Annotated in this window: 38 protein-coding genes, 7 tRNA genes, 3 rRNA genes and 1 pseudogene (2 of these 49 cut by a window edge); 10 read left to right on the top strand and 39 right to left on the bottom strand. The window is 46.3% G+C overall.

Annotated elements, in window-relative coordinates:
* Positions 1-1,135, bottom strand: the 5' portion of a protein-coding gene (locus EKN16_RS17990) for a methyl-accepting chemotaxis protein (RefSeq protein WP_125660173.1). The gene continues 605 nt to the left of window position 1, outside the view; the window shows 1,135 of its 1,740 coding nt (coding positions 1-1,135); the start codon lies at positions 1,133-1,135; its stop codon lies off the left edge, out of view.
* A 296-nt stretch (positions 1,136-1,431) separates the two neighbouring features.
* Between EKN16_RS17990 and EKN16_RS32315 the strand changes: the two genes are divergently transcribed.
* Both EKN16_RS32315 and EKN16_RS17995 read left to right on the top strand, forming a co-directional pair.
* The gene (locus EKN16_RS32315; RefSeq protein ID WP_164522856.1) at positions 1,432-1,602 is read left to right on the top strand and encodes a hypothetical protein; all 171 of its coding nucleotides are present in this window, start codon (positions 1,432-1,434) and stop codon (positions 1,600-1,602) included.
* Between the two features lie 272 nt (positions 1,603-1,874).
* Positions 1,875-2,348: a hypothetical protein gene (locus EKN16_RS17995; protein WP_125660176.1), complete on the top strand. Its 474-nt coding sequence runs from the start codon at positions 1,875-1,877 to the stop codon at positions 2,346-2,348.
* Positions 2,349-2,411: 63 nt separating this feature from the next.
* Here the strand turns inward: EKN16_RS17995 and EKN16_RS18000 are convergent, their stop codons facing one another.
* Positions 2,412-2,720 (bottom strand): hypothetical protein, encoded by a 309-nt coding sequence (locus EKN16_RS18000; RefSeq protein ID WP_125660179.1) that lies wholly within the window; start codon positions 2,718-2,720, stop codon positions 2,412-2,414.
* 185 nt (positions 2,721-2,905) lie between these two features.
* Positions 2,906-3,085: a DUF3934 family protein gene (locus EKN16_RS18005; RefSeq protein WP_125660182.1), complete on the bottom strand. Its 180-nt coding sequence runs from the start codon at positions 3,083-3,085 to the stop codon at positions 2,906-2,908.
* A gap of 292 nt (positions 3,086-3,377) precedes the next feature.
* Here EKN16_RS18005 and EKN16_RS18010 point away from each other — a divergent pair, with 292 nt between their 5' ends.
* Positions 3,378-3,908, top strand: coding sequence for a superoxide dismutase family protein (locus tag EKN16_RS18010; RefSeq protein ID WP_125660185.1), 531 nt, complete (start codon positions 3,378-3,380; stop codon positions 3,906-3,908).
* Between the two features lie 104 nt (positions 3,909-4,012).
* On the opposite strand, the gene EKN16_RS32660 is transcribed toward EKN16_RS18010, so the two are convergent.
* The 18 genes and pseudogenes from EKN16_RS32660 to EKN16_RS18095 form a co-directional block, all read right to left on the bottom strand.
* Positions 4,013-4,426 (bottom strand): GNAT family N-acetyltransferase, encoded by a 414-nt coding sequence (locus EKN16_RS32660; protein ID WP_179955631.1) that lies wholly within the window; start codon positions 4,424-4,426, stop codon positions 4,013-4,015.
* 66 nt (positions 4,427-4,492) lie between these two features.
* Positions 4,493-4,990, bottom strand: a pseudogene (locus tag EKN16_RS32665) (GrpB family protein); the annotation flags it as partial.
* A gap of 6 nt (positions 4,991-4,996) precedes the next feature.
* Positions 4,997-5,731 (bottom strand): MOSC domain-containing protein, encoded by a 735-nt coding sequence (locus EKN16_RS18020; RefSeq protein WP_232015829.1) that lies wholly within the window; start codon positions 5,729-5,731, stop codon positions 4,997-4,999.
* A gap of 114 nt (positions 5,732-5,845) precedes the next feature.
* The gene (locus tag EKN16_RS18025; RefSeq protein WP_125660191.1) at positions 5,846-6,928 is read right to left on the bottom strand and encodes a saccharopine dehydrogenase family protein; all 1,083 of its coding nucleotides are present in this window, start codon (positions 6,926-6,928) and stop codon (positions 5,846-5,848) included.
* Entirely contained in the window at positions 6,925-8,385 is a 1,461-nt protein-coding gene (locus tag EKN16_RS18030) for an MFS transporter (RefSeq protein WP_232015830.1), read from the bottom strand. The genes EKN16_RS18025 and EKN16_RS18030 overlap by 4 nt, the downstream gene beginning before the upstream one ends.
* A 281-nt stretch (positions 8,386-8,666) precedes the next feature.
* Entirely contained in the window at positions 8,667-9,131 is a 465-nt protein-coding gene (locus EKN16_RS18035; protein WP_125660194.1) for a MarR family winged helix-turn-helix transcriptional regulator, read from the bottom strand.
* Positions 9,132-9,379: 248 nt separating this feature from the next.
* Complete coding sequence (locus tag EKN16_RS18040) at positions 9,380-10,030, bottom strand: hypothetical protein (protein WP_125660197.1); 651 nt, start codon at positions 10,028-10,030, stop codon at positions 9,380-9,382.
* 69 nt (positions 10,031-10,099) lie between these two features.
* A complete protein-coding gene (locus tag EKN16_RS18045; protein ID WP_125660200.1) occupies positions 10,100-12,133 on the bottom strand; it encodes a right-handed parallel beta-helix repeat-containing protein in 2,034 nt (677 codons plus the stop codon).
* A gap of 288 nt (positions 12,134-12,421) precedes the next feature.
* Complete coding sequence (locus tag EKN16_RS18050; RefSeq protein ID WP_125660203.1) at positions 12,422-14,596, bottom strand: beta-galactosidase; 2,175 nt, start codon at positions 14,594-14,596, stop codon at positions 12,422-12,424.
* Between the two features lie 205 nt (positions 14,597-14,801).
* Positions 14,802-19,412: an S-layer homology domain-containing protein gene (locus EKN16_RS18055; protein ID WP_125660206.1), complete on the bottom strand. Its 4,611-nt coding sequence runs from the start codon at positions 19,410-19,412 to the stop codon at positions 14,802-14,804.
* Positions 19,413-19,562: 150 nt separating this feature from the next.
* Entirely contained in the window at positions 19,563-20,678 is a 1,116-nt protein-coding gene (locus tag EKN16_RS18060) for a peptidylprolyl isomerase (RefSeq protein ID WP_125660209.1), read from the bottom strand.
* Positions 20,679-21,084: 406 nt separating this feature from the next.
* Positions 21,085-23,715 carry a glycoside hydrolase family 2 protein gene (locus EKN16_RS18065; protein WP_125660212.1) on the bottom strand — a complete coding sequence of 877 codons (2,631 nt, stop codon included), beginning with the start codon at positions 23,713-23,715 and terminating at the stop codon, positions 21,085-21,087.
* A gap of 139 nt (positions 23,716-23,854) precedes the next feature.
* Positions 23,855-24,880: a serine hydrolase domain-containing protein gene (locus EKN16_RS18070; RefSeq protein ID WP_125660215.1), complete on the bottom strand. Its 1,026-nt coding sequence runs from the start codon at positions 24,878-24,880 to the stop codon at positions 23,855-23,857.
* Between the two features lie 379 nt (positions 24,881-25,259).
* A complete protein-coding gene (locus EKN16_RS18075; RefSeq protein ID WP_125660218.1) occupies positions 25,260-25,532 on the bottom strand; it encodes a hypothetical protein in 273 nt (90 codons plus the stop codon).
* A 122-nt stretch (positions 25,533-25,654) separates the two neighbouring features.
* Positions 25,655-26,749, bottom strand: a complete 1,095-nt coding sequence (locus tag EKN16_RS18080) for a DUF4432 family protein (protein ID WP_164522858.1) — start codon at positions 26,747-26,749, stop codon at positions 25,655-25,657.
* A gap of 104 nt (positions 26,750-26,853) precedes the next feature.
* Positions 26,854-27,246, bottom strand: a complete 393-nt coding sequence (locus EKN16_RS18085) for a hypothetical protein (protein WP_125660224.1) — start codon at positions 27,244-27,246, stop codon at positions 26,854-26,856.
* A 49-nt stretch (positions 27,247-27,295) separates the two neighbouring features.
* Entirely contained in the window at positions 27,296-28,912 is a 1,617-nt protein-coding gene (locus tag EKN16_RS18090) for a response regulator transcription factor (RefSeq protein ID WP_125660227.1), read from the bottom strand.
* Positions 28,887-30,668 carry a sensor histidine kinase gene (locus tag EKN16_RS18095; protein ID WP_125660230.1) on the bottom strand — a complete coding sequence of 594 codons (1,782 nt, stop codon included), beginning with the start codon at positions 30,666-30,668 and terminating at the stop codon, positions 28,887-28,889. The genes EKN16_RS18090 and EKN16_RS18095 overlap by 26 nt, the downstream gene beginning before the upstream one ends.
* A 161-nt stretch (positions 30,669-30,829) precedes the next feature.
* Here EKN16_RS18095 and EKN16_RS18100 point away from each other — a divergent pair, with 161 nt between their 5' ends.
* The 4 genes from EKN16_RS18100 to EKN16_RS18115 all read left to right on the top strand — a co-directional run bounded on the left by EKN16_RS18100 (position 30,830) and on the right by EKN16_RS18115 (position 36,035).
* Entirely contained in the window at positions 30,830-32,254 is a 1,425-nt protein-coding gene (locus tag EKN16_RS18100) for an ABC transporter substrate-binding protein (protein ID WP_164522859.1), read from the top strand.
* Positions 32,255-32,469: 215 nt separating this feature from the next.
* Positions 32,470-33,432 carry an ABC transporter permease gene (locus EKN16_RS18105; RefSeq protein ID WP_232015832.1) on the top strand — a complete coding sequence of 321 codons (963 nt, stop codon included), beginning with the start codon at positions 32,470-32,472 and terminating at the stop codon, positions 33,430-33,432.
* Positions 33,433-33,456: 24 nt separating this feature from the next.
* On the top strand, positions 33,457-34,377 hold the full coding sequence (locus EKN16_RS18110; protein ID WP_125660236.1) for a carbohydrate ABC transporter permease: 921 nt from the start codon (positions 33,457-33,459) through the stop codon (positions 34,375-34,377).
* Between the two features lie 74 nt (positions 34,378-34,451).
* On the top strand, positions 34,452-36,035 hold the full coding sequence (locus EKN16_RS18115; RefSeq protein WP_125660239.1) for an ABC transporter substrate-binding protein: 1,584 nt from the start codon (positions 34,452-34,454) through the stop codon (positions 36,033-36,035).
* 374 nt (positions 36,036-36,409) lie between these two features.
* On the opposite strand, the gene EKN16_RS18120 is transcribed toward EKN16_RS18115, so the two are convergent.
* The 15 genes from EKN16_RS18120 to EKN16_RS18185 all read right to left on the bottom strand — a co-directional run bounded on the left by EKN16_RS18120 (position 36,410) and on the right by EKN16_RS18185 (position 46,672).
* Positions 36,410-36,493 (bottom strand) — tRNA-Leu (locus EKN16_RS18120).
* Between the two features lie 11 nt (positions 36,494-36,504).
* Positions 36,505-36,577 (bottom strand) — tRNA-Lys (locus tag EKN16_RS18125).
* Positions 36,578-36,605: 28 nt separating this feature from the next.
* A tRNA-His gene (locus EKN16_RS18130) sits at positions 36,606-36,678 on the bottom strand.
* Between the two features lie 24 nt (positions 36,679-36,702).
* Positions 36,703-36,778, bottom strand: a tRNA-Thr gene (locus EKN16_RS18135).
* 10 nt (positions 36,779-36,788) lie between these two features.
* A tRNA-Val gene (locus tag EKN16_RS18140) sits at positions 36,789-36,864 on the bottom strand.
* An 8-nt stretch (positions 36,865-36,872) separates the two neighbouring features.
* Positions 36,873-36,947 (bottom strand) — tRNA-Glu (locus EKN16_RS18145).
* A gap of 44 nt (positions 36,948-36,991) precedes the next feature.
* Positions 36,992-37,079, bottom strand: a tRNA-Ser gene (locus tag EKN16_RS18150).
* Positions 37,080-37,328: 249 nt separating this feature from the next.
* Positions 37,329-40,258 (bottom strand): 23S ribosomal RNA (locus EKN16_RS18155).
* A gap of 278 nt (positions 40,259-40,536) precedes the next feature.
* Positions 40,537-40,653 (bottom strand): 5S ribosomal RNA (gene rrf / locus EKN16_RS18160).
* A 146-nt stretch (positions 40,654-40,799) separates the two neighbouring features.
* Positions 40,800-42,354 (bottom strand): 16S ribosomal RNA (locus EKN16_RS18165).
* The 16S, 23S and 5S rRNA genes sit together here with 7 tRNA genes alongside, the layout of an rRNA operon.
* Positions 42,355-42,801: 447 nt before the next feature.
* Entirely contained in the window at positions 42,802-43,071 is a 270-nt protein-coding gene (locus EKN16_RS18170; RefSeq protein ID WP_125660242.1) for a NifU N-terminal domain-containing protein, read from the bottom strand.
* Positions 43,072-43,180: 109 nt separating this feature from the next.
* A complete protein-coding gene (locus EKN16_RS18175; RefSeq protein WP_125660245.1) occupies positions 43,181-44,332 on the bottom strand; it encodes a S1C family serine protease in 1,152 nt (383 codons plus the stop codon).
* A 19-nt stretch (positions 44,333-44,351) separates the two neighbouring features.
* Complete coding sequence (locus EKN16_RS18180; protein ID WP_125660248.1) at positions 44,352-45,635, bottom strand: FxLYD domain-containing protein; 1,284 nt, start codon at positions 45,633-45,635, stop codon at positions 44,352-44,354.
* Positions 45,636-45,980: 345 nt separating this feature from the next.
* Positions 45,981-46,142, bottom strand: coding sequence for a hypothetical protein (locus EKN16_RS32320; RefSeq protein WP_164522860.1), 162 nt, complete (start codon positions 46,140-46,142; stop codon positions 45,981-45,983).
* A 179-nt stretch (positions 46,143-46,321) separates the two neighbouring features.
* Complete coding sequence (locus EKN16_RS18185) at positions 46,322-46,672, bottom strand: LytTR family DNA-binding domain-containing protein (RefSeq protein WP_164522861.1); 351 nt, start codon at positions 46,670-46,672, stop codon at positions 46,322-46,324.
* 165 nt (positions 46,673-46,837) lie between these two features.
* Between EKN16_RS18185 and EKN16_RS18190 the strand changes: the two genes are divergently transcribed.
* The 3 genes from EKN16_RS18190 (at position 46,838) to tlp (ending at position 47,889) form a co-directional block, all read left to right on the top strand.
* A complete protein-coding gene (locus tag EKN16_RS18190) occupies positions 46,838-47,185 on the top strand; it encodes a helix-turn-helix domain-containing protein (RefSeq protein ID WP_125660254.1) in 348 nt (115 codons plus the stop codon).
* A gap of 135 nt (positions 47,186-47,320) precedes the next feature.
* Positions 47,321-47,533 (top strand): helix-turn-helix domain-containing protein, encoded by a 213-nt coding sequence (locus tag EKN16_RS18195; RefSeq protein ID WP_125660257.1) that lies wholly within the window; start codon positions 47,321-47,323, stop codon positions 47,531-47,533.
* 140 nt (positions 47,534-47,673) lie between these two features.
* Positions 47,674-47,889 carry a small acid-soluble spore protein Tlp gene (gene tlp, locus EKN16_RS18200; RefSeq protein WP_125660260.1) on the top strand — a complete coding sequence of 72 codons (216 nt, stop codon included), beginning with the start codon at positions 47,674-47,676 and terminating at the stop codon, positions 47,887-47,889.
* Between the two features lie 175 nt (positions 47,890-48,064).
* On the opposite strand, the gene EKN16_RS18205 is transcribed toward tlp, so the two are convergent.
* The 3 genes from EKN16_RS18205 to htpG all read right to left on the bottom strand — a co-directional run.
* The gene (locus tag EKN16_RS18205; RefSeq protein ID WP_125660263.1) at positions 48,065-56,446 is read right to left on the bottom strand and encodes a glycoside hydrolase family 94 protein; all 8,382 of its coding nucleotides are present in this window, start codon (positions 56,444-56,446) and stop codon (positions 48,065-48,067) included.
* A gap of 224 nt (positions 56,447-56,670) precedes the next feature.
* Positions 56,671-57,132 (bottom strand): HEAT repeat domain-containing protein, encoded by a 462-nt coding sequence (locus tag EKN16_RS18210; RefSeq protein WP_125660266.1) that lies wholly within the window; start codon positions 57,130-57,132, stop codon positions 56,671-56,673.
* 216 nt (positions 57,133-57,348) lie between these two features.
* Positions 57,349-57,671: the 3' portion of a molecular chaperone HtpG gene (htpG, locus tag EKN16_RS18215; protein WP_125660269.1), read on the bottom strand. 1,558 nt of this gene lie beyond the right edge of the window; the window shows 323 of its 1,881 coding nt (coding positions 1,559-1,881); the start codon falls outside the window, past its right edge; it ends in the stop codon at positions 57,349-57,351.

Here is a 57,671-nt window from a genome sequence, read left to right on the forward strand (position 1 = left end):
CAACAGAGTCGCTAATCGTATTCATTTTTTGAACCAGAAGCTGGATCGATTGATTACCTAGATTCGCTTGCTCAGAAGCATTCATCGAAAGCTCCGAAACCTCTGAAGTTGTTTCTGCAATCCTTTGGATACCAATGGTCATCTCTTCCATCGCCCTGCTTGTTTCCGTTGCGCTTTGCAATTGTGTCTCAGAGCCTGCTGCTATCTCTTGAATAGAGGCGGAAACATGCTTCGTGGCCTCGGTATTTTCCTCCGAGCTAGCAAGAAGCTCCTGGGATGAAGCGGCCACTATTGTGGAAGCATCCTGAATTTTAAACATTGTCGATTTTAAATTCGCCACCATATCATTCAACGATTGCACCAGTGAACCGATCTCATCTTGCTGCTTGAGTTCCATTCTTTCTACCGTTAAATCCCCTTTAGCCACCTGCTCCAATAAGTGTGATACCCGCTTCACAGGCTTAGAGATGATCTGATTAATAACGATTAGTAAGACAATAACAGCAAGAATAGAAATGACAATAATGACAATAGCTGCAACGACGCTCGTATTATAAATATCCTTGCTCTCCTGCGTAGCTTGTTTAGCGCCTAATTCGTTTATTTTCACCATCTCATCTAGATTAATTTGCATCTCATTGAAGGATCGTTCGGACTCATCCATTAGGCTCAGAAGTTCCTTTTCCTTGAATCCAGCACCCGTAACCAAGTTAATTTGTTTGCCAAGCTGATCTACTTTCTTGTAGGTTTCACTGAAATTGTCCCATTTGGCTTTCAGCTTCTCCGCGTTCAATTGATCTTCATGATTGGCATAAGTTGCGGCATATGCCTCCAATTGATGATCGATCTTCTGGAAGGTATTAATCGCTTCTTGCTCGTAGCCTGCCTTTTTATTAGCGTCAGGGTGGGTCATGACTTTTAACTGCAAGCCAAGGATATGTTCCGTTAAATAATTAAGGTTGTTAGCGATTGCAACACCCTCCAACCAATTCGTGGTAATTTCTTCTGTCTTTGTTTGCATCGTATGTGCACGATACAGTGAATTCGTACCTAATACAGCTAGTAATATAAATAGAATTGAAAAAGATAAAGCGAGTTTCTTCCCGACCGTTAACCTCACGCCTAATCGATTCATCGCATTCTCTCCCTTGTTGTCTGTTATAACTTCATTATCGACATTAAACCGATGAAAGTTATGTATTTAGGGAGGGCAGAATAAATTTCTATTCTCCTGCGCTCCCATAGAATCCATGATTAAACATCCTATCCTAATAACTACATTTCAAAATTCTAATTACAGAAAAATCAAGAAACCCCCAGGTTCGATCACTAGCAAATTGCATCACCTGTTTTAGTGAAATCCTTGAACGGCTAAGGTATAATAACTTGCAGATAATTGATCATCGACTAGATTGATGGAGGACTACCGATATGAAAATTTACGTCATTCTCTCGTTCAACGATGACGGGATGGAAAATGTTTATGTGGGCGCAGATGAGGAGAAAGCATTATCCCTGAAGCCTGAGGATTATGATTGCGATGCTTTATTCGTAGAGATTTGGGAAGATGGCGAAAAAACGGATGATTATCGTCTAGCGTAGTGCCGACAATGGAGTACAGCTGGGGTTATACATGCTTTTTACAAGAAAGAGTCTGCTTCCTCTTCAATGAGAGGGAACAGACTCTTTCTTTGTCGAGCACACAGCTACCCTTACTTAAACGGGGGACAACCTAATAGGCAGTAACAAAATCCTCTTATAATAGGACGCTCAAAGGTACTACGAAAGTTAGACCTTCACTAGTACGGAGAATGAAATGTATGATGATGGAAACCACACATTGAGGTGCGCCCTTAATGGGAAGGGAAGGCTTAATGAAACCCTTGTTCCTGCCATGGCTGAGAAGAAAATTCATTACTGCTGGAATCACATCTTGTTTATTCGCTGCTCTCTACTCTTGGCTTGCCCCTGACCCCTTTCATGTCTATACCTATCTAACATTCGGTGAACATCTTCATCGTACGATCAGCATGATCACGATCTATCTTATGTATGCCGCTCCTGCAATCTATATCTATGGACTATTAACATCCTTTCTGACGGAGATACTCTCTCATGCTTTAACAACTAATAAGTGGATTCGCTTGGCTGTATCTGCGCTGTTCCATAGCCTGTTCGGGCTCATTCTTTGGTATATCAGTTTATTAGCTGCGATTCTCTTTTTTCTTGTAGATGTCTGCTTATCGAAATTTCAAAAGGACTACAGCATCACACTGGTTCTGTGTAGTCTCCTGCTCCCATCCGCACTATGGCTCACATGCCTTTTCTATCTGCATCTCTGGGGTTAAACGGGGACATAGAAAAACCACTCATTCTCCATTAAGGAGTATAAGTGGCTTCAGTGTTTGTGTTTATTGAACTCTTTCAACTTTAAAGACGTTATCCAAGTTTCCATCCAGCCTTTTCTTCAAAGGAACCTTAAGATCTCTGCCAAGCTCTCTAAAGAAGATATCAATATCGCATTTCACATTGTCCAATACTACCTTCAACGTACCATCCTGAACGATATTTTGATTCCCTTCATCAGGAATAGAGATCTCAACGATATACTTCTTAGTTAATGTATTCGAGTATCTATTGAAAATTTCCATCAATTCCTCATTCGTGAAATTATTAATGGCTATTTTCCCTTTTGTAGTAAAATTCAAATTGATTTTCAATTCCTATTTCCCCTTTTTCTTCTAGCATTTGTGATCTGGTGAACATTGTACTTACTTATCATACTAATCTTCTGCGATTAAGTACATCCTTACACACCATCAAAAGAAAAAGAACCTCCAGAAGCGAAGGTTCCCATCTCATTCCATATTCAATAAATTCGGTATATCCCGTGACATCTATCCATTTAGTTCTTACTTTTCGTTCCATTAACTTCCTTGCTGGCACTGTTATTTTTAGCATCGCTAGCAGCCTTGTTTGCCTTTACGATTCTAAGAGGCTTTTGTTTCTTCAGTTCACTCTTTTGCCATCTGGTCCAGCCTTTTTTGCCCGTTCCCCGACCAGTTCCACCTTTAGCTTTAGCCATATAATTCAATCACTCCAGTATTATTATAGGTGAATCTAATTGTTTCACCGTTTTCATCGATTATTAACCAAGCATGATGAAATATACCGCATCAAATGCCAGATGTACAGTAAAACTTAGGTTATCTCTCCGGGCGCCGTATACGACCAGTCCAGATCAAGATTGAATCCTATCGCCGTGTTGTATCTTTTTCCATCTTTTTGTATAAAATTATCCTTTCCGAGAAAACTACATCGGTAATGACGTGAAACCGTTTATAGGGGAGTAATAACCAACTATCAGGAGGACAGTAATGAAAAAGCTGATTATGTTTGTCTGTTTGATGCTGTTTACGCTCACAATAGGTACTGAAAGAACATTTTCCCACTCACACCTCGCTAGCGTAACCGTAAATATGATGAATAGCGATGGCAAAGCAATTGGTACAGCATTATTGACTCAGCAAGGGAATGATGTTGTTATTCACATTGAAGCGGACAATCTTCCTCCCGGTAAGCATGGCCTTCACTTTCACACTGTAGCCAAATGTGAAGCCCCTAGCTTCACAACGGCCGGTGCACATTTTAATCCGCAAGATAAACAGCATGGCTTCAAAAATCCCAAGGGTTTCCATGCCGGTGACCTGCTCAACATTGAAGTCGGGGCTGACGGTAAAGTGAAAGCAGATATGATTAGTAAAACCGTCACCTTAGTCAAAGGAAAACCCAATTCATTGTTGAAGCCTGAAGGAACATCACTGATCATCCATGAAAAAGAAGATGATTATGTGACAGATCCTTCGGGTAATTCCGGCAATCGTATTGCCTGCGGAACCATTAGCTAACTTCAAAAGGGGCAATCCATCCGTCATGTCTATGACGTTAGGATTGCCCCTTTTATATCCATCCAAAATGACTTTGTCTAATGCTCGCTAGAGGTTTCATGTTTTCATAAATCTTGAGAAAGACGAATCATGTCCACGCACTGAATCCCATTTTCATAGATATCCTCCGTGTAATGTCTAATAAAGAAATCTCTATCGATTCCTGTTATTCGAAACCCACACTTTTGGTAGAGAGCCAGTTGTCCTATACTTGAGTTTCCGGTTCCAACCTCTATCGTCTTATAGCCTTGCAGTCTGGCCGTTTCTATTGCGTGATTTGTTAGCTGTTTCCCTATCCCTTTGCCATGCTGCCCTTCATGAACCGCAATGTTCACTAATTCAACTGTCTCCGGTCTAGTAGGCAATAATACATAAACACCGACGATAACTGTGTCTACCTCTGCAATAAAACATTCGCCTCTTCGGAGATATTCTTCTACCAACAATGGAGAAGGATCGGCAAGCAAAAGCAATTTCATTGGGGGAAGCTCATGATCAAGAAGATTTCTTATTACTAGCTTGTCACGTCTAGCTCTATCTATGATTTCAGTTATAAAAGGAGATTTGGCATTGGTGTATGCTGTTCTATCGTTCTGGTGCTTCTCCGCGAGGCCTCTTTTTAACTGCTCATATTGATGTCGTAGTTCGGGATGACTTCTTAAATAGTCTCTAAACAACAGATTATTATTCCAATCTTCACTTCCATAGTCATAAATATGTAAATGATGTGTTCCCGCTCTCCATTGACCTTTTCTAAAAAACCTTCTGTTCGGAAATGTCTGATGAAAAACATGCTCATATCCGATATCCTTTAGAGGCTCAATCCATTCATCTGCCTGTTTTAAGTCTCTGACCCCCACCATAATATCTATGATAGGTTTTGCACCCAGCCCCTCTACGGATGTGCTTCCGATATGCTCAAGGCCAAGTATATAAGCTGCAATAACATTTTTTATGGTGATGGCTTCTTTTTCATATTCCACAGCCCAATCTGAATGATAATCCTCAATCACGACATGTTCCACTAGACACCTCCAATTCACTTCGAATTAATCAACTAGATATACTCGATCACCTACATTGATTTGTCCCGTCTTTATTACCGAAGCATAGACTCCGAAATGCAAATTCATCTCCTCATTAACTTTCTTGAGCAGTGAAGCATCCTTTTCAAGGGAATCAGGGTCGATTGTAATCATTGAACAACGCTCACAGAAAATATCTGCTTGTATTTCGGTACTGCCCACTACTAATCGCTTGCCTATCCAGTTACTTTCATTGAAGGCGTCTTCGTCTAAAGACAATACTAGATTGGCTCTAAACCGACGTTTATCTAGTCTCTTTCCCCATATTGCTTCAAGCTTGCGCAATGAAAATTCTGTGATAATCAGGATACTACCTGCATCTACAGCCAGTAGGTCATCGGATTTCTGCGCAGTATAGCTCTTCATAGTAATTTTTCTTTTATAATAGGGCTGTATTTCATTTAATAACTCTTCATCCCAGTTGAAATTCCGTCCATCTGGTGAGGTTATATTCACTTTAGGAAACTCTTGTTCAGCCCCCTCACCAACGAGCTTCGCCTTATAACCAAGCATGTTAGGGATAGCTCTGGCGGTGACAAAGCTATCCCACCCTTGCTTGGTTTCATCTATAAAGGCGTGACAGCGGTCGCCGTATAATCCGTATGTCTCCACCTTGCTGGTTTTCAAACTCTCTCCCGCAAACGATTTTACTGGATATCTGTTTATTTGACTGAGTTGACCAATAGAAATCAGTGTCAATGCAACTCCTTCTTTTCAATTACATTAGTACCAAGTAAGCCATATTCCTAATTATAATACTTAGTCTCCTTGTTGGGTATTGCTTCCATTCTAAAGTTGGGAATTGGTATTATATTAGAATCGCTTGCCGTTCATCAGGGTTTGAAAGGAAACCCGCTGTTCAATATAAGGCAGTAGCTTATCCAAAGCAAGCAGCTGTTCGACATGAAATACGCCATGCGGTAACACCGTACGGTAAACATGATCCGCCACCGCCGCGGCCACCCTTGCTGTAATATCTGCTTCGTTTTCCCCTGTCAGGAAACATTCGATTAGCATGTCCTCTTGATTCTTTTTTCCCTTTGCATCAATTTTCACAGCAAACAGCTCTTTGCCATATCGCATCTTGCTGAACAATCCAATGACGGCACTGCGGATCGGCTTCAACTTAACTATTCGGAACAATCCAGATGCTCTCATCCATGCCAGCAATCTCGTCATCGCAGCAGAATCAAAACATAGACGTGTGGAGACTGTCGGTACACCAAGGGTTCGTGGAAGAACATGCTGGTCAGAAAAATCGAATCTATAGGCCGCTCTTTTCCCTAATCCTGCGCCAAAATCCGTTTTTTTACCATCAGTAAAACTTGATACGACGCGACTCTCGTTGTTCTGTATTGCCGCAAAATTCTTGCTAAGATTATCGACCGTCCACTTAATTGAAGCATCCCCGTGCTGTTCTCCCAATCCAAGCATAATAGAAATATCGATGATCTCCGTCTTGTCCATCAGCCTGCTCGCATGAGAAGCCATTAAATTCGTTAGCCCGGGGGCAAGGCCCACACTTAGAACAGAAGTTGCTCGGTTAGCTGCAGCTTCTGAATGCAATTCTTCCACTTGGGAAAGAAAGGAATGATTCGCCGAAATGTCTACATAATGAATGCCCTTTGCGAAGCATGCCTTTACAAATGTAGTATTCTTCTGATCCAAACACATAATGACCAACTTAACGCTGCTCAGAAAATCAGGATCAACTGTCTCATTGATATTGAGCTGTAAGGGTTTGATCTTTCCTCCCGAAGTGCGGGTGAACTGCTCTGCACGTTCCAGGCTTCTTCCCGCAGCAAAAACTTTACCAGGATATAATTCTCCGAGCTCTCTGCATATGGTTTGACCCACATGACCATACCCGCCAACGACAACTATGTTTTCTTTCATAACGTTTTCTCCCCTTCTAGTGTGTTTTGTTTATGTGCTTCTTTCATCTTTGGCTTGTTCTTCCTTCGAACATTTTCAAAGTAAATTCCGCATCCGAATATGATCAAGGCTCCAGCACAAATCAATACGTTGATTCCGAAAGCTGCCCTAAACGATTCAAGACCAGTTGCATGATTATCTCCTCCATTGACAATTCCAAGCCCAAGTGCCGCTCCACAAACCATGCCTGCGTTACGAGTTAAGGCAATCATCCCTCCTATCGAGCCAATATGTTCAGCTGGAGCATGCTTCATAATAAAGCTGTTATTTGGAGAGGCTATAAGACCCATTCCCAAGCCAATCAACGCCAATATAGCAGCTATCTCAATGATCGATAATGGCCCGAGATAAAGCGCCAATGCCGCAAATCCACTCCCTATTCCACATAACCCCAAGAACATAAAGCGTCTGGAACCATAGCGATCTGACAAATACCCACAGAGGGGACCAGTAAAAGCCAATGAAACCGGATAGGCAGCCAAAATGTATCCCGCAGTGGACGGAGATATAGCAGCTATCCCGAATAAGTAAAAGGGCAAAAGGACGAGAACCGTATTAGCAAGCAGGAACGAAATGGTGCTTATCAATAATCCGTAGAACACAGCTGGGATGCGGAACGCCTTTATCGGTAAAAAGGGAACTCTTTGACGCGGCTCCCATACTAGAAGCATTGACAAAGCAACGGTAGTTACAGCGAATACGAATAGCGTTTCTGATGATAGCCAACCCAGTCTACTGCCGTTGGAAATACCGAATATGAATGAGCTAATCATGACAATGAATAAAAGCGCCCCGACTTTATCTAGCGGAACTCTCTTTCTTTCCTGCCCACGAACAGGAATAAAGCGAAAGGCTAATAGGGTAGCTGCAAAAGCAACTGGGACATGAATCAAAAACAGCCACTGCCAGCTGAACCAAGCTGCTATCCATCCACCAATAATCGGCCCAGTCATCCCGCCAAGAGCGACAGCCGTACTGACTATTCCGAGCGCCCGCCCTCTCTTTTCCTTTGGTAAATGAATGGTGATCAAGGCAATATTGGTTGCTTGGAACATGGAGGCACCTATTGCCTGTACCATCCTAAGAATAAGAAGAATGGTTAGATTCGTTGAGAATGCGACCATAATTGAGCTGATAGTGAAACTTACATATCCGAGATTATGAATAAGACGATATCCATATCGGTCTCCCAGCTTTCCCATCAAAGGAAGCAGCGAAGTGATGACAAGCAAGTATCCTGTCGTAATCCACTGTACCTCTGCCAAATTCGTTTGAAAGATTCTTGTAAATTGAGGAAGCGAAACGTTAACAATACCGGCTGTAAAATGAGATAAAAATGCACCCATACATATAGCGGTCATCATCCAGATATGATGTCTGCTTGTAAAAACTCGAGCTTGATTCATGGATACATTCATGCGGTTCACCTCCAAACTGTATTATAGTTTAGATACTATACTAAATAACCAAAAAAATTTATCTCTGTGAAAAATGGCTCAACACTAGAATAAGTGCTTGAATTTGAAGTATTGTTCGTAGAAGCCCGCTGCGCGTACGGATCATTCTTACGATCGCTGTTGTCTCCCTATTTCTTGATTCTATCCCTTAGGGGTAGAAATACGGAGACAAAGGCGAACGCTATCGCTTCTTCAGAACGATTCCGTCCGCTTCGCTTTTGTTTCGTGTTTGCATACACTGATTATGGTTTAGAGCCTAAAAAATCGTTTAATTTCTCTATACAATTTTCAAAGATTTCGATCTCTTGTTTGCTCAACAGGATACGCAGCTCATCATAAAATTGGACATGTACCTCTTCGTGCGCTCTATAAGCCTCCTTCCCTTTCTCGGTAAGGGATATCACGATTGCTCTAGAATCATAAGGATGTGGCGAACGCGTTACTGCAGCTTTAGCTTCAAGACGCGCAATAAGCTGTGTGACTGCACCTTTCGTAACATCAAGACGAGCTGCAAGCTCGCTCATCAGAACTCCACCCTCATAGCCAATTGCCTCAATCGTATGAATTTCGCTGGGCGTGAAGGATCCGGCTTCTCCAAATATTTGAGGCTGACGTTCAAGACGACGAAGCTGCATAATCAGCCGGCCAAGATTTCGATTTCCTCTATTGCTTACCTGATCCGATTGTAGATGAGTTTTCTTTTTCATTGCTTTAGTATAGATACTATACTACTCGCTGTCAAGAATCATGAACATTTGTCATAATTCCTTCCCCTGGTGTCTTCATATTCAATAATAGAACTGGCTCCCTATCTCCCTATCAGTATATAGAAGCTCTGTTTAACAATGCTCTATCCTGTTTAATAAATAGTACCCCCATTATAATAAGATAGTCTTCCTCTTCAGGAGACAAAGCCTTAGACGCTTGCGCCTAGGGCTTTGTTTTTTCGACTAACCTATGGATTTAAGATGCGGTCATATACATCCCGTTGGATGACTTCTGAGGCAGCTATCAGCTTCCGTTCCAGCAGTTCCCCGTAGAGCCTTTCCCCTTCTTTAACCGAAATGTTCGCGTGCTTTCTTTGCTTCTCCTTTACCTGAAGAACCATATTGCTAAATAAATACTCATAGTAGGTATTTTCATCATATTGCAGGGGGCCGTATATCATCTGCTTCTGTGCTGCCGCTCGTTTGCGTCGATCGTTTTCTTGGATCCAATCGTTCCGAAAATCCGAATAATCGATCCGTTGAACGACCCCTTCATTTCTAGCAATGATCTGCTGAATTTTGATTTTTTTGGCTTCAGCGAGCGCAGCCGATTTCAGCCGATCAATCGGACGCTCCTTGCCAAAGGCTGTTGTCCAATATTGCGTGCTGTCTTCCGCATTGTATTTGTCGTAAAAATACTGGATAACGTCGCTTCGTTGCCGCAACATCAATATCTCCAACTCGCCATACCGAATCGGTTCCCCATTAACAGTGGCGACGATTTCTTGAATATTCGCCTTAGCGGATGAACTTTCATGTTCCACATGGGCAGCACAGCCCGCAGTGAAAGCAATCAAGATCAAGAACAGCAGTCCGATGAGACGACGCCAATTCATCATCCATCTCCTTCCTATGAAGCGGAAGGACAACGCGCGCGCTGCCCCTCCATTTCGCAGCTATACCACTTTCTATTTTGAAATAACGATTTTCCCCAGCTGCGTTCCCCATGCTGAAGTCGTATCAGAGAGCTCAACCTTCAAGTAATTTTTCCCCATCGGCAGGTTTGCTGTTGGCGAGTATTGAGTATAAGCCCAACCCGCTGCAGTAGCGGTAGGTGATAGATAAGAGCTCGAAACTGACGTCCAAGTCGTACCGTCAGGTGACGAATAAAATTTCACTTTCGTCAAGTTGATACTGAACTCATAAATATCTGCAGAAAATTGCTTCATATCGGAAAAGTTATAAATCACATATCCCGTCGCCGTAGAGCTGCGCTTGAACCTTGAGGTATCCCCATTAAAATAAGACGGATTAGTGCTATCCATCATCATATTAGCCGAATGGGAATTGGAGATGCTCCAATCATTCGCATTATCTATCAATTGGATAGGAGCGGTGAAGGTGCCTGCCTCATGGAAACCTCGACTTGGAGCAGCCATATTCGAGACAATGTTCCCAAAATAATCCTTCCCGCCGTTTCCAGGGATCAACACGCCGCTGCCGATTGCCGGCGACCCGGTACTTAGCTTGTAGCCTGCTGCTGAGCTTACCCCCGCTGCACTTGTACCTGGACTCATGAATAGCGGATCCGAAGTCAGCTTGTGTGAGTCCGCTGGTTCGCTTGTCGGGTGATTGCCGTAGAACAGATTGTTATCGATGCTGGCCCCAACACTTGGGTACGTATAAGTACCCGTTCCCAGGTTGTATACGATGTTGTTCTTAAAGCTCCAAGTTCCTGGAGTCGTGGCATCGCAGCCATCGCAGTAAATCGGATTTTTGAGGCCGGAACCGATATAAATCGTGTTGTTGTAAATGTTCGTGCCTTCCGGTACGCCATACGAGAACGTAAATACCCCTTTTTCTCCCCCATAGGCATCATTAACGCTGATGTTGTAACGGATCGTGCTCGTGTTCGTGTAGGGTCCCATCAGCAGAATGAATCCGCCTTCGTTATCATGGCTGTAGTTGTATTGAACAATCGCCCCGTAATGACCTAGATCAACGTCAAAACCTTGTCCGTCTGTATCAGTCGTTCGGGTACCATAAGCTTCGTTATACTGCACAATCGTACCTATCGAGCGAGTTGGCCAGATGCCTGCGCTTGCGTTCATGTTGAAGCCAGTAATCATTTTCTGTCCTGCACCGTTCGCCACATTGTATTGAATCACCGAATCCTTGAAACCGAAGACGAGAATGCCATCACCGTCCGTATAGGTTACGCTGTTATTCTGGACCTTCAAGCCCGTGCTTAGCTGCGACGCAACGACCACCGTCTGATCTCCGGTATGATAACTGGCATCCCAGATGTTGATTCCATTGCGCCCGACATGATCCACCGTATTATTCTCCACAATTACGTCATTGAAGCCGTCGTTGGCGCCGGAGGCAAACATGCTGATACCTCCATTCGTATGCGGTGCAACCGTGCCGCAGTTGAAACAACCATTCACGTTATGCACATAGTTATTGGCGATTCGAAAGTTATTAAGCTTCCCTCCACTACTCGACTCGATATAGATACCATAACGAGGTACGCCCCCGACGGTAGCCGTCCCACTGTTGTCTGTACCTGAGTTATTCGTGACTTCCAAATTCTGAATCACCCAATACTGCTGATTCACTAAATACACCGCAGCTCCAGAAGCTAGACTACCTCCGTTTATTAATGGAAGACTTCCTGTATCATACGAATCGATTGTGATCGGGTTACCAGAGCTACCTGAGCCTAGTGGATGCAGCTGTCCATTCCAGCTGCCCCCTCTTTTGAACAAAATTTTATCTCCGGCTTGGAACGTTACCGCGTTCACTTTGGTCAGCGTTTTCCACGCCGTACCCGTGCTAGTACCGTTCGCTGTATCGCTGCCTGCCGCGGAGTCGACGTAATACGTCGTATTGGCCGCATAAACCCGACTGCCTGAAAGAGGTAGCAGCAATCCAGAACCGAGCAGCATAGCGATCAAGACCATCGTCCAAATTCTTCGCATCCGAATGTTCATTGACATTTCTCTTGCCTCCTTAATCATTTGAATTCATTTGATTAAAAGCAGCTTAACCATGACCCCCTTCCGTGAACAAATATCCAGCTTTGCCAAAGACAGCATTCACTGCTTTAACACCCTAAATGTAAGCGTTCTTACAAAATTTAGTTAGGGGATAAATCTGCGAAATGGTTAAACATTCTGCACTTTTTTACTAATGAAACCAAAAAGACAAGTACTTTACTTACAAGTACCTGCCTCTTAGAATAAAATGTCCAAATTCCGTAACCTTTACATTGCCTTCCGTTGTGTTTATTCAAGCTGATAGACTTGAATATCTCCAGCCTCCAGACGTACGTCCAGTCGAGCCTGACTCAAATTCAAGCTCAAGCCATCCGATTGAATGGCATTTGCTCCTTCCTCAAACCATGGAACTGCTTGCTTGCATGCAGCAGGCAGTATCACCGAGCCTTCAGCCGCTTCATGTCCCCAGTTATGGACGAATAACAAGCGATGCTGAACACCGTCTTGCTCCCATTCGGACACATCGGCCCTTATAGAACCGCCTTGCACACCAATATATGGCCGCAGCCCCAGTTCTTCTACCAGCAAGCTTCGTATCATCTGCAGCGTTCCTGGATTTCCATTTTGCCAATATGCCGCAGCTAGCAGCGTGCCAATCCAGACGGCTTTGCCTTTCCCGAAGCGAGAAGCGGTCATGGCTGGCGAATGATCCTCGGCATATTCAGCTAGAACCTTTACGCCTTCCTGAAGATCGATTTCAGATTTATAATAGGAGCCATCACCAGTAATTGGAGAATCATCTTTATCTACACCTACTCGATACACAAGCGGAATGGTCTTCTTGGACTGTATTGTAACATTGTGATAGCTGTGGTCCAGATTCTCCAAGGAATGAATCCATCTCTCGCGAATGCCGAATACTTCATCGAAACCATAGCCGGGAACCTGATAACTATGACTGCCGTTCTCGGCCTGCAGCGCTCCGAACGAGCATTCCGATATAAGGATGCCGCCCCCATTCACCCATTCCCTAATCACGCTGCACATCCGCGCATTCAAGTATAACGGATAGGGCATCCACAAGCATCTGTACCGCGACAGCGTTTCTTTCGTCACGTCTTTATCGTGAATAAACTCCACTTTGTAGTTCAGGTCATGAAGAAGCTTGTGAGTACCCTGCACGGAATCGTTGTACGTATCCAAATGCGCATAAACGGAGAAATTGGCGATCTGGTTCTCTGAACTGAATAACACCGCAATCCCGTCCGACGGACGAGCTGCATGCTCCAGCATCTCTTGCTTGGCTTGAATGATTCGGTTCAACTCCGCCATATCCTTAAGCCATGGCGTCTCACTGCCATCCAGATACGTGCTTCCCCACGCCGGCGCCTCATGGCCGAGCACTTCCGGCCTGTATTGCCAGAACAGGAAGCCCGTAATTCCGCGCGCAAGCGGAATTAGAATATGCTGCTTCAATTCGCGAAAATCTAACTTCTTCGGTTTCATCGCCGTATGTCCAGGCAGCGCGTGAATTTCGGAATTGATTATTTTCTTACCTTTGGCTGCTGAAATCAGCAGGTCAGCCGACCAGGCCGAGGAGCCAAGACTATTACCGAATAGATCACACGGCTCCGCAAGCTTGAAGTCATCCGAACCGGCCGTAATTAGATTGAAAATCGGTGCAGGTACTGTATGTACCATGACTGGATGAGTCCGATCGTATGTTTTCACGACGGCAACCCGCCGCTTCAAATCGTCAGTCAGCGCGTCGGACATGAACAAACGCCAATCGACTAGATCATTGAATACCGCTTGTCCTCTTGGCGGCTCCGCTTCCATCCAATTCATATAGCTGCGCTGCCATTTTTCATTAAACGCTTCCATTGTCACATATTTGCTCTCCAACCATTCACCAAAAGCCCGCTGGGAGTGATCACAATAGCAAACCTGATTATCGAAGGAAAGCGTTCGCTGGATGCCGGTCGTGAGCTCCGGTTCATTCCACAAATCCCAAACCCACAGTGCCGGATGATCCTTTAATGCGAGGACTGCTGCTGCAAGAAAGCGATCTTTCTCGATTTGGGCAGGCTCGTGATGATAGCAAGGACCCGGAGCACCGCCGATTTGCCTGTAACTGAGAGCGCGCGGCTCTAGCACAGTTCCATTAGCCGTTATCATCTTAGAATCGGGATATTGCTTGTAAAACCAAGCTGGAGCAACGTCAAAGATGACATTCAGTACAACCTTTAACTTATACTTACCGGCTAAGTCCATCAGTTCAATAATGTCATCGAACATGAACGTATTCTGTTCCGGTACACTCGCGCGCCAAAGCACCCAATATTTCACGCAATTGAAACCCATGCTCGATATACGGCTTAAGTCCTGTTCCCATTGATCCCTGTAGGGAGTGGGCGACCTATAATATTGAAAACCAAATGGAAGAAAAGAGTTATTATGCAACGACTGACACCCCGTAACTTATCGCTGATTTGATTCCGCTCTTTAATGCGCTTACATGCGGACCATCTTTTCATGATATCACCTCTCAGATTAGCTACGATAGGCGGTAAGTCTGTGAAATCGTTTGTGAATCTGTCTTTCTGACATCTTATAAGAAAGGACTGTTCTCTTGTCTGATGACTAGAGGACAGTCCTTTCCGTTTACTTACATTCCCATTAATCTATAGATGACCGCCGCTGCTTCGGCACGTGTTGATAGACCTTTAGGCTTATAGGAACCATCTTCATAGCCATTAATAATTCCCGCTCGCTGCAGAGCCGCAACCCCCTCCGAAGCATAGGAGCCAATCTGATTCTGATCCTTAAACACTTCGACTCCGCTATCTGCAGCTGATTGATTCGATCCAATACGCCATGCGCGAAAAGCGAGCACTGCCATCTCTTCGCGAGAAATGGCTTCAGCTCCGCCGAATGAACCGTTACTTCTTCCTTTCACAATTCCCAGCTTCTGAGCTGATGAAACGGCTTGGTAATACCAAGCCTCTGGCTTAATGTCAGTAAAGGAGCTGGAGTTGGCATCATTTGAAGTCAAATCAAGCGCATTTATTAGCAGCTGGACAAATTCGCCTCGGGTGATGGGACGATTCGGTTCAAACTTGCCCTCTCCATTACCTTTTACGATTTCACGGGCAGCCAATGCCTCAATGATCGTTTTGGATCCGTTCGTTACATCGGTAAAATGAATATTGGCATATCCTACCCCATAACGGCTGAAATGCTTAGGTTGGAACGTAATTAGGCCTGTCAAAGGGTCGTATTTCACATTTTTTACGACTTCTAAACGGCCATCTTCCCCAATGGAATAGACGACAACCTGGTGTGCTTTCTCTCCCGACTTCAGCTCATATTTCATTGTGACGTTCACTGCATCTCTTCCTTTAAATGAACCGATCGCAGCTCCGTCAATCTTCGCGGTGACATCGTAAGCAGGATAACCCTTCCCTTGCAGGTTCGGCGGAAGCAGAGATGAGTCAACTTGAGCGATAAATAGGTCCAATTGTTTGGAATCAGCACGAAGGCTGCTTATAAGTGTCTCCATCGGAATAGCCACCACCGCGCCGTTGGCTTTCACTACAAGCGATTTCGCTTTATCTCCCATTTCCTTTAATCCGTTTACAGGAATATGGATTACTGCCCCAAGCACATTCCCTTCGACTGGGACAACGTTTATAACTAATTGACCGTTTTCGTCGCTTTCAAGCGCTTTCTTCATCTCTTCACTTCGAATATTGACCTGAGCAATACCTTTGTCGATGCTTATTCCTTTTGCGTTAATGGCGCCCTTATCAATCGTATTCGGATTGCTCTCTACGCTGCTATTGCCATTGTTTCCGCTGACTGGCGGCGGGTTATCGTTACCTGGAGCCATCAACTGGAACGTGCGGAAGAGAGACGAGTCCTTTGCTCCTCCAATGCCTGATCCCCATTCTATATATCCCTTTCGACCAGTGCCATCATTATCGTTGACTAGCATCGAAAAGCTTATTGTACGATCGGCTCCGGACTGTATTGGATACAGCTCACTCCAAGGCAGGGCGAGTTGATACGACGTAATCTTCAAGGCTTCATCACGTGTTACGGTAAGAGTTCCGTTCGTTACCGAACCGGTCGCAGCTCCCTGCATCGTAAGCCAGCGATAAATTTGCGGTCCGCTCGGTGTCTGCGAAATGCCATATTCATACCAAGATTGACTCTCTCCCGGTACTCCGGGTGCTACGCTGAACTGAATGCCGTCATTTTGCCATATGGAACTTCCAGATGCCGCATGGTTAAATTTATCGTCTTTGATATCGGCTGTGAGATAGAAGTTGTTTGAATCCCAGCGCAGCTTCACCGTACCGCTAAGATCACTTTCACCGTTATATCCGGTAACGACATTGTTGCCATTGGCTAAATCAATGGTGACCGGATGACGATTATCCGTTTGATGCAGAACGCGGTTAAAGTCGATATCCTGGGTCAAATGAATTTTCTCATATCCGGCAATTTCGACGGTCAAATCAAGTGGATATTCAATACCTTCAGACAAGCCCGGCAAAGGGATAACATAAGTCGATTGCGCATTCGCCGCAACAGAAGGGACATTCGTATCCGTTCCGCTTAACGCTCCCACACCCGTGCCGACATTCCAGGAAACCTTGCCGACGTTCAAGCTGTCTGTTTCCGAGCTGTTCGCAAACCGAAGCTGTAGCGACTTGCTCCCGTTGCTATCGTCGGCAACATGCGGAATGACCTTTAACCCTTGGAAGTACATTCTTAAGTCATCCACGGGGGGCACGGGCAGCGATGCTGGATCTAGACCGGGGCCACTATAGGCACCGATATTCGGCGCCTCCGTTAAGGATACCGGATTTCCCCAGTAGTCCAGCCCGCCGTTGTTTGCAATTACGGTACCCGATCCAAGAGCTGGTGAGCCTGCCCTCAGCTTATATCCGTCCGTGGTATTCCAACCTGTGCTGCCGCCTCCTTGGTAGACCAACTGCGGATTAGCAGTGATTTTGTTCGCATCAATAGGTTCGTTTAACGGATGGTTGCCGTAGAGTAAATTATGATCGAAGACGCCGTTTACGCCTGGCAAATTGTATCCGCCTGTTCCGAGATTGTACACGATGTTGTTTTTGAAAGAGTAAGGAGCGTTCAAATCCCCTGCATCGTTCCACTCGTGGTCGATGATTTTCGTATTTTGTCCCGTTCCAATATAGACGGTGTTGTTGTAAATTTGCGTTCCTGGTGTAACGCCGCCCGCAAAATTAAATGTGTGAGTCAAGTCATTCTGACTAATATTGTATCTCACCACGCTGTTAGAAGAACCGACTAGAACACCTGGAGACAACCGCGCGTCTACGAAAAGGATGAATCCGCCTTTGTTGTTATGGCTATAGTTGTATTGAACCACACTATCGGTGGAATCGATATCCAGATTGAAGCCTTGACCGTCACCTTCCGGCTTATTCGTATTGAAGGATTCATTGAACTGCACGACATTGTTTTTACCTCGGGTAGGCCAAATAGCGGCTGAACCGTTAAATTGTCCCGGTTCTGAATAATTACCGCCCCCTTCCGCTACGTTGTGCTCGATCAACGCGCCGTCGGCACCAAAGGTAAGAATACCGTCGCTGTCGGCTTGCTTGACATAGTTTTGGCGAATCTTCACGTTGGTTGAGGCGTAATCGGTCCCATTCCAGCGTTGGTCCCATACCACGATTCCAGTTCGTCCGATTCGTTCGACCGTATTACCTTGGATCAAGACGTTATCGAACTTGTCTGTCGCCGTAGTTCCACCTACGTATACAGAAATGCCTCCAAACGCATGAGGACCTCCTTCAGCTCCTGATCCTGTCGGATATCTAAAGCTGCTCGATACGTCGTGAACGTAGTTATCCAATATTTGAATATTGCTTAACGTACCACCGTTCGCATTTTCAACCATAATGCCTTCTCTGTAGATGTTTCCCCGCTCGGCCGCATAATTGGTCACTTCCAAGTTTTGAATGATCCAGTTCGAAGGGTTACGAAGATACACCGCTCCGCCGGCCATGCCACCACCGTTAATGATCGGCCTGCTGCCGCTGCCATAAGAGGTAATGGTGATTGGCTCAGCGTTCGTGCCAGCGCCTTTCGGAAACAATCTTTCGTTCCAAACACCACCCTTTTTCAGCAAAATCCGGTCGCCAGCGGCAAAGGTCGTATTGTTGACGTTGGAAAAGGTTTTCCAGGCGGTGCTCTGAGATTTGCCATCATTACTATCACTGCCAGTGACAGAATCTACGAAATAGTCCCCTTCGCCTCCGGAGCTCCCGCCTCCAGGTGCGACATTCGATACCGAAACGGACCCGAGCTGCATTGCCCAACTGGCGAGATCGCCGCTCAATTCCACTTTCAAATAGTCGATGCCTGAGGGTAAAGCTGCCGCAGGTGAGTATGTAGTTCCTTTCCAATTCACATCCCCGGTGGATACGGGTGTATCATGAACGGCTGGAATTTCAGTCCAAACTGAAGCGTCCGAAGAACCGTAAAACGTAATGGCCCCGGTTGAACCCGTAAAGGAATGCAGGCGAGCAGAGAAATTTTTAATGCCATGCAAATGATAAACGATCGATTCAGCCGATTCAGCCATTCTTACGATTCTTGAAGCATCTCCTCCGAAATAGGCGGGATTGCTGCTATCGATAGTCCAATTTGCCGTATTTGAGAACACCTTGGAGACATCAGAAAACTCGTCAGCAATGATTTGCGGTGCCATGGATACGTTAGAGACAGAGACTGATCCGAGCTGCATCAGCCAAGTATCGATATCTCCGCTGATTTCGATTTTCAGGTAATCAATGCCGCTCGGCAGTGCTCCCGAAGGGGTATACACGGTTCCATACCAACCGGAACCAGTTCCTAATGGATCGGCATAATCGGAAGGAATTTCTGTCCAGGTCTCCGCATCCGAAGAACCATAAAACTTAATTACACCGGTCGATCCTGAAAAATAATAGGCGTTGACGGAAAAGGACTGAATTCCGCTCAAATGGTACACGACATTCTCAGCCGTTTTTGTCGTTCTCACAATTCTTGAGGCATCTCCACCGAAAAACTGCGGGTTACTCCCGTCAATCGACCAGTTCGCAGAATGTGAGAAAACTTTCGAGACATCAGAGAATTCATCCACAATTGTCGCCATTTGATGTGCTGACACGTTTACGGACGGAAGAGCCAACATACAGAACAGCACAACCGCAACCAACGAATTTGTCAGTTTTTTTACCATTTTTAATTTCTCCCCTTAGCAAAATAATAATAATACACGATTTATAAAAACGCTTTCTTTGTGCAATTTGAATCATACAAGGATTAAAATGGTTCGAATAGTAGACAATCCTGTGAAAACCGGTTGTCATCCTGTCTAATTGAAAGCTATTTAATCAGAATTCATTCCTATCCATTTATTCATGAGGTTTGTTCCAGATTGCCTGTTCCATTTAATTGCCGCTTCCTTCACGTCTCTCTCGACGATGTCACGATATTTCTCCAAGGCCAATTGGCTAGCAATCGAATCCTTCACTTGGTCAAACGGCTGAATAATCATGTCGCCTATGGAAACACAGCGAATGATATGGAGGGCCTCGTTTTCATCGAAAATATCGCTCGACTTTCCCACTTCCAGATGTTCTGCCTTCTGCAGTGCCAACGGAATTTCTAACGCAGCCGCACGACGCGAGGCATTCGTAATGCGCGAATCGATGACATCCACCCCGAGCCCCTTAGCTGTCTCTTTGAAACTTGCTCCGTTAGCAAACGCTTTTTCCAGCTGCTTCATTTTTACAAGCGCGTCACTTTTATCCTTGTATGCTGTTCCAGAACCGTAAGGAAGGGTAGCCCATTCCAGATCTATTGCGCCTTGCTGCGCATATTTCGACTTTTTGTTTATTTCATAGTCTCGTTTCAATTGCTCTTCCGAAATGCTGATTATTCCGTTATTCCGCAGCGCATCGATCGTTGCATTTTCCAAGCCGCTCATGTAATAGCTATAATAAGCCTGAACTTCAAAAGAAATCGGACCGTACACAATTTCATTGTTTGCAGCGGCCTTACTGCGCCTGCTGTTCTCCATTTCCATTTCATTCAGAAACGATTGGTAGCCGATATCCTTTATGACACCGCTCCTCTGGGCCAACTGCTGTTCGATTTTCGTCCTCGTCATTTGCGCTTTGGCTTCTTCCATTAGCTTCTGTAGAGGCGTTCCGTCGGAATATTCGGTTGTCCAGAAATGCTCGGTATAATTGGCACCATAGGTTTGCTTGAAGTAATTGGCAACAAGTGCTTTTTTAAAATCGAGGTACATGCTGAATTCATCTGCCGAAGCTTCCTGGCCGTTCACGGACATCAGAACGGAATCACTTCCCGGCATCTTGATCGATCCGATCAGCAAAAGACTTGCCAAAATCACGATCAATAAACCGATGATCATAAGTAGCTTTCGTTTGCCGTGAAGTATCTTTATAATCTTCCAATCCTGCTGCTTCATAAAAACCATCCATTCTCCATCCGGACGAATTTCCTAGTCACGCCAAACGCGGCCCCGATTAAGCGCTTTCAAATCTATCCTGCCTTCATGCCCGTTTGTCATCACCCCATATCAATTACATAAATTGCTTCATTTGCTTCGTTTCCATCAGATATTGGAGTTGCTCATAATAGGCTCATGCTGGTCAGCTGGCTTCCTTACCCCATGATGTATATCTAAAATGATAACGCTTCCTACTAGTGAGCGACATCCTGCAACCCTGCGAAATCGTTTGTTATACTATTCATCTTTCCATGCAGCAAGTAACCTAGGGCTGTAGAATCTGCGAAATGGTTTGACATAACATGAAAAAAGCCGCTGTAAAAAGTTCGACCTGAGGTCAATCTTTTCACAGCGGCTAGAGGATAGCCCTTCATTAGACAGGAAAGTCTCGATCAGGAAAACAGCGGAAAACGATCTCAGGAAGTGCTTCCAGTTCATCGCTAGTGGACGTATCATCCACTAGAAATCCGCCTCCCTTCTTCTCCATACATCTAACAGCGACCCTTCTCGTTTCACTCGGAAACAAAGTGAAATATTGATCGTCGCTCTCCATCCAATATCCATTCGTCTGCTCTTCCATATGGATATGTAGTGCGACTTCAGATCCGTTATTGGTTACAGTAACTATGCTTTCAAGAAGCTCAGTCACAGCTATTCGCTGCCAATCCTTCTCCAACCCAACTTGAAGGTTTGCTCCTTGCAGCTTCAGTGCGGAGGAATAAATCGGACCGGAATCGGCAGAGAAAACATAGGGATGGCATTGCCCTTCGCCAAACTCTGACCGGTAGCTTAACCTTACAAGCAGAAGACCATCCGGTGTAGAAGGAATGACCAAATCCAATTGACCGACACACAGCGCTTTATCTTCTACGGTTACTGCCGCGAACTTAGCACTATGATGAAGATATCCGGTTGAGTCCATGACTTCCGCGGTGATCTGCACGTTATGGCCTGCTTCATGAGCATGAAGATACACGCCTTGACTAAATCGCTCACCTGGCACCGTATTTAATGTCCGGTAATCCAGGGATACATGTAAGGGAGCGAACGCCTGCTTTGTCCAATAATAGGCCATCTTGGCTTCCCCGTAGTAATCGACCAGGTTCGTGCAAGAGACGTTCGGCCATGGCTCGTTCAATTGCCAGATGATACTACCGCTGTTGCGGAATTTACGACGTCGGTTGGCCTCCAATATGAATCGAAGCCCTTCCGCCTGTACCCATTGGCTGCTTTCAGAGAATACGGCCAAATCGTTCATCGGACCGAATAGCGTTTCATCGCGAGCCAGCGTGTCCCACCATTCCCCATGATGCCGCCAAACCATGCTGTCCTGCATGGAAACGGGTTTTCGATAGGATTCGTCTAGAAATTTATGTAGGCTTTTCACCCTGCTCACGCCATCCACGCCGAACTCACTATGAAAAAGGTTGTCATTCTCGCCATATAATCGATAGTGTTCAGGGGTGTTCATATATTTCCAGTGTCCATGTACGTCATGCCCAAGACCTTTTTGGTCTGTAATATACTCCACGGGCCCAGATGCGGAAGTAGGAAGAAATAGCCGCTGAGGGTCATACTCCGATACGAGCGCTTTAAGCATCGCAAGATTAGTATCACTGTCGTTTGAAGGTTTATTAGGCTCGCTCATCAGCTCGTTGCCACCGCTCCATACCGTTAAAGAAACATGATTGCGGCGATCAGCCAGCGCTGCCCGGGCTGTCTGTTCCAGCAATTGCAGAAACTCCGGCTGCTGAGATGGTATATTATCCACTCCCGAGCTTGATTGAATGAACTCCTGCCAGATCATTATGCCGTTTGCATCGCAGAGCTCGTAGAACCTTGACTTCTCAATGAGGCCCCCGCCCCAAATTCGCACCATATTGATGTTACCCTGCTGCATGAGCCGTACCATCCAGGAATACTGCTCGTTCGTCACGTTGCCGTACAAATGATCGAGAGGAGTCATGTTGACACCGCGAATATATATTCGTTTGTTATTGATTTTAAAAGTATAAGGCAGTGAATCTTCTGGACTGATATCGTTCTGGACATATTCTAATTTACGGATACCAGTTTTAAAAGTTCTCTCGTCCACTGTGATTCCATCGCCTGATTGCAGCAGAACGTTCACGCTATAAAGTGATTGGGTTCCGTACCCGTTAGGGTACCATAGCTGCGGGTAGAAAACCTCTAGCTCCACTTCCGTTTCCCGGTTCTCATGAACATCAACTACCCGGCTTGCAACCTCCCGGCCTTCTGGATCGCGGCAGCAGATGATAAGCACCAAAGGCATCCTCTCTTCGTAACTAGAAGAAGCCTGTTTCTGAACATCAGTCTTCAACCGAACAATTCCAATAACCTGATCCACCTCGGGAGTTCCAAATCCCTTTACATCCGTGCTCAAATAGACTTCTCCGATCGAATACATGTTGTGAACACGTACTACGACATCGTCCCACATTCCAATATTAACAAGACGCGTGGAGAAATCCCATTTATAGTTGAATCGGCTTTTCTGCGTAAAGGTTTCCGAGGTCTTGCCGATCTGAGCCATCTCATCGGGAGCATGCTTGAACAGAACAGATATTTCCAATCGATCATGCTCGTTCATTAATGCGGTGACATCATAAACGGCTTCTTGAAACATGCCCTTGTGTTCACCCAACAGTGTCTGGTTCGCATAGATAGCTGCTTCATAATCCAGCCCTTTAAATACCAACTCGATCCGGTCGCCCATCTGGCTCGGCCGTTCGAGAGTTGTCCGATACAACCACCAGCGATTCTCGACCCATTCACAATTCAAGCTGTTCAAATTCTTATAGGGATGGGCGATAAGGCCAGCACGGTATAAATCGTAATGGACACCTCCAGGCACGCTGGCCGGCAGCCAGTCCGTGACCCCCATTAGCTCCTGCCCAAGCTCCATACTCGTCCCTTTAATGGGCACCCATGGCCAAAAACCCTTTACTTGCCAAGACAATGAATTCATTATGATCTCTTGCATGATAGAATTCTCCTCCCAGACGTCATACCCAACCGATTCAATAAATCATTTCCACTTTGCCACGAAATCTACTTCAATAAATCATTTCCACTTTGTCACGAAATCTACTTCAATAACTCATTTCCACTTGTCACGGAACCTAATTCTTTTCTGTTAGGCAGCTAATCGCTACATTCCATAGTTTCCGATAGTTTGACCAATCTGCATGAAGCTTCTGACTGTTAGTAACCAGCACCCCAACAAACTTAAAAGCTGGGTCTATCACCAGCATACATCCACTGAATCCAGGATGACCCATGGCCGATGTCGACAAAAAGTCACCGAAGCACCCGTAGCTGTCACGCTCTCCTTTTATCCACAACGCTGGCGTCTTATTGAAACGGTTATTTGTTACCTCCCTTTTCAGCAGCTTTGCAGCTGCTTCGGAGAACACTTGTCTTCCTCCAAACTGTCCGTCCTCAAGAAGCATCAACCCGAAGCGAAGTATATCCGATGCCGTGGCATACAAACCGCTGTCTCCTGTGACAGCCAAACCTTCTAGTTCTTTAACAGGACCGTTATTGCCGCTATCATAAGGTAAAATATAAGTTCCAGGCTCCCAACTTTGTGTTTCGAAAGTTGTATTAGACATTTCCAAAGGCTCGAATAAATAGCGTCTTCCAAGACTCTCTAAACTCATTCCTCCTGCCTTCTCCACAATATCCATTAAAATCGTGTATCCTTGCGTATAATACCCTGCACTTCGATCAGCGACTTCGCTAACCGGATGGTCGTAAATGCGTCTTCTAAACGGTCCCATCTGCTCGGGGGTAGGCCAGTCGAGCGATTCCGGCGGCGCATATCCAGCCGTATGGAGCATTAATTGCTGGATAGTATGCGGGTATCTGTAGGCCGAGACGTAGTTGGATACCGGATCATCAAGCGAAATTAAACCTTTCTCCGCCAGCTTCACAGCAAGAGAAGCAGTTATAACTTTGGTTACGGAGCCTACGTTAAAAGGAGTCTGCGGCTGCACGAGTATTCCCGAACCATTAGATGTAAGTACATTACCTTTGTGCGTTTCGTAAGTATTGCCATTACAATAAAGAGCCAGTGAATAGCAGTCCGTCACTTTTTCTTGGATTAAATTATCCAGATATTGAACTATCGCATTCGGACACTGCATAGCGCCAATCCCACCTTACTTCATTCATACTCCGTTCATTAGCTCATGATAGCATAGTAAAAAGATCCGAAAGTAGGTCGCTATCCTGCGAAAGAGTGGATTATTCTGTCCGAAGCTCCTGTGGAACAAAACGAACAAGGGTACCAGCTTATGAGCTGGTACCCTTGTTAATATTGATGCGGTCGAGAGGACTCGAACCTTCGGATGTTTGCGCTGCGTATGGATTCATCGGCTGTAAACCCAAGTGAACAAGAGACTTCAGACAATGGCTCTGACTTTTTTATTCCACCTGCCGATCCATCCTGACAGTATATGCAGCGGAGTTTTATAATCGAACAACACCATGCGGCTCCGCCGCGGATATGTTCGATTCATGCTCTCAATATTTGACGTTCAAGTACTCCGTATCGACAGCTTTTCCACTATGAAGCGAGCGCATGCAGGCATCAAGAGCTCCGGTTGTGAGCAACGAACGTTCGACAGCATGCGGCGTCCGGCCCGTATGAATGAACTTCTCGATCTCCAGCACCAGTCTCGCGAAATGGATATACGGCTTCTGCCCTTGCAGAAGGAACTCCTTGCATATCGGCGATTCCTCTTCATATACCTGATAGGCGGCGGCGAATGTTTCGACCTCCGGATTGCTCAGCATCACACCCGACCTCAGACCATCCACATATTAGATATATCGTTCGACCGGACCATAAGCAAATCCGAACATTTTGTGCAGCGGAGCGCCATTGGGGAACGGCTAATTGATTGATTTCGTTAAACTCAATCTCCGCTTAGCAACGCTGTAATGTGCCTTTCCATTAATACTGCCTGCTCAGGCGACAACAAACCCGCCTCTACTTGGAACAACACGCTTCCCTTCGCCGGAAGCAGCCGGATGTTTCCTTTGGCCTTCTCCCGCGTGTACCCTTCCGGCGTAGCCGTGGAAGGCAGCGCAAATCCAAGCGCGTCCTCCGACCCAGTCCGTGCCATCCATCGCACCACTTTGTCCAATTGCTCCGGACGATGCTTCACATACCCCGCATAACCATCCGGCTGGATATGCATACTGTGAGCCCAGCCTTCGCGATCCGCGATGTAATGGTAAAAGTACATTAACAGCTCTGGGTTCAGGACATGCGAGGGGTCAAGCACGTCCGCAATCTTCGGGCTTTGCGCTACCCGCTCAACAAATGCGGCATACGCCGGCGTCGGCGCAAAAGGAGCCGCCAATCCCCTGTATACCTCCACTTGATCCGCCGTGCAGGGCGCGCTATAGACCAGTCTTCCGTAATCCGCCGGTCTGAAGTTCACATGAGCCAAGTACATGTATTCCATCGGTACCGACTTCAGATTGGTGACTTCCATACTGATCTGAACAGTCGTTCCCGTCTCGTACAACCGGATGAGCGGCTCCGCCCTGTAATCGCAGGTGAATGCAATGGCATGCCGGTAACTGCCTCCGACCTCCAGGTAACAACCCTGCTCATCGGAGCCTGCGCGAACGAATGCCTGCTGATAAGGCGCATTGGGCAATTCGCCGTGCACTGGGTGATTGTCCTCCGGTCCCGAACCCAAGGACAATAGTCCGCAATGCAGCATGAAGCCTCCATAGTTGGACAAGAAATCCCGGGTAAGCTGCGGCTCATCGAACACGGATTGCATGGCCAGCGATTGCCCTGCGAATTCCATAGACCAAATTTGCTGTCCTTGATAAGGTAATATCACAAGATTGCCGAACGGGTTTGTCAATCGAATCCCGCAAACTCCAGAACGGTAGCGGAAGATCGAGGCCTGGAGCAATCCGTGCTCCAGCAATAGCGTTTCCTGCCGCTCGAAGCTGCAGGACTCCAAATGAATCTTTATCGATTTCTCCATTTTGAACCTCCCAGGTGATAATTCTCCAAATTGCAAAATCATTACATAGCGGCACTCGGCTGTGGGATATTCCGCTTTCCTTCGCACATTCCTTGAAACGGATTTTAAGCCTTTCTTCTCTCCGTTTTCACGAAAAAAAGGTCAATTGTTCCCCTATCAGCGTCTAATACGACCTCTACATAATCGCAGCCAAACCGACTAAACCGACTAATCCGCCTTACCGATTGAATCGTGCATCTGCTTGAATCTCTAGCGGTCAGCTCTTCACTCTGAAGAACCGAGATCAGGAATGTAAAGCCATTGATAGATCTCTCAGACGAAATAGTCACCGACACGATTTCATCCGTTTCCTTCGATACTCTTATCCAAGATTGGTTTCTTGATTGAACCCAACACCATATGTCCTCGCTGGTCCACCACTCCATACCAAGACTACAGCCGTATTCAGCCAGCTTTACTAGAAGCTCTCCTGCCATTCCCTCAGGCATTGTGCCCATTGTAGCAGGCCGGCCTTGCTTATACTTTGCTTGACTTCATGAAACAAGGTTATAGTCGATGCTTTTGCGGATGAATTCCGCTGTATTTTTTGAAGGCTTTGCTAAAATAATGAGGGTCCTCGTATCCGACCTTCTCCGCGATTTCGAGAATTTTCAGATCGGTCGATTTGAGCAATCTTTTGGCATGCTCCATACGAACCTTCGTAATATATTCGGAGATGGTTTCCCCTGTATCCTGTTTAAAGATCATACTGAGATAATTGGGAGTCAGATAAATTTCTTGAGATATTTTGACGACGCTAATGTCCCCATTATATTTCTGTTCGATAATATCTTTAATCTTTCGGATGACCTTAGCGCTCTTCTGATTGTACTTTTTTGAGAAGTATTGGGCGATAATTATAAATAGATTCGACATGTAGCTCTTGAGGTCAGCGATATTTTCCTTTCTATATATGGTATCTAGAACGACCAAACGGTCATCCGCGATGCTGTCCATACTTTCTCCGAGATCCTGAACAGTTCTAGATGCGATACAGGTCATTTCGAAGCACACCCCTTGCACGTAATCCACGGTCATGGTCCTACCGGAACAGAGATGGTCGAATATCCCGTTAATCGTCTCCGTGACTCCTTCCACGTCCCCGAGCTTGATATACCCCATTAATCGGTTTTCATTCTCGTACAGATCGGAAGGAATGATGCCTTCATTAGGAGTATCGTTCAAGATATCGATGTCGCTAATATCCAGGATCGAGTTATGACCCGTATAGAATTTGTACTGCAAGGCAGAGCGTGCGTCTTCCAAGGAAGTATGGATCAACGAAATCTTGTCGATCGGCCTTCCGATTCCGATAGAAACGGATATTTTCAGGAAGTTTTTCAAACACAAAGCGATCTCTGCACATATTTCGGTATATTTCCTATTAGAGAGCGCGCTTTGATGATAGATCTGGACAAATTCATTCTCGCTCATACCGAAGCTTATTCCCGAGTTGTAGTTGGTCATAATCTCTTCAATAATATTAGTTACGCCAAAGCTTAGAAGCTGCTTATCCTCCTCGGACATCTTCTCGATCCTATTCTCGTAGTCGTCAATTTGCAGAGAGGATACCAGAAGGCTTTCGTCGGACTGAATAGGGATTTGGAAATATTCTAATTTATTTTGAATTGAGGTTTCGTTAACATATACGCCGCTAGCCAAGTTCCTCAGAAAGTTATTTCGAATAAGTGGAAAATGCTCATGAATCTGCCGCTTAAGATGCGTCATCTCCGACTGTTGCTTTCGTTCAAGCTTGATCCGGTTGACTACTTTTCTAATCACTTCGTTAAGCTCGTCCACGATAACCGGCTTTAACACATACCCCTCCGCCTTAATATCAAGCGCGGTTTTGGCATAGTTGAAATCCTGGGCACCGCTGATCAGAACAATCCGGATATCGCTCCCCTGCTCCTCCAGTTTCATGGCCACTTCCAGCCCATCCATTAAAGGCATGCGGATATCGGTAAAGAGAATGTCGGGATTAAGCTGTTGACATAGCTCATAGGCTTCCTGACCATCCCTGGCTTCAGCGATGACTTCTATTCCTAGATCATTCCAATGCACTATGTTTTTCAGTCCCTGCCTAACGATGGATTCATCATCCGCTATGATCATTGTTAACATATAATCCCTCCATTGTTTTGACCGCGGGAAACCTCACGATGACCGTAATGCCTTCATCTTCATTGCTGCAGAAGCGGATTCCGAATTCACTCCCAAAATAATACTTTATTCTTTCATTCACGTTTTTCAAGGCAAATGAGGCAGAATGACTTCGATTGTCCACGATGGAGTTCAACTCGTCGATATCCGCGCCAACCCCGTTATCGCTGACTCTTATTTCGATGATTGAATCGCTTTTAGAACCCGTTATCACTATCATTCCTTTACCTCGTATCTTATTGATACCATGCAAAATCGCATTTTCTACGATTGGCTGCAGAATCAGCTTTACGGTCAGATTATCGAGGATGTCGCTAGCAAAGTAGATGGAGTAGTCCAATTTCTCCTGAAAGCGAATTTTTTGGATGATTAAATAGCTTTCCACCTGCAGCTTTTCTTCCCGTAGAGAAATGATCGTTTCTCCCTTACTCAGGCTATATCTAAAAAAGTTGGACAGCGAAGTAACCATGGTGCTTATCCGTGTCGCATTAAGCTCTAATGCCATCCAATTCACCGAATCCAGCGTATTGTAAAGAAAATGAGGGTTGATCTGAGCCTGCAGCGCTTTAAGCTCGGCTTCCTTCTTCATAACCTCGCTCACATAGAGCTTATCGATGAGCTCTTTAATATCTCTGACCATCTTCGTGTAGGAATGAAATAGATACGCAAACTCGTCATTTCTTTTGTATTCCAAGGTGATATCAAAATTACCACGCTGTACAACTCTCATGGATTTAACCAGCTTGCGGATCGGATAAGAAATATTCTCCGATAGGAACAGGGCCATCAATAAGGCCAAAATCCCACAAACTACAATGACTGTATAGATGACCTTCTTGAAAGCAATCAATTCGCCATTTAATTCATTCATAGGGGTTAAAGAAACGAGAGTCCAGTTTAACGGTTCTATTCTTTCGTAGGCTGATAGAATATTATCACGTTTGTTCGGTTCGAATACGGTTCCCAGTAAGGTATCGTCGGAGCTAATAATAATCGATTTGTTAACGTCGATGATGAAGGTTGAGCTGCCGATCGTCGGTTTGGATTGGTCTAGGATGGTATTAAAATAATCGGCTCCGATATCTACAGTAAGTACACCACTGAATTTAATGCTCATATCATCAAGTCCGAATAACCGCTTCGCGATCTTTATCGTTTTGATTTTTACAGAGGAAACGACCACCTCATCCAGCCCCACAATCGTATATTCAGCCCTGTTAGGCAATTGCATATACCATTTTTCCTTCTCGATCAGACTGAGGTCGGATACCTTATTCGTAAAGCTGTGCAGAAGATATTCAGGTCGGTTAAAGAGGTAGATTCTAGGGAGCAATAGATCTTGCGCATTATTCGTTACGGTATAATTCGAAAGCAGCTTATCCATATTCGACATCTCGCTAATGATTCCCGTAGTATCGCTTGGGCGTTGCGACGACAGAATGCGAATGAGATCACTATTCAAATAGATCTCGGAGGAGGTGTTATTAACAGCCTGAAACTTTTGTGTAATGTTGGAAGCGATGATATTTAGCTTTTCTTCCAGAGAGGAATTGATCTTATGGGTAATTATATCCGTCGATTTATTGTATATCGTTACTGAAATAATCGAGGTTGGTAGCATGATAAGAAAGATGAAATATAAGAGTAGCCTACTTCTAATACTGATCGTAAACAGAAACCGATTAAAGAATGTTGTCTTCAGCCCTCCGGATGGCATAATGGCTCTCTCTCCTTTTTCAGAAAATAGCGATAGTTAAAAAGAGAACCCAACTAGGACTTAGCTGAAAAAGAATAATTTAGATCATTTACCTTTTAATATATAATATAATAATAACCAAAACGCAACATGAAATGAATAGGATCACTAGAGGTGAGAGAATGAAAAGCAATCGTGAGCGGCTCGTTGTCTTAAACTTATCGTTAACGTTGCTAACCTGTTTAGGGGTCGGATGTAGCAATGACGAGTTGTATAAAGAAAAAGCTACATTACAGACAGATGCAAAGGCTTCGAGTGATTCCCAACCTGCTAAGATCCATATTCAATTCGCCCAATGGTCCGTTCCTTCAACGAAATTCGTAGAAGAAGCGATCAGCCGATTTAATGAGAATAATAAGGAAAATATTCAAATCGATTTACTAAATATCCCTCTTGATCGATACATTGAAACACTGAACAAACTGAATGCATCCGGAAGTGGTCCTGATGTATTCGAGCTGCCAAAGGAGTGGCTAAACAGCTACATCACTAAGGAATGGGTAACCGATCTTTCTCCAATAATAAGCCCTGCGTTTTTATCTTCCTTTCCCGACTGGGCCGTAAACTCCTCCAAGGAGCTCTTAGATAGCCAAGATCGCATGTATTCCCTTCCTTCCAATCAACTGACTTACAGGCTAATTTACAATAAGGATTTATTTAGAGAATCGGGCTTGGATCCCGACTCTCCGCCCAAGACTTTCTCCGAGTTGGTGGAAGCAGCCCAAATCATTAGCAACAAAGAAATCGGTAGAAGTAAATATGGCATCGCGATGCCCATGGGAGAAGTATGGATGGACTTCGTTCAGCCCATGGAAGCCATAAACGGGTACAGCGGAGTGCATTATTACGACTTTAAGACAGGAAAATACGATTTGACCGTATATAAGCCGTGGCTCAAAACCATTAAAGAGCTGAATGAAAACGGCGGCGTCTTCCCGGGCATGGAGAACATGAAAAGTAATCAAGCCATGGCGCAATTCGCGGATGGAAATATCGGCATGATGATCGCTTCCAGCTGGCAAGCTTCTCTGCTCTTTGACCAATTCTCTCCGAAGAGCGATTGGGGCGTTGCCCTACCTCCAGCGATAGACAATGCGAGATTAGGCAAAGGCGCAATTAAAATAGATACGGCAGGTTGGAATGTCGTGGGCTCGGGGACCCCTTATCCGGAAGCGGCAGCGAAGGTGTGGAAATTTCTCTACTCCGATGAATACATTGGCCAATTGTTCGCCCATAGTAACATGATTCCGGTTATTAACAAACAAGCGAGCGACCTGGCCAATCCAATTGGCACTTCTCATTTTCGACAGTTTTTGCCTAGTAGCAACGATTCCGTCTATCCCGATACACCGCTTATCTTAGAAGAATGGTCGCGTAAGAAAATCTATCAGAAAGCTCTCGCAGGAAACCAAGACGATCCATCGTTGCTCGAGGAAAGCAGTCGTCTGAATACATTGCTTGATGTTGCAGTGACATCAATGACGATAAATATTAACAATTATTATTTTCCTAACTTTAATCCTCTCACGCCTTTGGATCGTAAATGAATCCTGTCGCGCAGCTCTCCGCAGTCCCCTTCACAAGACGTGAATGGCACGATCGTTTAAGCGATCGTGCCATTCGCATATTGTGGGATAGCCTTGTCTCTCTGTGTTGAAAGAGCATAGATTTTTACACTCCCTTATAGATGAGTCCATTTACCCTAGGGAGGATAAAAACCATAATAGGAACAGTAAAGCAATCACACAGAGAGGAAGTTGCAATGATGCTCAGACTCCGCGGCCGGACGAAATCAAGGTCCTTTTTGTATGAACTGAACAAGAACAAGACCTTGTTTATTATGCTGATCCCCGTACTGATCGTTCTGATAATTAATAATTATCTTCCAATGTTCGGAGTAATATTGGCATTCAAAGACTTTAAAATGAGTTCCAGCAACTTTATTACAAGCTTGTTTTCGAGCGAATGGGTTGGGTTTAAGAATTTCGAATTTTTCCTCAATACCTCCTATGGCTTTAGCATTACTCGCAACACGATCTTATTCAACGGCCTTTTTATTATCCTCACGCTGTTAACCGCCGTTCCGACCGCCATCATGCTTAACGAGTTGAAAAATGGCAAGCTCGCCAAATTTTATCAGACGGCCATGTTTTTACCTCAGTTCATGTCGTGGGTCGTCGTTTCTTTCCTTGCTTTTGCATTCTTCAGTGTTGACGCCGGATTTATTAATAAATTCATTGTCGAGCCTCTGGGATTCGAAGCGATTCAATGGTATTCGGAACCAAAATACTGGCTCTATATTCTCCCATTGGTCACAATATGGAAAACACTAGGATTTAACACCATTATCTATTTCGCTGGAATATCCAGTATCGATACGGAATTATACGAAGCAGCCGTTATCGATGGAGCCAATAAATGGAGGCAAGCCATTCATATCACGGTTCCTTTGTTAGCACCCTTAATGATTATTTTAACTCTGTTATCCATTGGGAAAATATTTTTCGCGGACTTCGGCCTGTTCTTTCAAGTCACTCAGAATTCAGGCGCACTATATCCGGTGACCCTTGTCATCGACACCTACGTGTTCAATGCCTTAAGAGTCATGGGCGATCCTAGCATGTCAACTGCAGTAGGACTGTATCAGGCTGTCGTAGGCTTAGTGCTGGTTCTTGGAGCCAATCTCATTGTCAAGAAGATAAACAAGGATCATGTGTTGTTCTAATAATTTGTAAGAGGTGAAACTCCAATGGTTTCAATAGCTAAAAAGAAATCCAATATTCAAAATCAAATCTCCTCACCGACGAACATTCTCTTTCATATTATCTTTGTTATTTTCGTAGCCTTCTGCCTTGGACCTCTGATTCTGATCTTCATGGTATCCATTACGGACGAGAGCACGCTATCTACGAACGGATACAGCTTTTTCCCGAAGTCGTTCAGCTTTCAAGCCTATCAATATATTTTTAGCGATACGCAGCAAATTATTAGATCCTACGGCGTTTCATTATTCATAACGATTGCTGGGACTCTTCTCAGCGTGTTCATAATCGCTCTATATGCCTACGTGATTTCAAGAAAGGAATTCAGATATAGAGGCTTCTTCTCCTTCTTGGTATTTTTCACAATGCTGTTTAACGGCGGACTCGTTCCGACGTACATGATCTATTCCAATGTCTTAGGCTGGAGCAATACGATATTTATTCTGATCTTTCCTTTGCTGGTATCGCCAATGTACGTAATTATCATGAAAACATTTTTTTCCTCCAGCATACCCGACTCTCTCATAGAAGCCGCGAAGATCGACGGCGCAGGAGAATGGCGAATATTCTTCTCTATTATCCTAAGACTATCGACGCCCGCCTTGGCAACGATTGGCTTATTCAATACTCTTCATTACTGGAATGACTGGTTTACAGCGCTCCTGTATATTACCGACGACAAATTAATTCCTTTGCAGTTCCTTCTGTATCGGGTTCAATCTACGTTGGAATATTTAATCCAGATATCGTCGCAATCAGGACAGGGAGCGATGACGATAGCCGACCTTCCAGGCCAAAGTGCTAGAATGGCATTATGTATCGTTACAATTGGCCCCATCATTCTAGCTTATCCATTTTTTCAGAAGTATTTTGTCAAAGGCTTGACGATAGGCGCGATTAAAGGCTAATCCCTTTTAGATGCTGTGTACAGGTATCTAGAAGGTTAGTAAATAAATAGTTAATATTTTGAGGGGGAATAGGTATGCGCTTTTCGAAGAAAGCTTTAGCTTGGGCATTGATATCCGTATTTGCATTCAGCATGGTTCTTACAGGTTGCGGCTCCAACAACAATAACAACAAGACAAGTACAACTGATACAAAAGAAACTCCCAGTCAACCAGCCAATAAACCAGCTAATGAAACACCAACTGCATCAGAGCCAGCAAAGCTTGCGCCTGTTGAATTAAATTGGTATTTGCCAGCAGCGCCACAAAAGGACACGAAGCTAGTTGAACAAGCGTTAAACGACTATTTGAAAGACAAGATAAACGCAACCGTACACCTTAACTTTGTGGATTGGGGGAGCTGGAAGGATAAGTTTCCTATTCTACTCGCGGCCGGTTCTAATGTAGATATTATGTTCACCGCAGGCTGGAGCCAATTCCCGCAAAGCGTAGCCAAAGGATATTTCGCGGATATTACCGATATGCTGCCTAAATACGCTCCTAAAACTGTAGAGAACTTACCAAAGGTTCTGTTTGAAGGCGCCAGAGTTGCAGGAAAAATCTATGCCATCCCGACAAGCAAAGAAATCGCTCATACGAACGGCTTCGGTTACAGCACGGAGCTTGCCAAGAAGTATGGCTTGGAAGAGCAATTGAAGAAGTTCCAGACAACAATACCGACACTGGAAGATCTGGAACCCATTTTAGCGGCAGTAAAAGCACAAGATTCTAATGTTTCTCCATTAGGCGGGGTTGCAAGCATGGACTTTGCTATGACATTCCTGGACTTTGATCCTGTAGGCGATCAGAACATACCCGGAAAGCTGTATAAGAACAAGGATACCATCGTAGTTAACGAGTACGAGACACCCGAATATAAAGCTATATTGAATACGATGCACAAATATTACCAAGCTGGATATGTACGTAAAGACGCGACTATTGTAAAGGATGCGACACCGGATAGAAAAGGAAAGAAGGTTTTCTTAGTCGGTGGAACGACAAAGCCGCTAGCTAATGAGGAAATAGGCGCATCCTACGGTTACGAGCTTGAGCAGTTCTCTATTACAACACCATTTATTACATCCAATGACACACAGGGTTCAATGAATGCAGTAGTGGCCTCATCCAAAAATCCTGAGCGTGCCTTAATGTTCCTCGAGCTAGTAAATACAGATCCTATCGTCAACAATATCCTTAACTACGGCGTAGAAGGTACACATTATGTGAAAACGGATGTCGATAACGTCATTGATTTCGCACCCGGTTTAACTGGACAAAATTCCGGCTATTTCCCTAATGCCTTCTGGGAATTCGGAAACCAATTTTTGAATCACTTTATGAAGGGCCAGAACACTAAAAAGTGGGATTTGTTCAAAGCATATAATGAATCCGGCGTACCAAGCAAAATACTAGGCTTTAATTTCGACGCAGAGCCAGTCAAGACGGAAATCGCTGCGGTTGCGAATGTGAAAGACGAACTTTGGCCTAGCATTGCAACTGGAACAGTAGATTCTGAGGTATTCCTTCCTAAGTTAATTGCTCGGATGAAACAAGCAGGCCTCGACAAGATCATTGCCGAGAAGCAGAAGCAAATTGACGCTTGGCTGTTAGCAAAGTAAAATGAATTAAACAGACCTCCATCCACACTTTATAAGTGGGTTGGAGGTCTGTTTCTTTGACTGGAACTATTTTCGCGAATCTATGACTGCCAATCGTCGTAATCACTTCAAGACTGGACCAGAACGAACCTTAATAATAAGCTTGATTCATAAATCGAAGAACTACTTGTCTTGAGCGAAAAAAGAGTTATTCAAAGAGAAATCAAGCTTCCACTAGAGGAATTTAGACAAGTCCTTAATCAAAAAAAAGATTAGAAAAATGTTAGAAAAACAAGCTCGAATCCACTCTGGCCTCCCCTTCCAACGAACAGTCAAACTCCGATAAAAAGAAAAGAAGCCTTGCTCAGCAAGGCTTCTCGGGTTTATGAGTATGATGCGGTCAAGAGGACTCGAACCTCCACGTCATTGCTGACACTAGAACCTGAATCTAGCGCGTCTGCCAATTCCGCCATGACCGCAAATATTAAAGTGAGCCATGAAGGACTCGAACCTTCGACACCCTGATTAAAAGTCAGGTGCTCTACCAACTGAGCTAATGGCTCAAACAAATTTATTGGTTACTTATTTATGGGCGAACGAGGGGAATTGAACCCCCGAATGCCGGATCCACAAACCGGTGCGTTAACCACTTCGCCACGATCGCCATATGAAATTGGAACCAACATTATGGTGCCGGCGAGAGGAGTCGAACCCCCGACCTACTGATTACAAGTCAGTTGCTCTACCAACTGAGCTACACCGGCATATTAAGGATGGTGGAGGCTGACGGGATCGAACCGCCGACCCTCTGCTTGTAAGGCAGATGCTCTCCCAGCTGAGCTAAGCCTCCAAGGAGAATGGTGACCCGTAGGGGACTCGAACCCCTGTTACCTCCGTGAAAGGGAGGTGTCTTAACCACTTGACCAACGGGCCTAGAATCTTGCAAAATAACAGCTCGTACCTATGTATAAATCGAACGGAGAGAGAGGGATTCGAACCCTCGCACCACTTGCGCAGTCTAACCCCTTAGCAGAGGGTCCCCTTGAGCCACTTGGGTATCTCTCCAAAATGAAAAAGTCCTGTATAAAATATAACCTATTGTACCCAACCATTACTCTGCATCATAACTAGCTCCACTCAGCGGAGGCTAACAGTTTACAGAAAAATAAAACCCACTGGTGTGGGTGGTACGTACAATACTGCAAGGTTACACCTTAAAAACTGGATACGAACATTTGCGAAATGTTGTCTTAGCTTATGTTACCTGTTACACGTAAATCCCGAAGCCTTGCTCTCACCATTGGTGAGAAGCGGTAGGATAAGCCCTCGACCGATTAGTATTCGTCAGCTGCATGCATTGCTGCACTTCCACCTCGAACCTATCAACCTAGTCGTCTTCTAGGGGTCTTACGAATTGGGAAATCTCATCTTGAGGGGGGCTTCACGCTTAGATGCTTTCAGCGCTTATCCCGTCCGCACGTAGCTACCCAGCTATGCTCCTGGCGGAACAACTGGTACACCAGCGGTGCGTCCATCCCGGTCCTCTCGTACTAAGGACAGCTCCTCTCAAATTTCCTACGCCCACGACAGATAGGGACCGAACTGTCTCACGACGTTCTGAACCCAGCTCGCGTACCGCTTTAATGGGCGAACAGCCCAACCCTTGGGACCTACTTCAGCCCCAGGATGCGATGAGCCGACATCGAGGTGCCAAACCTCCCCGTCGATGTGGACTCTTGGGGGAGATAAGCCTGTTATCCCCAGGGTAGCTTTTATCCGTTGAGCGATGGCCCTTCCATGCGGTACCACCGGATCACTAAGCCCGACTTTCGTCCCTGCTCGACTTGTAGGTCTCGCAGTCAAGCTCCCTTATGCCTTTACACGCTACGAATGATTTCCAACCATTCTGAGGGAACCTTTGGGCGCCTCCGTTACTCTTTAGGAGGCGACCGCCCCAGTCAAACTGCCCACCTGACACGGTCCCTGTACCGGATTACGGTACCAGGTTAGAACTCCGATACGATCAGGGTGGTATCCCAACGGTGCCTCCACCGAAGCTGGCGCTCCGGTTTCTTAGGCTCCCACCTATCCTGTACAGATCGTACCAAAGTCCAATATCAAGCTGCAGTAAAGCTCCATGGGGTCTTTCCGTCTTGTCGCGGGTAACCTGCATCTTCACAGGTATTAAAATTTCACCGGATCTCTCGTTGAGACAGCGCCCAAGTCGTTACGCCATTCGTGCGGGTCAGAATTTACCTGACAAGGAATTTCGCTACCTTAGGACCGTTATAGTTACGGCCGCCGTTTACTGGGGCTTCAGTTCATAGCTTCGCCTTGCGGCTAACCACTCCCCTTAACCTTCCAGCACCGGGCAGGCGTCAGCCCGTATACTTCGCCTTACGGCTTCGCACAGACCTGTGTTTTTGCTAAACAGTCGCTTGGGCCTTTTCACTGCGGCCCCCTCGGGCTATTCACCCTACCGAGGCACCTCTTCTCCCGAAGTTACGAGGTCATTTTGCCGAGTTCCTTAACGAGAGTTCTTCCGAGCGCCTTAGCATACTCTGCTCGCCTACCTGTGTCGGTTTGCGGTACGGGCACCTTCACCTGGCTAGAGGCTTTTCTTGGCAGCGGGAACACATGACCTTCGGTACTATAATTTTCCCTCCCCATCACAGCTCAGCCTTGTAGTGTGCGGATTTGCCTACACACAAGCCTTACTGCTTGGACGGACTATTCCATCAGTCCGCGTCACTATCCTTCTGCGTCACCCCATTGCTCATAACGGCTTACGGTGGTACAGGAATATCAACCTGTTGTCCTTCGACTACGCCTTTCGGCCTCGCCTTAGGTCCCGACTTACCCTGAGCGGACGAGCCTTCCTCAGGAACCCTTAGGCTTTCGGCGGACAAGATTCTCACTTGTCTTTTCGTTACTCATACCGGCATTCTCACTTGAATGCGCTCCACCAGTCCTTACGGTCTGACTTCAACGTACATTCAACGCTCCCCTACCACTGATACCAAAGGTATCAATCCATAGCTTCGGTGGTGTGTTTAGCCCCGTTACATTTTCGGCGCAGAGTCACTCGACCAGTGAGCTATTACGCACTCTTTAAATGGTGGCTGCTTCTAAGCCAACATCCTGGTTGTCTGTGCAACTCCACATCCTTTCCCACTTAACACACACTTGGGGACCTTAGCTGATGGTCTGGGCTGTTTCCCTCTTGACAATGGATCTTAGCACTCACTGTCTGACTCCCGGATATAAGTACATGGCATTCGGAGTTTGGCTGGACTTGGTAACCCTTGGCGGGCCCCGCACCCAATCAGTGCTCTACCTCCATGACTCTCAATTCCGAGGCTAGCCCTAAAGCTATTTCGGGGAGAACCAGCTATCTCCGAGTTCGATTGGAATTTCTCCGCTACCCCCACCTCATCCCCGCATTTTTCAACATGCGTGGGTTCGGGCCTCCAGTGCGTGTTACCGCACCTTCACCCTGGACAGGGGTAGATCACACGGTTTCGGGTCTACGTCCACATACTATGTCGCCCTATTCAGACTCGCTTTCGCTGCGGCTCCGGCTCTTCACCTTAACCTTGCATGGGAACGTAACTCGCCGGTTCATTCTACAAAAGGCACGCCATCACCCCTATAACGGGCTCTGACTTTTTGTAAGCGCACGGTTTCAGGTTCTTTTTCACTCCGCTTCCGCGGTGCTTTTCACCTTTCCCTCACGGTACTGCTTCACTATCGGTCGCTAGGGAGTATTTAGCCTTGGCAGATGGTCCTGCCGGATTCCCACGAGGTTTCACGTGTCTCGCGGTACTCGGGATCCGTCTCGGAGAGTGTCGACTTTCAACTACAGGGCTTTTACCTTCTTTGGCGGGCCTTTCCAGACCTCTTCGTTTAACCGGCACCTTTGTAACTCCATGTGAGACGTCCCACAACCCCAAGGAGCAAGCTCCTTGGTTTGGGCTAATCCGCGTTCGCTCGCCGCTACTGACGGAATCACTATTGTTTTCTCTTCCTCAGGGTACTTAGATGTTTCAGTTCCCCTGGTATGCCTCTATATCACCTATGTATTCAGTGATAAGTAACTGTGCATTACCACAGCTGGGTTTCCCCATTCGGACATCCCCGGATCAAAGCCTGCTTACGGCTCCCCGAGGCATTTCGTTGTTCGCCACGTCCTTCATCGGCTCCTAGCGCCTAGGCATCCTCCGTGCGCTCTTACTAGCTTAACCAAATGCTCCGGTTTTGGCCTTTGTGCTCCCGTGGTACTGCGTACCAAAGTCGCTCAAACGCTCAAAACCTACGCTGCAATAAACATTGTTAGTTTGAATGTAACTCAAAACGAAGTTTTAAGTTCAAAACCAACTACAGTACTTATTGCTAGTTAACTCAGCTAAGAGTTTATTTCGCAAATTTCATATCCAGTTTTCAAGGTGCAATCACCTGTAAAGATTACAATTGAGAATCCAATTGTGTCTGAACAAGAAGATACATATAGTGCTTTCGCACCGCTTGGCGACGTCCTACTCTCCCAGGACCCTGCGGTCCAAGTACCATCGGCGCTGGAGGGCTTAACGGTCGTGTTCGAGATGGGAACGTGTGGTTCCCCTCCGCCATCGCCACCAAACGGATGTTTGCGGATGATTCCCTTCCTGAATCGCTTCAGCAAAGTGACATCTGTCAAACAACAGAAAGAGACTTGCTCTCTCAAAACTGAACATGAGCGATACCTGTCAAGTATCTAACCTTCTACGAGGCTAGGTAATTCCTTAGAAAGGAGGTGATCCAGCCGCACCTTCCGATACGGCTACCTTGTTACGACTTCACCCCAATCATCTACCCCACCTTCGGCGGCTGGCTCCCTTGCGGGTTACCCCACCGACTTCGGGTGTTGTAAACTCTCGTGGTGTGACGGGCGGTGTGTACAAGACCCGGGAACGTATTCACCGCGGCATGCTGATCCGCGATTACTAGCAATTCCGACTTCATGCAGGCGAGTTGCAGCCTGCAATCCGAACTGAGACCGGCTTTTAAGGATTCGCTCCACCTCGCGGTATCGCTGCCCGTTGTACCGGCCATTGTAGTACGTGTGTAGCCCAGCTCATAAGGGGCATGATGATTTGACGTCATCCCCACCTTCCTCCGGTTTGTCACCGGCAGTCACCTTAGAGTGCCCAGCTTAACCTGCTGGCAACTAAGATCAAGGGTTGCGCTCGTTGCGGGACTTAACCCAACATCTCACGACACGAGCTGACGACAACCATGCACCACCTGTCTCCGATGCTCCGAAGAGGGGCACTATCTCTAGTGCTTACATCGGGATGTCAAGAGCTGGTAAGGTTCTTCGCGTTGCTTCGAATTAAACCACATACTCCACTGCTTGTGCGGGTCCCCGTCAATTCCTTTGAGTTTCACTCTTGCGAGCGTACTCCCCAGGCGGAATGCTTAATGTGTTAACTTCGGCACCAAGGGTATTGAAACCCCTAACACCTAGCATTCATCGTTTACGGCGTGGACTACCAGGGTATCTAATCCTGTTTGCTCCCCACGCTTTCGCGCCTCAGCGTCAGTTACAGCCCAGAAAGTCGCCTTCGCCACTGGTGTTCCTCCACATCTCTACGCATTTCACCGCTACACGTGGAATTCCACTTTCCTCTTCTGTACTCAAGCTTTGCAGTTTCCAGTGCGAATCGGAGTTGAGCTCCGAGATTAAACACTAGACTTACAAGGCCGCCTGCGCGCGCTTTACGCCCAATAATTCCGGACAACGCTTGCCCCCTACGTATTACCGCGGCTGCTGGCACGTAGTTAGCCGGGGCTTTCTTCTCAGGTACCGTCACACGAGGAGCAGTTACTCTCCTCGCTGTTCTTCCCTGGCAACAGAGCTTTACGATCCGAGAACCTTCATCACTCACGCGGCGTTGCTCCGTCAGACTTTCGTCCATTGCGGAAGATTCCCTACTGCTGCCTCCCGTAGGAGTCTGGGCCGTGTCTCAGTCCCAGTGTGGCCGATCACCCTCTCAGGTCGGCTACGCATCGTCGCCTTGGTGAGCCGTTACCTCACCAACTAGCTAATGCGCCGCAGGCCCATCTACAAGCGGCAGATTGCTCCGCCTTTCCCAATTCAGCCATGCAGCCAAATTGTGTATCCGGTATTAGCATTCGTTTCCGAATGTTATCCCGATCTTGTAGGCAGGTTGCCTACGTGTTACTCACCCGTCCGCCGCTAATTTAATCGGAAGCAAGCTTCCTCTTAAATCCGCTCGACTTGCATGTATTAGGCACGCCGCCAGCGTTCGTCCTGAGCCAGGATCAAACTCTCCATAATAGAAGTTCTTCGTCACCGAGGTGACTGAAACTCCAATGCTTCCATCCCGAAGGATTTCGGCGTTACAGAAGCTTAATTGCTCAAGCTTTTGCTAGCTTTTAAAACCTTTATGACAGGTCGCTCATTGTTCAGTTTTCAAAGAACAAATTCATTTGTTGTCCGTGCCGTTCTCGGCCCGGAATAAGAATATACCATGCTTATCTAGGTTATGGCAAGTCTTTTTTGAAATTAATTTTATTTTGTTTGAAATAGCAGGAATTTATACATTATATATCAGACTGTTGCCTATTAATCTGCTGCTGTGCCGGCAAGTATTAAGATAATTATATAGGAATCATTATTAGACTTTAATGAGGATAATTCATACTTCTCACTATAGGTCTGGGAACCAAGGAAGAAATGAAATCCCCCTTCATCAAAATGGAGGGGGATTAGTCATCTACTCATTTAGGCATATATTACTTTGAAAGCCTCTTCCACTTGCGGTAGAATCGTGCTCCACTCTGCATCCGCTGTTTTGCTAACCGTTACAAAATTTCTTATACCAAATATGTTATCCACACCTTCTATGCTGAGCAAAGCTTTGGCTAGAGGATGGTCGGTTTCAGCACCGCTTTTCAGACTTGTACTTGCGGGACCTTCAAATATGGTTTCACTTGTATTGACCTTCATTGCATTCGGATTCGGTGTTTCCTGAATATTGATTGTCATTGCCATGTGATCACACTCCTTTAGACGCTATTGTAACACGTTAGACAAGCTATTATAAAAAATATGAGAATGAATTTGATGAATAAAGGTTGGCAGCTATGATGCTAGGAGACGACTATAGCTTTTTCCCTTTGCCTGAAATAATCTTCAGTGTTCCGTTCTCCAGTTTCACTGTGTACGTTACATTATATGAATTGAGCACGGTTTCACCGCTCTTAGCATCTTCTGTTGCCTCGATAACTGCCGATACTACAGCCGACTCTGTATCCGCCGACTTAATAATGATGTGCTTGACAGTTACGCCAAGGGTATAGAGGTAACCCTTCCGAAATTTCTCATAATCCGTCTTCGTCTGCCAATCGCTGCCGAGCAGGGTGTAGGCGGTAACATAATCCTTTTGCGCCAAGCTATCGTAGAAATACTGAACCAGATATTTGGCAGCGCTGGACATCGTTTCTTTGGTGTACCCGCTTCCTGACTGTACACCTCCTACTACTGAGGACATTTTTGCAGAGAGCGCTTCATCTGGATGCTGACTCCATTCCTCGATCATACTCGTTACCTGACCGATTGGAATGCTGAACCCAATGCTGCCTTGATCATTACCCGCTGAATTGATGCCGATGACTTTGCCGTTAGACCGCAGCACAAGCGGTCCACCACTATTCCCATGCGTGATGGGTGCCGAGATCTGGTAAGCCCCCTTATAGCTAGTCGACTCCGTATCGACATCACGACCAACACCACTGATGATTCCCGTCGTTACGGTATTGTCGAGTCCGAGCGGACTGCCGAATGCCATCACCTCGTCACCGACTTCCGCTTCTTTCGACGTCTCCAGTTCCAATGGATCGCGGCCCGCTAATCCTTCCACACGAATAACGGCAACATCCTTCTCCTTGCTCACTCCGATGAGTTTACCTGTATAAAGGCTCGTGTCGAATGCTTTGACGGTAATACTTTGGGCATCTTCGACGACATGTGCATTCGTGACAATATCCCCTTTATCATTGAACAAGAACCCCGAACCTGTTGAACTGCCATCCTCTAAGACCACTTCTACAGAAACGACCTTCTTCTGATCCTCCCGAATCAATTCCTTCAAATCCGCCTCGTGTGATGCGAGTTTCACCTGTACGCCCGGTTTCCCTAGCTTGGAAGCATTCACGACAACGGGATCATCCCATTTACCATTGAGCAAATAAACGGAGGTTCCTCCTCCAATGAGGATGACCACTGATAATACGATCGACAGCCAGCTTTTCAATTCTATTCACACTCCTTCCCTATTCTAGCTGCCATTCGAGGCGGGTCACGCTGACCGATGCCATGACACCATCATTGTAGTAGTCGTTGGAAAAGCTTCCTTCGTCGCCAATTGCTAGATAGTTAGGCGTAACGTAGGCCGTATTTTGATAGAGCACACTGCCTTCCGAGTCTAAAATTTCGTAATATATCGTCACGGAGCTGATTGGACGGGTGGCAATATTCTTCACCATGCCATTCACGACGAAATTGCCGTAGTTATCGACCCCAGCATTAATCGAGAGCAGTTCGATGCCCTCTGTGCGGTTGCGCAGGTCTTCTTTGGTTGAGGCTTCAACCGCCCGTTGAATCCGCTGCTGTTCCGCCTGTTCGAAAGCTTCCTGTCTAGTCTTGATTGTCTTTTGCAGCGCAAGAAGCTTCGTATTCTGGCCGTCCAGCTTGATCGCATCCTCTACTGTCTGCAGTGCTGTGCCAAACTCCTTGCTCTCCAGCTCTTTGGTTGCCTTCTCATATGAAATGTCAGCAATCTTCTGCTTGACCTTCTTGACCGTGCCAGTTGCTTCTTCACCAGTGTATGGTTTCAACTTCGCGAGATACGGAACCAGCTCCGACACCGTCTTCTTCGCGGCGATGCCATCTGTGACCTGCTGCACAACGAATGACTCTTCTTTCTCGCTAGACTGCTTCAAAAGTGAATCATATACTGCACCTGCACGAGTCTTCAACGTTTTCTGCAGTTCGCCGATATTTTTGATCGCCTGATCATACTGCTTGGCGCTCGCTTGCTTCTCCGCTGACACTATGCTGCCCTTCAGCTTCAACGCATCCTGCAAGAGCGAGCGGTCATTCAACAGCACAGGGTGTGTTGGACGTTTGGCAAGTGCAAGCTCAATTTGCTCCAGCCCATCTGTATATTTACCTTCAAGCGAAAGTCGTTCCCCCTCCTGGAGCCAGCCCTCTACCTGCTTCGTTATATGATGCTGGTAGAAGTAATCCCCCGTAATCATCATGGTAACAAGCGCCCCACTAACTACTGGCAGGATCCACTTCCATTTACGTCCGCTCGATCTTCTATGGTTAGTTACGGCTCGTTCAGTTGGCTGATCATGCAGGTTAGCTGCAGCCCGCTTCATGTCCTGGGTAGCCTGCCCCGCGTAAGCCGGCAGCGCCATCTCCATTCCAGCAGCTGCTTCCTTCGCCCCAGCTAACATTTCTGCGATGGCTTCCTCCGGTATTGCCGCACCGCATTTACTACAAAACTTCCCATCCTCCGGCTGTCGACTGCCGCATTGTACACAAAACATTATTTTGCCTCCAACTATGTATGTTCTTGCAATAATTCCCTATGGTATATAAAAGCCAGTCGAATCAATTCGACACGATAACAGGGAACTCCTGTTTCTTCTGGACAATTTCGACAAATTTCTTTTCTAAAGCATTAATGGGTTCTTTCTAATTTAAGATGTATTTCGAATAAGCTGTATCCCGATTAAGCTATATCCTGAATATATAAAGAAGCCCATTCGTAAGAGAATGGACTTAAGGTCTTTATGCTGCTTTTATCATTATTCTGCAATTATTCTGCAATTGACAGGGAGCAGGAAAGATCTGTCCCCTTCCACTCTACTCAAGATCCGACCATTCGAAAATCAATTAGTCGGCGGTGGAAATGCAACTCTGGCTTCTTCAAGCAGTTGCTCTGTTAGCTCAAGCTTCCTCTCCCTGACAAGCTTCCTAGCGTTATACTGATACCAAAGCTCAATGATTAATACTTCTCCTTCACGAATGACAGCAAATTCCTTCGTGAACAACGATTGCAGGAATTCATTCTTATTTAATTGGAGCGCATTGAAATGTGGTCTTCCAGATCAGTGAGTCTGTCGACCTTCCCGTTCACTCCTATTTCGGGGCTCCATCACTTTCAAGCCTGTTCCCTAAACAGGATTCCCACCTGTTAAATTACATGACCTATGCTTGGTCGCTCCACTGATTATGGTTTAAAGCTTTTAATCTTATCCAACTCTTTATTAAGTAAACCTAGAGCAGAATCCGCAACAGGGATAGTTAGCGGTCCATTGAAAGTAAGCAGCACAAGCACCTTAAGAACAGGATCAAAATGTTCAACTTTGTGCAAGTTCACGATTGTACCTCGATCTGTTCGTAGAAATCCCATTTGTCGTAAGTAATACTCCCAATCCCCGACCCTTTCAACTGCCCGATATTCCCCTTCAAAAGTGTGAAAGCAAAGCCGACCTTTACCATCCGTTTGAAGCAGCAATATATCCTCGTTCAATTTCAAAACTTTGTAGCTGCCATCCAGTGATTTTATGGGTAGGTACATGTTGTTCTCCTTTGCTTCCAGATTGCGCATTCATTAAACATTCAAGACTCATTTTGTGTCTATTGTATATGTAATCGGTCCAAATGTCAATAATACAGATACTTATTGTGTCCTTTATAGAACAAGCTATTTCTGTTTTCTATAATACAGAAAGAGGTGGTCCAGTTGTTCGGTAACAGACTAACGGAACTGAGAAATAAAAAGGGTCTCAGTCAGTATGGACTTGCTGACTGTCTGAGTTTTAGCAGAACTCAAATTGCCAATTATGAGCAGGGAAAAAGAGAGCCCGACTTTGCAACACTCATCAAACTGGCTGATTTCTTCGATGTTAGCCTTGATTTCTTAATTGGACGTTCAGATCATCTCGTAGATGCTGATTATGAACTTCAAAACGTCATCTATACAAATACTCATAGAATTGACTTAACTGCGGATGAGTCTGAATATCTGAAGGAAAGTCTTGAGATCTTTCGGAGGTCTAAAGCGAAGTGGTTGGAAATAGATAGGAAATGAGTTCAGATAATGGGAGCAACACTACCCTATCTGGACTCATTTATTTATATATCCTGAAAAATTATTCTCCTGAATAAATTAGAAAATCACAAACTGATACGCAATTACATAAAAATTGGAAGAAGAAAAAATCTAATGCAAAAAAAAGTAAAAGTGAAAATCGTGGAATTAGCGAAGAAACATAATATCTCTATACGCGAATTGTCCCGTATTGCCGATGTCCGACATGCTGCATTAAGCGAACTGTCCAATGGAAAACGTGAAAATATTAATTTTGCACACATTGAAAGAATTGCAGAAGCGTTGAATATCAGCGACATTCGAGAAATTATTGATTTTGTTGAATAAGCTCGGCATTTCAAATGGTCTAGTGGCGATGCTTTCCCAGTGATAGGAGTGGTCATTAACTTTTTCCCCACAGTTCGCATAACATCCTGTGATTTAGGTCAACATAAAAGGGGAGTTTTGTTAATTGAGGAGGGATAACGATGGCCAAACCAGATAATCGTGAAGATAATGCGATTCACCTGCAACAACATATCGACCACACGGTAGCTAACTTGCAGGAAGCAGAGGACTACCTCGATGAGCATGCGAGTGAGATTTCAGCTGATGAGAAGCAAACCATTGAAGCAAAAAATGAACGCCGCAAACAAAGCATTGACAGTTTCATAGCGGAAAAACAGGACGAGACCCAACAGTAAAAAATCGTTCATGGTTCACTGCATCTGCATCTGCATCTGAGTTCCACGAAAGACAAGCAGCTCCTTTTCCGTCAAGGAAGAAGGGCTGCTTGTCTTCTTTTTTTGGTGTCACTCAACAAAAAAGCCGTTCCTCCAAGCATTCTCATGCCCTTCGGAACAGCCTCTGCTCTTCACTTTATAGTGTCAGTACTACACGATGCACCTGATGATCATCCTCTAGCCGAACAAACGGCCCATCCTCAGTCGAGTTCTTATCCATCTCCATCTCCACTTCGTCAATCGTAAGCATACTCTGCCCACTGGACTTATGGGATGGATTCTTAACAGTAATGTGGTATTCGGTGTCCCCATATCGGTAGCTTACCGAGAACTCCGGCCATTCGGTTGGTATGCACGGCTTAATGAACAGTCGTTTCCCTCTACGACGCAAACCAAGGATCCATTCTATGCCCGCCTGATACATCCAACCTGATGCTCCTGTATACCAGGTCCAACCCGCGTGTCCCTTATGTGGTTCCTCTGTATAGACATCGGCTGCCATCACGTAAGGCTCTCCGACATATTTCCTAACTTCGGCAGAGGTCTTGGTATGCATGATGGGGTTGAACATGTGGAACAGCTCGAACGCCTTGTCGCCATCTCCAAGTCCGCACCAAGCGATGATGCTCCAGATAACGCCGTGTGTATATTGACCTCCGTTCTCCCGAATGCCAGGCGGATAACCCTGAATGTAGCCTGGACTTGGATCCGTCTTATCGAACGGCGGAGTCAGGATATGGGCGACAGCCAAACTGCGATCCACTAGCTCGCGATCAAATGAACGCATGGCCTGTAGTGCACGGTCTTCTGGCGCCATGCCCGAGATGACGGACCACGACTGGGCAATGGAATCAATTCGGCACTCTTCATTATGGATGGAACCGAGCCATTGTCCGCCATCGGTGAATGCTCTTCGGTACCACTGTCCGTCCCAACCCGCTTCATTAAGTGAATTCGCCAGCTGCCCGCGTATAATCCGGTAGTGATCGGCCAGCTCATGCTTGCCGAGATGCTCGCATAGATCAGCGAACCCTCGCAAGATATCGCCAAGGAACCAGCCGAGCCATACGCTCTCCCCGCGTCCTTTTGGTCCAATTAGACTCATTCCATCGTTCCAGTCTCCGACTCCCATTAAAGGCAACCCGTGCTCACCGAAACGCAAACTACGGTCCAGCGCGCGAATGCAATGATCAAGAATCGTGCCGCTTTGTTCAGACAGGACGGTCGGTTCGTAACGTTCATGCTCATCTTCACCCAAAGACTCACTATGAAGGTAAGGCGCGATCTCCTCAAGGATGCTCTCATCTTCGGTATGCTCAAGGTACCTGACAACAGCATATGGCAGCCATAGTAAATCATCAGAGAAACGGGTGCGGATGCCGCGGTGTGTCTCTTCATGCCACCAATGCTGAACATCTCCCTCTTCATACTGATGCCCTGCGTTTAACAGAATTTGTGCCCGCGTGATATCAGGCCTGCTGTGAAGCAAGGCCAGTGAATCCTGCAGCTGATCGCGGAAGCCAAAGGCTCCACCCGCCTGATAAAAGGCGGAGCGTGCCCACATCCGGCAGCATAACGTCTGATAAAGCAGCCAATTGTTCAGCATGACGTCCATTTCCGGACATGGTGTCGATACTGATATCGTACCGAGCACATCATCCCAGAACTTCTGTACATCCTCCAATGCCTGCTCACAAGCATGGGATTCATGATACTTGTTAGCAAGCTGAGCAGCGGATTCGTGAGAATCCTCGCAGCCCAGCAGGATATAGACGGTTCTTTCCTCACCAGGCTTAATTACTAATTTGGATTGCACCGCTCCACAGGCTTCATACGTCGATCCTGTCATTCCTGACAAGTTAGCCCTACTCATCGCTGCGGGGTCCTCGTAAGTCCCATTACGACCTAGAAATTCTTGTCGATCGCCTGTCCATGTCTGTTCCATTGACGAAGCACGCTCACCTGTCTGCCTTCCTTCTTCTGCCCATTTCGCTGCTTCTACCGGGTCTTCTTCCATTTGCGAATAAACGGTCAAGAAACCCATCGCATCTCGGAAGTTCTCCTGGTATGTATTGCGTGCGGTAAGTATACCGTTTCCTTCATCCCAGTCCGTGACAATGAACGAGGCATTCCCTTCGCGGTTCACGCCAAGCACCCATTCGGCATAATAAGTAACGGATAGCTTTCGCGTCTCGTTGGTCGTGTTGTGCAGCCGTAATTGAATCACCTTGACGGGATCCTCCAGCGGGACAAAAACAGTCATTTCCTGCTGGAGTCCATGGCTCTCATGCTCATAGCACGTATATCCACGGCCATAAGAAACCTTATAGGTCGAAGTATCATTCATGCGAGAGGGTGCCATCTGCCAATATTCGCCGCTTTCTTCATCTCGCAGATAGCATACTTCCCCAGGCGGGTCCAGTGCAGGGTCGTTCGACCAAGGGGTCAGCTTGCATTCTCGGCTGTTGCGCCACCAGGTATAACCCGTGTATAGCTCAGAAGTCAAACAGCCGAATCGCGGATTCGCGATGACATTAATCCACGGTGCAGGCAGGTGATTGCCATTCTTCAGAACGATATGATACTCTCTGCCATCCGGTGAGAACCCGCCCATGCCGTTGTAGAACAAGTAATCGCTTCTATCTTCGGTTGCTATTACAGAAGGATAACGATTCGGCGGAGCTGTAATCTGAAGCGGAAGCGGCTCTTCAAGAGCACGGCTTGGACATATGACTTGAAGCTGCGCCCTCAGACTCGGGCCATCCGCTCGCAGGACGACGCGGGAAACCGCAAATAACAACGCCTTATCCTCATCCGTTAATGAAGGGGCAGGAAGAATATGCACGCCATCTTGCCCTGCTCCTTGACCACCAACGATTTGCTCCACCATACGGACGAGTGCTTCCCTCAGATCCTGCTGATAACCTTCAACCGATTCATTGAATATCACAAGATCAATAAACAAACCGTTATGGCGTAAATATTCATAGCCAACAAGAAGCTTGGTCACAAAGGAAAGATTGCTTGTATCCGCGACTCGTAACATGACGATGGGTCTATCTCCAGAAACACCATACGCCCAAAGCCCCTGTTGTCCTTTCACATTAGCAGCGATACTCTCCTTACACTCCGCCCGCAGCGGCGAATGAAATAAAGCACGCCCCGCTAACATCTGATAAACGGCTGCATCTGCAGATTGAATGTGGAGATGCTGGAGTTCAATCTGGCTCCGAGTCCATGCCAGCTGAAAGGCTCTATTCGCTTGCTCCTCATGCGACAGCTGGGATGCAATCTCTATCGCTTGCTCCTTCGTCGCTGCTGCGCCAGTAACGGAGATAAGATGGACAATTTCATGCGGCTCCATACTCAAGCGCCGTCTCATGACGAATGCGGGATCTGCCACAGAACCCACTGTCCCGCCTAAACGGGTTTCGAGTCCTCTCGGTCTAGCTAAAGTATGTCCCCTGCCGATAAAGCGAGCTCTGTCCGTTTCGAATTCCACAGGTCCAAGAGACCGATCTCCGACCGCTAACGTATGGAACGCCCATACGGACTTCTCTCCCTCATTACGAGGGCGTTTACGTGCGAGCAGACATTCCTCATCCGCCTCATATTCCGTTTCAATGAATAGCTTGGTAAAAGCCGGATGGGCTTTATCCGCATCGGGAGACGCTAACGCGATCTCAAGAAATGTTGTGACCTCAATTATCCGCGCCTCATCACCCTTATTGGTGAGCGTCAGGCGGCGAATCTCCGCATTGGATTCAGGCGACACCGTAATCTCCAGCTTAGTCTGAATATCTTCATCCTCGCGTTGAAAAGTGGTACGCTCCTGCGAGAACTGCACACTCTGATTAGCGGCTGGCACGCGACAAGGCTGGAAGGTCGGGGACCATAATTTATTCCTTGTAACATCCTTAATATACATATAGCTCCCCCAAGGGTCTGCTATCGGATCTTCACGCCAACGCGAGAGCGCCAAGCCATCATATCGAAGAAACCCGCTTCCACTATTGCTCACTACCGAAGTGAACAAGCCGTTTGAATGTACATTCACTTCCGGTACCGGTGTATCTTCTGAGAGGAATTCCCGAAGAGGACCAATCTGTGCCGGCTTCGGCTGCTCGACACGAGACGACTTACCCGATAATTCACGCTCCAAAATAGCATCCCGTGGAGGAATACGCTCAATTAACAGCAGTTCTGCCGCCTGAACGCGTTTATCCCGGTGAAAGTAATCAAACATTTTGGTCGGCAGCAGCATATTGGCTAGCGTCAGCAGGCTCATTCCTTGGTGATGCGCCATGAAGCTTCGAATCACTTTAAAGCTCTCACCAGCCGGCATTCGCCCAGCTGTGAAATCAATCGCCTCGAAGAAGCCATATTGCCCTCTCGCTCCGAGCTTCTCCATGTGAAGCAAAGCCGCCAAGCCTTCTTGCACCGCGAAAGGGAGCGCCATAATCGTCGCATAAGGAGTGACGACCAGATCTTCTTCAAGCCCGCGTTTGAAACCAAGGCCCGGAACGCCGAAAGCGCGGTATTGGTAATTCATCTGATAATCGAAGGCGTAGTAGCCAGACTCCGAGACTCCAAATGGAACCCCTCGTTCCCGTGCATATTCAATCTGCCGCTGCACAACACCACGATATGTACTATCCCAGAGGGTATTCCGATAGGTACGCATAATCAGCCATGGCATCATGTATTCAAACATCGTACCGGACCAGGAGACCAGTGTTGTCTGATTCCCTTGTTTCTTAACTGTCCGGCCAAGTGCCATCCAGTGGGATACAGATATTTGCCCTAGCGCGATCGCAACAAAGCTGGTCTGTCTGGCTTCGGAAGCGAGCAGATCATACAGAATATTATCTGGTTGACCGGAGTCCCCATGATATCCGAGCACGAACAGCTTCGCTTTCGCGTTATACAGCGAGCGGAAATCAGTCGAAGTAATCAACTTCTCCAATCGGTTAATCAGTTCTTGTCCACGTACGATCCAATTGTTGGCAGACGTCTGAGATGCCTCTGATCGGACCGTACTGCTCTCCCTGTCCGTAGCGTCATCATTACCATGCTGCTCTGCGAGCTTCTCTAAAGCCAATTCTTCTGGAACGATCTGGGCGAGTTCTGTGGCAAACTCAACCTGAAGTTCGCCACGGATGCCACCCAAAGTCTGGTTTGCTTGCTCACTGCTCATGGATGCCAAAGCCTCCTGGAGCCAATGTGCTAATCCTTGCTTGACCGTCATCATACTGGCTACGAAATTCCCGGAGTCCACCGTTGAGACATACGCTGGCGGCAGAACTGCGAGAGAGACGGTATCGTACCAGTTATAGAGATGGCCATTCCACTTATCCATTCGTTCGACCGTACTAACGGTACGATCCAATCGCTCAACAAACTCCCTTGTATTGATAAACCCAAACTCCCGCGCAGCCAAAACAGCTGTAAGCAAGAATCCGATATTGGTTGGCGAAGTTCGATGTGCGATACCTTTGGACGGTTCGATTTGAACATTATCCGGAGGTAGGTAGTTATCCTTGGCCCCGGAAAAGTCTTCATAAAACGCCCAAATTTGCTCGGCCAACCCGCGTAATTGTTCCTTTTCTGCTGGTTCAAGCTCTTCTTCTTCCTGCATGATCGGCTTATCCAGCCACCTTACAGCTATTGGGGCTAGCGCCCAAAATAAACTAAGCACAAGGCCTGCCCACATCAAGGAAAGCTGCGGCTGCAGGATCGTAACTAGTGCGAAGAGGACGATCAGTGCATATCCACCGCTGTTACCCAGTAACGCTGGACGATTGCTTCCCTTATTGCGCTCAAACTGCGAAGAGCTGGTCCATTCAAGCAACTGGCGTTTGCTGATCCACAGCCTATACAGCGTTCGACCTATTGCATCAAGCAGTACGGCACTTTGGAACGGCAGTGTCCAAATGTCGATCAGAACTTGTACAGCTGTAGAGAGCAATCTCCGAGGACTCGGATTCGCTCGAACAAGGAAGTAAAGCTGCCGAATCACCGGGATAAGCAGCGTAGCGAATCCTATGGCAAGCCAGCGTCCAGGTGATCCTGGAAGCACGGTCAATGCGAGTGCGAGCAGCACAAAGTAAGCAATCGGAAGCAGGCTGCGGCGCAGATTATCGATGATTTGCCAACGTGTAAGGAAGGACAGATCGATCGGTCTTACTGCTCCCCGACGATCACATACATGAGTGAACAGCCAACAGATTAGCTGCCAATCCCCGCGTACCCATCTGTGCATTCGTTTCTGGTAAGAGAGGAAGGTAGCTGGGTGATCATCAATCAGTTCAATGTCGGACAGCAGCGCAGCTCGAAGAAAACCGCCCTCGAGCAGATCGTGACTGAGCACCTTGTTCTCTGGGATACGTTCACACAATAACTCCGCAAACACATCGACGTCGAAGATCCCTTTCCCCGTAAAAATCCCCTGAGCCAATGCATCCTGATACGGATCAGAAGCGGCAAAAGCATAGGGATCTAGGCCAGGCTCCGACCACAAGTAGGCGAGCCGAGACCGCATAGCCGACTCGTGACTGACACCGATCCGGGGCTGCAGCACGCCATAGCCTTCAACGACTCGGGTTCGCGTCTTATTCAAACGCGGTCTGTTATAGGGGAGATGCATCGTACCGATCATCCGCTGTGCGCTTCCTATAGGAAGCTGCGTGTCGGCGTCAAGTGTAATGATGTATCGGATTGGTGGGAGAACGTTCTCGCTCCCCTTCATAAAGTCATAGCTCGTCTCCGTACTGCCTTTAAGCAGCTCGACGAACTCAACCAATTTACCGCGCTTACGCTCCCAACCCATGAATACGCCCTCGCTGGGGTTCCACTCTCTGCGCCGCTGGAAGTAATGAAAGATTGTCTCCCCCGAGCTGGCATACATCTTGTTAAGCTTCTCGATTCTTGCCATACCGAAGGCAACAAGCTTCTCATCCTCAGGAAGATGCTGATCACCGGCATCGGTGAAATCCCCTAGAAGAGCGTAATGAATGTTCGCATCCCGGTTGGCCAAATAATGGATTTCCAGATGATCTGCAAGCTCATCCACTTCCTCCGTCGAAGACCAAATAGCAGGAATGACGACCATTGTAGCCGCATCCGCCGGAATACCGTTCGATAGATCATAACGCAGCAGTGGATGTGGGCGACAAACGCGCTCAATTCCAAAATGAAACCCTGCAATCACCCACTCGCTTACTGGAAAAGCTAACACAAGCAGCACCGCTACCCATCCTAGCGGAGATAAATGATTTCCGCTGCCGATCCAGAGCGCAGCAGCAATAAGAACAATTACGAATAACCCGATAAGCGAACCAAAATAAGTACCAGTCGCACGTTGCAAAATACCCGTACTCGGCATATGCCTAGGATCACTGCATTGTCGCAGCGATTGCATCAGCTTCTTTATGCCGGCAGCTTCGAATAAATAATAAGCAGCAAAGGCTGGACGAGGCAGATCGCTCTCAAGATCATGAACCTCGGACAGCCCCTCCAGTTCTTCCTTCGCGAGAGCGATGGCCTGACTGGCCACTAAGTTCTCGGGTACACGCATACGGCGGGCTAGACCTTCAACGCGAATAAGCAGCTCATTCCTGCTGTACGCATCAAGCAGCGGATAGATACCTGTACTGTCATGACGAAATGTCCGGTCTAGCAAACTAATCTGCTCGAAAAGCTCATTCCCGTCTCGACGTTCGTTCTTCCGCAAACTTGTAATTAAATTCCCGGCAGTCATCTGATAAGCGGCCTGCAGCTGATGCTCATAGGTCACGATCCGATCCAGATCTTCCGAGCCATTCTCATATTTGCATATCAACCATTCACGCACGGATGTGGAATCTCCAGCCCATTCTCGCAAATGACTGATCAAGTGAACAATCCATGGACCGGATAATGGAGCACTCTTCCCTGCAGCATCCAACTCGGCATGAATCACTTCCGAATTGAGCTTGGAAGGCTCGATCCTGGATAGTAAATGTTCGACTTCCTTGCATACCTCACGACGATCACGAACAAGTTTCATCGTATCGGCTAGCTTACCGATGAGCGACACTCGAAGGATAAGCGGGATAGACCAGGTCTCAGCAAGCGTCAGCACGGACACTTCTTGATAGGCATTCAAATAAGAAACAAAGGATTCCTCATTTAATACACCGTCAACCTGCTCAAGATAATCATCGCAGAGCGAATGAATACGCCATACTCCCTTCTTGTGAAGCAGGGGCAAATGAATAAGCTCGTTTTTGTCTAACCGCATTCTTACTTCAAGAGCCTGCTCCTCAAGGAATTCAGCATTATCGAGCAGCCATTCCTCAGCAGATTGCGCACAACCTGCGTGATTGTCTTGCAAGGAGATGACAAATCCCCTTAAGCTCTCTATGTCTGCATGGAATTGATTCCATATGTATTTGGGCTGGGTCCGTGCTATCGTTAGGGAGTGTTGTAAGGCGAGTTCACGTGCTTGTCGACAAAGTTCTGCAGTATTAGATGTCATTAGTTCCTCCGGAGAATCAGTTATTCTAGCTGTACTGTTCGTCCGGTCTAAAATAAGCATTCCGGGACAATCAAATTATTCCCAGATATCCATGGTTTTATGAGTGGAATCGGTTTTTCATCCTGAATTGGATAAAATCATGATTCGACTTTTCTAGACAATAAAACAAAAAACACCTGCTACTAGCACAGGTGTCTCTCCAAAAATGAATCTAATATTTCGTTTTATCTTCTTGATAACGATGCCCAAGTTTCTTCAAGCCACTTATCGAAGTCAGCACCTTTGTCACCTTCGTACGTATCATAAACATCACTTCTCATCTTTTGCAGCTTCTCTTTGAACGCTTCAAAGGAATGACCTTCGGGTAAGCTCTTCTTGATTCGCACCAAGATTTTCGTTACCCCTTTAATCAACTCGGCTTTTTTCTTCGATGGCGCCTGAACATCTTCGCCAAATTGCTTAAGCACTTTATAAGCAGCTTCTTGTACTTGAGATACTGGGTCGCCATTCAGCATATGCGTTAGTATATGAATAGATTGTGGGTTGTTCCATTGTCCAAGATCTTCAACTGCTTGCAGACGCTCTCTCCAATTGGAGCTGCGATTAGCCGACTTTTTTAATGCCTCATAATTTGGTGTTAACTCTTCGATTTCCTCGATCTCCTCGATCACTTCTTCATTATTCATGTCCGGGCCCAATCTCCTTTTAATTAAATCTTCTACCTTTACTTTCTCACTGCACCTTCAACATCGGTTTTTTTAGTATAACATACATTTATGATTCCATACCTATATCCGGCCTTCATTGTAAGGCGATTCCTCCGCTTTAATAAACATAAAGAAGACCGTTCAGCGTTGAACGGTCTTCTCAGTGTGCAGCTTAGTTACCCATGACAGGCAGTATTACACCATGATTTTGCAAATATCGTTCGTGAACTCCACTGGATCCTCAATCGGCAAGCCTTCTATTAAGAGGGCCTGGCTGTATAACAGCGTCGTGTAGAGACTTAATTTCTCTTTGTCATTCTCATAAGCATCCTTCAAGGACTGGAACACGGCATGGTGGGTATTAATTTCAAGCACCTTATCCGCTTTCACATCCCCGCTATTGGGCATAGCTTTCAGGATTTTCTCCATCTCGATCGTCACTTCGCCATCTGTTGAGAAGCATACGGGATGGGTTCTTAACCGCTTGGATGCTTTAACATTCTGCACTTTGCCGGATA

The sequence above is a fragment of the Paenibacillus baekrokdamisoli genome, from assembly GCF_003945345.1.
Lineage (GTDB): Bacteria > Bacillota > Bacilli > Paenibacillales > Paenibacillaceae > Paenibacillus_Z > Paenibacillus_Z baekrokdamisoli.

What these genes read in the sequence shown, in the direction of transcription:
- EKN16_RS18100 (WP_164522859.1), top strand. Translation starts at nt 30,830, where the DNA reads ATGAAAAGCAATCGTGAGCGGCTCGTTGTCTTAAACTTATCGTTAACG.
- EKN16_RS18185 (WP_164522861.1), bottom strand. Translation starts at nt 46,672, where the DNA reads ATGTACCTACCCATAAAATCACTGGATGGCAGCTACAAAGTTTTGAAA.
- tlp (WP_125660260.1), top strand. Translation starts at nt 47,674, where the DNA reads ATGGCCAAACCAGATAATCGTGAAGATAATGCGATTCACCTGCAACAA.
- EKN16_RS18090 (WP_125660227.1), bottom strand. Translation starts at nt 28,912, where the DNA reads ATGTTAACAATGATCATAGCGGATGATGAATCCATCGTTAGGCAGGGA.
- EKN16_RS18195 (WP_125660257.1), top strand. Translation starts at nt 47,321, where the DNA reads ATGCAAAAAAAAGTAAAAGTGAAAATCGTGGAATTAGCGAAGAAACAT.
- EKN16_RS18105 (WP_232015832.1), top strand. Translation starts at nt 32,470, where the DNA reads ATGATGCTCAGACTCCGCGGCCGGACGAAATCAAGGTCCTTTTTGTAT.
- EKN16_RS18170 (WP_125660242.1), bottom strand. Translation starts at nt 43,071, where the DNA reads ATGGCAATGACAATCAATATTCAGGAAACACCGAATCCGAATGCAATG.
- EKN16_RS18070 (WP_125660215.1), bottom strand. Translation starts at nt 24,880, where the DNA reads ATGCAGTGTCCGAATGCGATAGTTCAATATCTGGATAATTTAATCCAA.
- EKN16_RS18095 (WP_125660230.1), bottom strand. Translation starts at nt 30,668, where the DNA reads ATGCCATCCGGAGGGCTGAAGACAACATTCTTTAATCGGTTTCTGTTT.
- EKN16_RS18205 (WP_125660263.1), bottom strand. Translation starts at nt 56,446, where the DNA reads ATGACATCTAATACTGCAGAACTTTGTCGACAAGCACGTGAACTCGCC.
- EKN16_RS17995 (WP_125660176.1), top strand. Translation starts at nt 1,875, where the DNA reads ATGAAACCCTTGTTCCTGCCATGGCTGAGAAGAAAATTCATTACTGCT.
- EKN16_RS18045 (WP_125660200.1), bottom strand. Translation starts at nt 12,133, where the DNA reads ATGTCAATGAACATTCGGATGCGAAGAATTTGGACGATGGTCTTGATC.
- EKN16_RS18065 (WP_125660212.1), bottom strand. Translation starts at nt 23,715, where the DNA reads ATGCAAGAGATCATAATGAATTCATTGTCTTGGCAAGTAAAGGGTTTT.
- EKN16_RS18010 (WP_125660185.1), top strand. Translation starts at nt 3,378, where the DNA reads ATGAAAAAGCTGATTATGTTTGTCTGTTTGATGCTGTTTACGCTCACA.
- EKN16_RS18025 (WP_125660191.1), bottom strand. Translation starts at nt 6,928, where the DNA reads ATGAAAGAAAACATAGTTGTCGTTGGCGGGTATGGTCATGTGGGTCAA.
- EKN16_RS18180 (WP_125660248.1), bottom strand. Translation starts at nt 45,635, where the DNA reads ATGTTTTGTGTACAATGCGGCAGTCGACAGCCGGAGGATGGGAAGTTT.
- EKN16_RS18110 (WP_125660236.1), top strand. Translation starts at nt 33,457, where the DNA reads ATGGTTTCAATAGCTAAAAAGAAATCCAATATTCAAAATCAAATCTCC.
- EKN16_RS18210 (WP_125660266.1), bottom strand. Translation starts at nt 57,132, where the DNA reads ATGAATAATGAAGAAGTGATCGAGGAGATCGAGGAAATCGAAGAGTTA.
- EKN16_RS18055 (WP_125660206.1), bottom strand. Translation starts at nt 19,412, where the DNA reads ATGGTAAAAAAACTGACAAATTCGTTGGTTGCGGTTGTGCTGTTCTGT.
- EKN16_RS18040 (WP_125660197.1), bottom strand. Translation starts at nt 10,030, where the DNA reads ATGATGAATTGGCGTCGTCTCATCGGACTGCTGTTCTTGATCTTGATT.
- EKN16_RS32315 (WP_164522856.1), top strand. Translation starts at nt 1,432, where the DNA reads ATGAAAATTTACGTCATTCTCTCGTTCAACGATGACGGGATGGAAAAT.
- EKN16_RS18060 (WP_125660209.1), bottom strand. Translation starts at nt 20,678, where the DNA reads ATGGTTTTTATGAAGCAGCAGGATTGGAAGATTATAAAGATACTTCAC.
- EKN16_RS18035 (WP_125660194.1), bottom strand. Translation starts at nt 9,131, where the DNA reads ATGAAAAAGAAAACTCATCTACAATCGGATCAGGTAAGCAATAGAGGA.
- EKN16_RS32660 (WP_179955631.1), bottom strand. Translation starts at nt 4,426, where the DNA reads ATGAAATTGCTTTTGCTTGCCGATCCTTCTCCATTGTTGGTAGAAGAA.
- EKN16_RS18005 (WP_125660182.1), bottom strand. Translation starts at nt 3,085, where the DNA reads ATGGCTAAAGCTAAAGGTGGAACTGGTCGGGGAACGGGCAAAAAAGGC.
- EKN16_RS18030 (WP_232015830.1), bottom strand. Translation starts at nt 8,385, where the DNA reads ATGAATGTATCCATGAATCAAGCTCGAGTTTTTACAAGCAGACATCAT.
- EKN16_RS18115 (WP_125660239.1), top strand. Translation starts at nt 34,452, where the DNA reads ATGCGCTTTTCGAAGAAAGCTTTAGCTTGGGCATTGATATCCGTATTT.
- EKN16_RS18085 (WP_125660224.1), bottom strand. Translation starts at nt 27,246, where the DNA reads ATGGGCACAATGCCTGAGGGAATGGCAGGAGAGCTTCTAGTAAAGCTG.
- EKN16_RS18080 (WP_164522858.1), bottom strand. Translation starts at nt 26,749, where the DNA reads ATGGAGAAATCGATAAAGATTCATTTGGAGTCCTGCAGCTTCGAGCGG.
- EKN16_RS18075 (WP_125660218.1), bottom strand. Translation starts at nt 25,532, where the DNA reads ATGCTGAGCAATCCGGAGGTCGAAACATTCGCCGCCGCCTATCAGGTA.